50 protein-coding genes and 1 pseudogene (1 of these 51 only partly in view) are annotated in these 56,563 nt (G+C 62.9%); 28 read left to right on the forward strand and 23 right to left on the reverse strand.

Annotated features, from left to right (window positions below):
- Positions 1-45, forward strand: the 3' portion of a protein-coding gene (gene mnmA, locus ABGT83_RS13115) for a tRNA 2-thiouridine(34) synthase MnmA (protein ID WP_346687982.1). The gene continues 1,023 nt to the left of window position 1, outside the view; only the last 45 of its 1,068 coding nucleotides appear in the window; the start codon falls outside the window, past its left edge; its stop codon occupies positions 43-45.
- Entirely contained in the window at positions 42-641 is a 600-nt protein-coding gene (gene coaE / locus ABGT83_RS13120; protein WP_103263991.1) for a dephospho-CoA kinase, read from the forward strand. The genes mnmA and coaE overlap by 4 nt, the downstream gene beginning before the upstream one ends.
- 57 nt (positions 642-698) lie before the next feature.
- On the opposite strand, the gene ABGT83_RS13125 is transcribed toward coaE, so the two are convergent.
- Positions 699-1,772 (reverse strand): YeiH family protein, encoded by a 1,074-nt coding sequence (locus ABGT83_RS13125; protein WP_346687983.1) that lies wholly within the window; start codon positions 1,770-1,772, stop codon positions 699-701.
- 263 nt (positions 1,773-2,035) lie between these two features.
- Here ABGT83_RS13125 and uvrB point away from each other — a divergent pair, with 263 nt between their 5' ends.
- From uvrB to ABGT83_RS13135, 3 genes and pseudogenes are all read left to right on the forward strand, one after another.
- Positions 2,036-4,186 (forward strand): excinuclease ABC subunit UvrB, encoded by a 2,151-nt coding sequence (gene uvrB / locus ABGT83_RS13130; protein ID WP_346687984.1) that lies wholly within the window; start codon positions 2,036-2,038, stop codon positions 4,184-4,186.
- A 66-nt stretch (positions 4,187-4,252) separates the two neighbouring features.
- A pseudogene (locus ABGT83_RS13495) lies at positions 4,253-4,423 on the forward strand (LysR family transcriptional regulator); the annotation flags it as partial.
- Positions 4,424-4,668: 245 nt separating this feature from the next.
- Positions 4,669-5,001, forward strand: coding sequence for a hypothetical protein (locus tag ABGT83_RS13135; RefSeq protein WP_346687985.1), 333 nt, complete (start codon positions 4,669-4,671; stop codon positions 4,999-5,001).
- A gap of 95 nt (positions 5,002-5,096) precedes the next feature.
- Here ABGT83_RS13135 and ABGT83_RS13140 read toward each other — a convergent pair whose 3' ends face one another.
- On the reverse strand, positions 5,097-5,858 hold the full coding sequence (locus ABGT83_RS13140) for a class I SAM-dependent methyltransferase (RefSeq protein WP_346687986.1): 762 nt from the start codon (positions 5,856-5,858) through the stop codon (positions 5,097-5,099).
- Positions 5,859-5,889: 31 nt separating this feature from the next.
- Entirely contained in the window at positions 5,890-7,185 is a 1,296-nt protein-coding gene (locus ABGT83_RS13145; RefSeq protein ID WP_346687987.1) for an MFS transporter, read from the reverse strand.
- A 327-nt stretch (positions 7,186-7,512) separates the two neighbouring features.
- Here ABGT83_RS13145 and nrfD point away from each other — a divergent pair, with 327 nt between their 5' ends.
- From nrfD to ABGT83_RS13180, 7 genes are all read left to right on the forward strand, one after another.
- A complete protein-coding gene (gene nrfD, locus ABGT83_RS13150) occupies positions 7,513-8,385 on the forward strand; it encodes an NrfD/PsrC family molybdoenzyme membrane anchor subunit (RefSeq protein WP_157938914.1) in 873 nt (290 codons plus the stop codon).
- A 51-nt stretch (positions 8,386-8,436) separates the two neighbouring features.
- Complete coding sequence (locus tag ABGT83_RS13155) at positions 8,437-8,853, forward strand: GntR family transcriptional regulator (protein WP_103264002.1); 417 nt, start codon at positions 8,437-8,439, stop codon at positions 8,851-8,853.
- A 3-nt stretch (positions 8,854-8,856) separates the two neighbouring features.
- Entirely contained in the window at positions 8,857-9,804 is a 948-nt protein-coding gene (locus ABGT83_RS13160; protein ID WP_346687988.1) for a slipin family protein, read from the forward strand.
- Positions 9,805-10,084: 280 nt separating this feature from the next.
- Positions 10,085-12,544 carry a molybdopterin-dependent oxidoreductase gene (locus tag ABGT83_RS13165; RefSeq protein WP_346687989.1) on the forward strand — a complete coding sequence of 820 codons (2,460 nt, stop codon included), beginning with the start codon at positions 10,085-10,087 and terminating at the stop codon, positions 12,542-12,544.
- 2 nt (positions 12,545-12,546) lie between these two features.
- Positions 12,547-13,167, forward strand: coding sequence for a 4Fe-4S dicluster domain-containing protein (locus tag ABGT83_RS13170; protein WP_103264005.1), 621 nt, complete (start codon positions 12,547-12,549; stop codon positions 13,165-13,167).
- A 97-nt stretch (positions 13,168-13,264) separates the two neighbouring features.
- Positions 13,265-13,996, forward strand: coding sequence for a ferric reductase-like transmembrane domain-containing protein (locus tag ABGT83_RS13175; RefSeq protein WP_346687990.1), 732 nt, complete (start codon positions 13,265-13,267; stop codon positions 13,994-13,996).
- Complete coding sequence (locus tag ABGT83_RS13180) at positions 13,993-14,637, forward strand: TorD/DmsD family molecular chaperone (protein ID WP_103264007.1); 645 nt, start codon at positions 13,993-13,995, stop codon at positions 14,635-14,637. Before ABGT83_RS13175 ends, ABGT83_RS13180 begins: the two co-directional genes overlap by 4 nt.
- A 981-nt stretch (positions 14,638-15,618) precedes the next feature.
- On the opposite strand, the gene ABGT83_RS13185 is transcribed toward ABGT83_RS13180, so the two are convergent.
- The 11 genes from ABGT83_RS13185 to ABGT83_RS13235 all read right to left on the reverse strand — a co-directional run bounded on the left by ABGT83_RS13185 (position 15,619) and on the right by ABGT83_RS13235 (position 26,858).
- Positions 15,619-16,416 (reverse strand): GH25 family lysozyme, encoded by a 798-nt coding sequence (locus tag ABGT83_RS13185; RefSeq protein WP_346687991.1) that lies wholly within the window; start codon positions 16,414-16,416, stop codon positions 15,619-15,621.
- A gap of 206 nt (positions 16,417-16,622) precedes the next feature.
- The gene (locus ABGT83_RS13190) at positions 16,623-17,771 is read right to left on the reverse strand and encodes an ATP-grasp domain-containing protein (RefSeq protein WP_346687992.1); all 1,149 of its coding nucleotides are present in this window, start codon (positions 17,769-17,771) and stop codon (positions 16,623-16,625) included.
- Between the two features lie 11 nt (positions 17,772-17,782).
- The gene (locus ABGT83_RS13195) at positions 17,783-18,136 is read right to left on the reverse strand and encodes an EamA family transporter (RefSeq protein WP_103264010.1); all 354 of its coding nucleotides are present in this window, start codon (positions 18,134-18,136) and stop codon (positions 17,783-17,785) included.
- The gene (locus ABGT83_RS13200; RefSeq protein ID WP_187143222.1) at positions 18,133-18,591 is read right to left on the reverse strand and encodes a DMT family transporter; all 459 of its coding nucleotides are present in this window, start codon (positions 18,589-18,591) and stop codon (positions 18,133-18,135) included. Before ABGT83_RS13200 ends, ABGT83_RS13195 begins: the two co-directional genes overlap by 4 nt.
- Before the next feature lie 7 nt (positions 18,592-18,598).
- Positions 18,599-19,570: a glycosyltransferase family 2 protein gene (locus ABGT83_RS13205; protein ID WP_346687993.1), complete on the reverse strand. Its 972-nt coding sequence runs from the start codon at positions 19,568-19,570 to the stop codon at positions 18,599-18,601.
- A 4-nt stretch (positions 19,571-19,574) separates the two neighbouring features.
- Positions 19,575-20,720, reverse strand: coding sequence for a dTDP-4-amino-4,6-dideoxygalactose transaminase (rffA, locus tag ABGT83_RS13210; protein WP_346687994.1), 1,146 nt, complete (start codon positions 20,718-20,720; stop codon positions 19,575-19,577).
- Complete coding sequence (locus ABGT83_RS13215; protein WP_346687995.1) at positions 20,717-23,539, reverse strand: YfhO family protein; 2,823 nt, start codon at positions 23,537-23,539, stop codon at positions 20,717-20,719. The genes rffA and ABGT83_RS13215 overlap by 4 nt, the downstream gene beginning before the upstream one ends.
- A 231-nt stretch (positions 23,540-23,770) precedes the next feature.
- Positions 23,771-24,583 (reverse strand): transglycosylase domain-containing protein, encoded by an 813-nt coding sequence (locus tag ABGT83_RS13220; RefSeq protein WP_346687996.1) that lies wholly within the window; start codon positions 24,581-24,583, stop codon positions 23,771-23,773.
- Positions 24,584-24,835: 252 nt separating this feature from the next.
- Positions 24,836-25,537 (reverse strand): ABC-2 transporter permease, encoded by a 702-nt coding sequence (locus tag ABGT83_RS13225; protein WP_103264014.1) that lies wholly within the window; start codon positions 25,535-25,537, stop codon positions 24,836-24,838.
- On the reverse strand, positions 25,534-26,421 hold the full coding sequence (locus ABGT83_RS13230) for an ABC transporter ATP-binding protein (protein WP_346687997.1): 888 nt from the start codon (positions 26,419-26,421) through the stop codon (positions 25,534-25,536). Before ABGT83_RS13230 ends, ABGT83_RS13225 begins: the two co-directional genes overlap by 4 nt.
- 65 nt (positions 26,422-26,486) lie before the next feature.
- The gene (locus ABGT83_RS13235) at positions 26,487-26,858 is read right to left on the reverse strand and encodes a GntR family transcriptional regulator (protein WP_103264016.1); all 372 of its coding nucleotides are present in this window, start codon (positions 26,856-26,858) and stop codon (positions 26,487-26,489) included.
- Positions 26,859-27,246: 388 nt separating this feature from the next.
- On the opposite strand from ABGT83_RS13235, the gene ABGT83_RS13240 reads away from it, so the two are divergent.
- Entirely contained in the window at positions 27,247-27,609 is a 363-nt protein-coding gene (locus ABGT83_RS13240) for an arsenate reductase family protein (RefSeq protein WP_103264017.1), read from the forward strand.
- 18 nt (positions 27,610-27,627) lie between these two features.
- Here ABGT83_RS13240 and dtd read toward each other — a convergent pair whose 3' ends face one another.
- Entirely contained in the window at positions 27,628-28,074 is a 447-nt protein-coding gene (gene dtd / locus ABGT83_RS13245; RefSeq protein ID WP_346687998.1) for a D-aminoacyl-tRNA deacylase, read from the reverse strand.
- A 107-nt stretch (positions 28,075-28,181) separates the two neighbouring features.
- Here dtd and bilS point away from each other — a divergent pair, with 107 nt between their 5' ends.
- From bilS to ABGT83_RS13265, 4 genes are all read left to right on the forward strand, one after another.
- The gene (bilS, locus tag ABGT83_RS13250) at positions 28,182-28,697 is read left to right on the forward strand and encodes a flavodoxin family protein BilS (RefSeq protein WP_346687999.1); all 516 of its coding nucleotides are present in this window, start codon (positions 28,182-28,184) and stop codon (positions 28,695-28,697) included.
- A 10-nt stretch (positions 28,698-28,707) separates the two neighbouring features.
- Complete coding sequence (locus ABGT83_RS13255) at positions 28,708-28,968, forward strand: TfoX/Sxy family protein (protein ID WP_103264020.1); 261 nt, start codon at positions 28,708-28,710, stop codon at positions 28,966-28,968.
- A gap of 153 nt (positions 28,969-29,121) precedes the next feature.
- Positions 29,122-29,676, forward strand: a complete 555-nt coding sequence (locus ABGT83_RS13260) for a TetR/AcrR family transcriptional regulator (protein WP_346688000.1) — start codon at positions 29,122-29,124, stop codon at positions 29,674-29,676.
- A gap of 83 nt (positions 29,677-29,759) precedes the next feature.
- Positions 29,760-30,542: a 4Fe-4S binding protein gene (locus ABGT83_RS13265; protein ID WP_103264022.1), complete on the forward strand. Its 783-nt coding sequence runs from the start codon at positions 29,760-29,762 to the stop codon at positions 30,540-30,542.
- Positions 30,543-30,658: 116 nt separating this feature from the next.
- Here ABGT83_RS13265 and ABGT83_RS13270 read toward each other — a convergent pair whose 3' ends face one another.
- Positions 30,659-31,618, reverse strand: a complete 960-nt coding sequence (locus tag ABGT83_RS13270) for a hypothetical protein (protein ID WP_346688001.1) — start codon at positions 31,616-31,618, stop codon at positions 30,659-30,661.
- A 141-nt stretch (positions 31,619-31,759) separates the two neighbouring features.
- Here ABGT83_RS13270 and ABGT83_RS13275 point away from each other — a divergent pair, with 141 nt between their 5' ends.
- On the forward strand, positions 31,760-32,569 hold the full coding sequence (locus ABGT83_RS13275) for a MerR family transcriptional regulator (RefSeq protein ID WP_346688002.1): 810 nt from the start codon (positions 31,760-31,762) through the stop codon (positions 32,567-32,569).
- 48 nt (positions 32,570-32,617) lie between these two features.
- Here ABGT83_RS13275 and ABGT83_RS13280 read toward each other — a convergent pair whose 3' ends face one another.
- On the reverse strand, positions 32,618-34,129 hold the full coding sequence (locus ABGT83_RS13280; RefSeq protein ID WP_346688003.1) for an AAA family ATPase: 1,512 nt from the start codon (positions 34,127-34,129) through the stop codon (positions 32,618-32,620).
- A gap of 59 nt (positions 34,130-34,188) precedes the next feature.
- Positions 34,189-35,721 carry a vWA domain-containing protein gene (locus tag ABGT83_RS13285; protein ID WP_103264026.1) on the reverse strand — a complete coding sequence of 511 codons (1,533 nt, stop codon included), beginning with the start codon at positions 35,719-35,721 and terminating at the stop codon, positions 34,189-34,191.
- Between the two features lie 171 nt (positions 35,722-35,892).
- Between ABGT83_RS13285 and ABGT83_RS13290 the strand changes: the two genes are divergently transcribed.
- Entirely contained in the window at positions 35,893-37,815 is a 1,923-nt protein-coding gene (locus tag ABGT83_RS13290) for a leucine-rich repeat protein (RefSeq protein WP_346688004.1), read from the forward strand.
- 234 nt (positions 37,816-38,049) lie between these two features.
- The gene (recN, locus tag ABGT83_RS13295; RefSeq protein ID WP_346688005.1) at positions 38,050-39,735 is read left to right on the forward strand and encodes a DNA repair protein RecN; all 1,686 of its coding nucleotides are present in this window, start codon (positions 38,050-38,052) and stop codon (positions 39,733-39,735) included.
- A 22-nt stretch (positions 39,736-39,757) separates the two neighbouring features.
- Here the strand turns inward: recN and ABGT83_RS13300 are convergent, their stop codons facing one another.
- From ABGT83_RS13300 to ABGT83_RS13310, 3 genes are all read right to left on the reverse strand, one after another.
- Entirely contained in the window at positions 39,758-41,242 is a 1,485-nt protein-coding gene (locus tag ABGT83_RS13300; protein WP_346688006.1) for an MFS transporter, read from the reverse strand.
- Between the two features lie 397 nt (positions 41,243-41,639).
- Complete coding sequence (locus ABGT83_RS13305; protein WP_346688007.1) at positions 41,640-42,167, reverse strand: PadR family transcriptional regulator; 528 nt, start codon at positions 42,165-42,167, stop codon at positions 41,640-41,642.
- A gap of 84 nt (positions 42,168-42,251) precedes the next feature.
- A complete protein-coding gene (locus ABGT83_RS13310) occupies positions 42,252-43,268 on the reverse strand; it encodes an AraC family transcriptional regulator (protein WP_157938915.1) in 1,017 nt (338 codons plus the stop codon).
- Between the two features lie 50 nt (positions 43,269-43,318).
- Between ABGT83_RS13310 and ABGT83_RS13315 the strand changes: the two genes are divergently transcribed.
- The 6 genes from ABGT83_RS13315 to ABGT83_RS13340 all read left to right on the forward strand — a co-directional run bounded on the left by ABGT83_RS13315 (position 43,319) and on the right by ABGT83_RS13340 (position 50,549).
- Positions 43,319-44,209 (forward strand): energy-coupling factor transporter transmembrane component T family protein, encoded by an 891-nt coding sequence (locus tag ABGT83_RS13315; RefSeq protein ID WP_346688008.1) that lies wholly within the window; start codon positions 43,319-43,321, stop codon positions 44,207-44,209.
- A complete protein-coding gene (locus ABGT83_RS13320; RefSeq protein ID WP_346688009.1) occupies positions 44,206-45,771 on the forward strand; it encodes an ABC transporter ATP-binding protein in 1,566 nt (521 codons plus the stop codon). Before ABGT83_RS13315 ends, ABGT83_RS13320 begins: the two co-directional genes overlap by 4 nt.
- A gap of 46 nt (positions 45,772-45,817) precedes the next feature.
- Complete coding sequence (locus tag ABGT83_RS13325; protein WP_103264034.1) at positions 45,818-46,441, forward strand: MptD family putative ECF transporter S component; 624 nt, start codon at positions 45,818-45,820, stop codon at positions 46,439-46,441.
- Between the two features lie 191 nt (positions 46,442-46,632).
- Positions 46,633-48,453 carry an ABC transporter ATP-binding protein gene (locus tag ABGT83_RS13330; protein WP_346688041.1) on the forward strand — a complete coding sequence of 607 codons (1,821 nt, stop codon included), beginning with the start codon at positions 46,633-46,635 and terminating at the stop codon, positions 48,451-48,453.
- Positions 48,443-50,185: an ABC transporter ATP-binding protein gene (locus tag ABGT83_RS13335; protein WP_103264036.1), complete on the forward strand. Its 1,743-nt coding sequence runs from the start codon at positions 48,443-48,445 to the stop codon at positions 50,183-50,185. Before ABGT83_RS13330 ends, ABGT83_RS13335 begins: the two co-directional genes overlap by 11 nt.
- Positions 50,186-50,348: 163 nt before the next feature.
- Positions 50,349-50,549 (forward strand): hypothetical protein, encoded by a 201-nt coding sequence (locus ABGT83_RS13340; protein ID WP_346688010.1) that lies wholly within the window; start codon positions 50,349-50,351, stop codon positions 50,547-50,549.
- Here the strand turns inward: ABGT83_RS13340 and ABGT83_RS13345 are convergent.
- Positions 50,524-51,441, reverse strand: a complete 918-nt coding sequence (locus tag ABGT83_RS13345; RefSeq protein ID WP_346688011.1) for a hypothetical protein — start codon at positions 51,439-51,441, stop codon at positions 50,524-50,526. The two genes, ABGT83_RS13340 and ABGT83_RS13345, sit on opposite strands and share 26 nt — an antisense overlap.
- A gap of 270 nt (positions 51,442-51,711) precedes the next feature.
- The gene (locus ABGT83_RS13350; RefSeq protein WP_103264037.1) at positions 51,712-53,715 is read right to left on the reverse strand and encodes an MDR family MFS transporter; all 2,004 of its coding nucleotides are present in this window, start codon (positions 53,713-53,715) and stop codon (positions 51,712-51,714) included.
- A gap of 210 nt (positions 53,716-53,925) precedes the next feature.
- Between ABGT83_RS13350 and ABGT83_RS13355 the strand changes: the two genes are divergently transcribed.
- Positions 53,926-54,564 carry a TetR/AcrR family transcriptional regulator gene (locus ABGT83_RS13355; RefSeq protein ID WP_346688012.1) on the forward strand — a complete coding sequence of 213 codons (639 nt, stop codon included), beginning with the start codon at positions 53,926-53,928 and terminating at the stop codon, positions 54,562-54,564.
- A gap of 1,028 nt (positions 54,565-55,592) precedes the next feature.
- Positions 55,593-56,225 carry a tryptophan transporter gene (locus ABGT83_RS13360; RefSeq protein ID WP_346688013.1) on the forward strand — a complete coding sequence of 211 codons (633 nt, stop codon included), beginning with the start codon at positions 55,593-55,595 and terminating at the stop codon, positions 56,223-56,225.
- The last annotated feature ends 338 nt before the right edge of the window (positions 56,226-56,563 follow it).

Below are 56,563 nucleotides of genomic sequence, written 5' to 3' on the forward strand. Positions count from 1 at the left end.
ACGGTGCTCGGAGGCGGCATGATCGAGGAGGTAGAGCAAGCATGAGGAAGCTGTTCATCATCGGCGGTATGGGCGCGGGCAAGTCGACGGCGCGCAAGACGCTGGTAGACCAGGGCCTGCCGTTCATCGACCTCGACAAGGTCGGCCACGATATCCTTCTGTGGGATACGGTTAAAAGCGACTTGGTGGAAGCGTTCGGGGAGGATATCATCGGTTCCGACGGTGAGATCGATCGCGGCGCTCTTGCTCGCAAGGCCTTCGTCAGCCCGGCAGATACACGCAAGCTCAATCGCCTCACCATGCCCCGTATTGAGGAGTCGTTCACCGACCGTCTGAAGGATCTGGAGAACGAGGGCCACAAGGCCGTGGTTGTCGAATACTCCGTGTTCAAGAACCGCCAGACATCGATCGCCTACGATGCTGACGTGGTTATCGCGGTGCTTGCTCCGCTCGACATGCGCATTGAGCGCGCGGTCAAGAGCGGCTGGGACGAGGACGACGTGCGTCGCCGTATTGCCCGCCAGATCACCGATGCCGAGCGCATTGAGGCAGCCGACGTGGTATTCAACAACGACGGCACCCCCGAGGAGATGCGTAACAAGGTGCTAGCCTGGTGGAGCGAGTACTCGAAGGATCTGTAAAGCGAACGAAGCCCGGCAATCGGGCTTCGTTTTCTCGGGCGATATTCGATGTTCCGGCTACCACAGCCCGAGGACGTGCTGCATCCCCAGGCTGACGGCGGCTATGGCGATCCAGCAGCAAAGCCCCATAAAGATGGGCTTGCCGCCGGTTTTCACCAGATGCACAATATCGGTGTTCAGACCGATGGCCGCCATGGCCATGACTATGAAGAATTTCGACAGCGTCTTGAGCGGCTCGAACAGCATCATGTCGACGCCGGCAGCTGCAGCGAGCGTCGTGAAGACGGATGCGAGTAGGAACAGCACGATGAATGCTGGCAGCGCACGGCGCAAACTAAACCCGCCAAGTTTGCCCGAGGGCATGACCACATTGTGCTGCTGCGCCTCGAGTGCGGCTGGATCGCGACGCTCGCGTCGTGCCACCCAGATACCGAGTACGAGCGTGATGGGGATGATGGCGAGCGTGCGCGTGAGCTTCACAATGGTGGCCTGATCGAGCGCATTCGATCCCGGATGCATGCCGTCCCACGCGGCGGCAGCGGCTGTGACCGAAGAAGTGTCGTTTACCGCGGTGCCGGCGAACAGGCCGAAGCCTTCGTTCGACATACCGAGCGCACCTCCGAGTGAGGGGAAGATGAGCGCTGCCAGCACGTTGAACAGGAAGATGACAGAAATGGCCTGAGCGACGTCTTTGTCGTCGGCCTTGATGACCGGCGCGGTGGCCGCGATGGCTGAGCCTCCGCAGATGGACGATCCCACGCCGATGAGCGTCGACGTTTCCGACGGCATGTGCAGCACTGAATGGAGCGCGAACGCAACGATGAGCGCCGTGGCGACCGTGGCGCCGATGATGGGAAGCGACATCATGCCCACCTGGGCAATCTGAGCAAGGTTCAGACCGAAGCCTAGCAACACGACGGCGGCCTGCAGCACCTTCTTTCCGGTGAATGCGATGCCGTGCTGCACGGATCCGCGCGTAGGCTGCTTCCAGAACACGGCCAGAGCCATGCCGGCCACGATGGCGAACACGGGCCCGCCGATGAGGGGAAGCGCTTGCCCGGCGAACCAGCACGGCAGGGCTATGGCCAGGCATACGACCACGCCGGGGAGGTGCTTCTTGATTGTGCTCATGCCGGTTCCTTTTCGTCTGTCCGCCGCCGACGGCGATCGAGTATACCACGGCATGCCGGTACGCCTCGAACAGGGTGGAGAATCGATATCGATTTAAGATGGAGCGCACGTCGGGCGAGCGACAACTCACGTTGGATCAGCGATGGGACCGGTGCAGGCTTGTCGCGGAAGCTTCCCGCTCCTTACGGTTTTATCACGAACATATGTTCATGTCAGGTCGGCTGTGCTACACTGGTTCCCTTACCTATGCGGGAAGGAGCAGCATGGCGCATCTCTCTAACATCGATGGTCTTGAAATGGAGGGCAAGCTGCCGGAGGTGCGGCTGGCAACGACGCCTCTCAAGGTGGTGTCGCCCTTCGAGCCGTCGGGCGACCAGCCGCAGGCCATCGAGAAGCTGGCCCGCGGGGTCGAGGAGGGCCTGCGCTACCAGACGCTCCTGGGCGTGACCGGCTCGGGCAAGACGTTCACCATGGCCAAGACCATCGAGGCCGTGCAGAAGCCCACGCTGGTCATGGCGCCGAACAAGACGCTCGCGGCCCAGCTGGCCAGCGAGCTGAAGGAGTTCTTCCCGAACAACTCCGTGGTGTACTTCGTGTCGTACTACGACTACTACCAGCCCGAGGCCTACGTGCCCTCGTCCGACACGTTCATAGAGAAGGACGCCTCCATCAACGAGGAGGTGGAGAAGCTGCGCCATGCGGCCACGTCGGCTCTGCTCTCGCGGCGCGACTGCATCGTGGTGGCCTCGGTGTCATGCATCTACGGCATCGGAAGCCCCATGGACTACGCCGGCATGGCGGTGTTCGTGGACAAACAGAAGGAAATGGACCGCGACGACGTCATCCACGAGCTCATCGACATCCAGTACGACCGCAACGACTACGAGCTGAAGCGCGGCACGTTCCGCGTGCGCGGCGACAACCTGGACGTGTTCCCGCCCTATGCGGACAACCCGTTGCGCATCGAGTTCTGGGGCGACGAGATAGAGCGCATCGCGGAAGTGGACAACGTCACGGGCGAGGTGGTGAACGAGTTTGAGGCGCTGCCCATCTGGCCCGCGTCGCACTACGTGGCCACGCGCCCGAAGATGGACCGCGCGCTCGGCACCATCCGCGACGAGCTGCGCGAGCGCCTGCAGCAGTTCAAGGAGGAGGGCAAGCTGCTCGAAGCGCAGCGTTTGGAGATGCGCACGAACTACGATCTGGAGATGATGGAGACGATGGGCTTCTGCTCCGGCATCGAGAACTACTCGCGCCACATCGACGGGCGCTCGCCGGGTGAGCCGCCCTACACGCTGATCGACTACTTCCCGAAGGACTTCCTCTGCATCATCGACGAGAGCCATGTGACGGTGCCGCAGATTCGCGGCATGCACGAGGGCGACCGTTCGCGCAAGATCACGCTGGCCGAGCACGGGTTCCGCCTGCCCAGCTGCCTGGACAACCGCCCGCTGCGCTTCGACGAGTTCGAGGAGCGCATTCCGCAGTTCGTGTACGTGTCGGCCACGCCGGGCGACTACGAGCAGAAGGTGTCGCAGCAGCAGGTGGAGCAGATCATCCGCCCGACCGGCCTGCTGGACCCCGAGATCATCGTGCGCGGGAGCGCCTCCCAGATCGACGACATCATCGACGAGTCGAAGGACCGCGCCGCCCGCGACGAGCGCGTGCTCATTACGACGCTCACGAAGAAGATGGCGGAGGACCTGACCGACCACTTGCTGGACCAAGGCGTGAAGGCGCGTTACATGCACTCGGACATCGCCACGCTCGAACGTGTGGAGATCCTGCGCGAGCTACGCCAGGGCAAGTTCGACGTGCTCGTAGGCATCAACCTGCTGCGCGAGGGCCTGGACTTGCCCGAGGTCTCGCTCGTAGCCATCCTCGATGCCGACAAGGAGGGGTTCCTGCGCAACCACCGCTCGCTCATCCAGACCATCGGCCGCGCTGCCCGCAACGTGTCGGGCCAGGTCATCATGTATGCGGACAAGATCACCGACTCCATGGCCCTGGCCATCGACGAGACGAAGCGCCGTCGCTCCATACAGATGCAGTACAACGAGGACCACGGCATAGAGCCGCAGACCATCCGCAAGGCCATCAACGACATCATGGACTACGTGACCGACGAGGTGGGCAACACCACGGCCGAGCAGGTGAACGCCGAGCTGGCCGCGCTCTCGCGCGAGGAGGTGCTGCGCATCATAGCCTCCATGGAGGACGAGATGGCCTCGGCGTCCCAGAGCATGGACTACGAGGAGGCGGCCCGCCTGCGCGACCAAGTGGTGAAGCTGCGCGCGAGTGTGGAGGGTTCAAGCGAGGAGGACGTGCTGAAAGATCTGAAGAAGGGCGCCCGCAAGGGCAGCGCCTTCGGCAACCGCAAGAACGCTGCCTACGGGAGCAGCCGAAGGTCATAGGGGCTCAATCGGCCTCGCGTGGTAGAATCATCAAACTTGCACGATCGCAGGGGAGGCGATTCGAGTATGAGAATCGAGCAGCTGCGCTATTTCATCGATGTGGCCCAAACGCAATCACTTACGAGGTCAGCGAGCAATCTGTTCATTTCGCCGCAGGGACTGAGTCAGGCGATAACCGCTCTCGAGAAGGAATGCGGCATGACGTTCTTCGAGCGTTCGAAGAACGGGCTCGTGCTCAACGATAAGGGTTCGGCGCTGCGTGAGTTGGCGATCGATCTGTGCGCGCGGGTTGACACGTTCAACCTCAACGTTGCCCAACTGGCAGACGTTCGAACGGAGCTGGGGAAAGAGGCGTTCTCGCTCTACCTGCCCCCGCTGATCATCTTAGGCGATGCGCTTGCACCCTTAATGGATGAGCTCGAACACGCGTTTTCCTCCGTCGACTTATCCGCGCGGCCGGCGAGGGTTCCAGCTCGTCCCGTATGTTGGCGCTGCCGCTCGATGCAGGGGCTGATCCGAACGTTTCCAGCTTGCTCGATGCGGACGGCTCTACGGCGCTCCATTTGGTATGCGAGGGAAGCGACATACGATTTTGGGAACCCGATAGCGTGGAAGCGGCCTGCGCCGAGCAAGAGCAGGCGATATGTGTGTTGCTCGCGGCGGGGGCCGACCCTGCGGCGCTTGACCGCAGGGGCGAGACGCCGGGCGACTCGTATGGCGCGTTGATAGAGCGGCTTGTCGAGGAAGGGTCGCTGCCGCGCGAGCGTGCGGACCAGCTGCTCGCTGCGAACGCACCCGTGTTGAACGTGCCGTAGACTGATCATGTCCAGGGTGGTTGCGACCAGATGGTGGAGCTGCGCGTGTAGGCGGAAGGCGGCATCGAGCACTGCCGCCTTCCGCGAAGCCGTTGTCAGATCTTCCTGCCAATATAGAAGACGTACCCGTAGTGCCGCCGGTAGCGCGCGTACAGGTCCACCTCGCGCCGGTTTTCCGCGACGAAGGCCTCCACCGCCCCGTCGCCGGGATACTTCTTCAGCAGCCCCTCGAGGGCGGCCTCTCGCGGGGCGAAGTAGTTGTCTGTCCAGCAAGCCTCCGACAGCGCGAATGAGGCGACGAACGCGTAGCCGCATTGCTGCATGGCCTCGATGTTGCGCTCGACGGGGTCCAGCCTGCTGCCGGCGTCCAGCCAGAAGCACTCGATGACGGCGGGCCGCTCGTCCGTGAGCCACGAGGGGCAGGTGGCCGCAACGTAGCCGCCGCGCTTGAGGAAGCCGTGCCAATGCGCAAGCCCCCTCTTGAAGCCGATGCTGTCTATGGCGCCCTCCGACCAGATGAGGTCGAGCGACTCCCGGTCGAACGGCAGGTCGTCCATCAGGCCGACGACCCCTTTCACGTGGTCCGCGACGCCGCGCGCCCGGGCGCTCGCGGTCAGCACGTCGATGAACGCGGGGAACATATCCAGCCCGACGACGGTCGCGGCCAGCCGGCTCGCCAGGACCATCGTCTGGGGGCCGGTCCCGCATCCCAGGTCCGCAACCTTCGATATGCGCTCGATGCCGTCGATAAAGCCCAGCGCCTTGAGCGTCGTCTCGGTGCTGCCGGGCCCCTGCCGCTCCAACCCCGCATGGACCTCGACCAGCAGGTTCATGGCGGAGGGTCGTTCGTTGTCCACGATGCCTCCTTCCCTTCGCACGCGGTCGGCGTCAGCCCGCGGCGGTTTCGTCGGCGCCGTCGCGCACGGTGGCTGCCTTGTCGCAATCGAGCGCGCGCACGCTCTTCGGCAGGTATATCACCGCGCCCAGCACAATGCACACCAGGCCGTCCACCACGAAGAAGGGCGCGATGCCGATGGCCTCGGCCAGAACGCCGCCCAGCGCGACGCCCACCGGCGACGCCAAGCCGATGGCCGCCGTGGTGAAGCCCAGCGCGCGCCCCGTTTTCTCGGGCGGCACGTTCTTCTGCACCAGCGTGATGAGCGGGCCGTTGAACCAGGCACACGCCATGGCCATGACGGCGCACAGCACCGCGAACGCGGGAAACATCTGCGGCGTGAGCAGCCCGCAGACGGACGTGGTCGCGCCCACGATCAGCGCCGCCACGGCCATGAGTCCGGCCAGGCGCCTGCCGCCGCCCCAGGCCATGAGGATGACCGAGCCGATGATCATGCCGATGCCGAAGGTCGCCTCTACGAGCGACGCCATGTACCCGTCGCCGTTGAAATGGTCGTAGGTCATGAGCGGGAACACGGCGCTCAACGGCGCGAACGCCATGAGTCCGATGGTGATGCCCACGATGAGCACCACCAGGCCGCGGGTGGCGGCGAGCGCCCGCCAGCCGTCGCGCATGTTGGCGAGCACGTGCTGGTTGTCGGTGGCCGCGTCGTGCACGGTGGGGATCTTCGCCAGCGCAAGGCCCGCCACGGCCACCAGCGCGCCGAAGAAGTCCAGGAACATGACCGAATGGAATCCCAGGGTGGTGTACAGGAAGATGCCGAACGCCGGCGCGCCGATGCTTGCGATGGACATGAGCAGCTGGTCCATCGTGTTGATGCGCAGCAGGTGCTTCTCGGGCACGAGCAGGGGCATGGCGGCCATCATGGCCGGCCCGTGGAACGACTGCCCCACGCTGCGCACGATGACCATGATCAGGATGAGGCCGAAGGTCACGTGCCCCATGAGGATGACGATGCCCAGCGCAAGTGACACCAGGCCTATTCCCAGGTCGGCCGCGATCATGACGGTTTTGCGGTTGTACTTGTCGGCGATGACGCCGCCGAAGGGCGACAGCAGCCCCTGCGGCAGGTAGGCGCAGATGGTGGCGACGGCAAGCGCGAGCGCGCTGCCGGTGGACTCGGTGATGTACCACACCGCGGCGTATCCGGCGGCGTAGCTGGTCACCATGGAGACGGCTTGGCCGCCCCAGATGACGGCGATCACGGTCAGCCAGCGCTTCGGCAGCGGGCGCCCGGCGGCACTCATGAGCGTGGGAGATTCGGTCATGGAGAACTCCTAGTGTTTCGATGGGGAAGGCGGCCGCGTCGATCGGGCGCGGCATGCATTTCAGTGTGAGGTTGCGGCGGCTGCTCTGCCAGCCATTCTCGTTGGCAATTCGGGCGCAACGAGACGTTGCGCATGGGCAGGCATGCGCGCAGACGTCACCGGTTACAGAAATGCATGAAACATCGAGACAGAGCTCCTTGGAAGACGGCGAAACGGCGATCAGTGTACCATGCGTGCGAACGCTGTCAAGGGAGTGGGCCCATGCGCCCTGGTTTGCGCCGTCGCACGATAAGGGGTTACAATCTCACTTCGGACAAAGGAGGGGAAGTGTCGAGCTCGCTCATCATCGCGTACCTTTTCCTGGGCGGCGCCGGCGCGGGCATGCTCTTCGTCCTGTCGGCTGTAAGCTTCTTCTCGCCGTCGCGAGATCTCGATCTCGACGGGTCGGGCCGCCTGCAGCCGTGGGGATCGTATGCGCGTCTTTACGGCCTCGGGTACTGCGTCTCTTTGGCAATCTGCATAGTTGCGGCGCTGTGTCTCGTGTTCGATATGGCTCGTCCCGACGCGATTCTTGGCCTCATCTTCAATCCGAACGTATCGGTCGTTTCCATCGGCGCCTATGGGCTCGGCCTCTGCATCGCATTGAATGCCGCCCTCGCGATCATATGGCTTTCGCATTTCAGACCGAACATCATGCTCTGTCGCATCGTCTCGGCGCTTGCGATCGTTGCGGCTTGTGTGGTTATGTCGTACACCGGTCTTCTGCTCGGCATCATTCCACATGCGGTCTTCTGGCAGTCGCCGCTGATCGTCGTTCTGTTTGTTCTTTCGTCGCTTTCGTGCGGCATCGCTTTGGTTGTGCTGGCGATGATGGCGTTTCGGCTGCTCGCACCGTTTTGGAACGCTGCGCGTACCGTGCTGTTAGTTGACGGGGTGCTCATCGGGGTCGAATTGATCGTGCTCACCGTCTTCATCGCATCCTCCCAGCAGAGCGCTCCTGAAGCGGTTGAGACGTTGGTAACGGGGGACCTTGCGGCGCTTTTCTGGACGGGGCTCGTGGCGATGGGACTCGTGGTGCCGCTTGCGATGGAGCTTGCTTCGCGCTGGAAGGTGGGGCTGGATGTCCACCCGTGCATTCCCGCCGTGCTCGTTCTCATCGGGGGGCTGTGTTTGAGAATCTGCATCGTCTTCGCAGCTTGATTGTTCGAGCAAGGTTATACTGTGGCGAAACGGCAAGAAGCAAGGAGTGACATGTTCCCCTTCGAGATGGACAACGAAAGCGGTGTGCCGCTGTGGATACAGCTGCGCAACCGCCTCGTCCACCTCATCAACTCCGGTTACTACAAGCCGGGCGATCAGCTTCCCACGGTGCACGCCATGGCTTCCGAGCTGTCCATCAATTACAACACGGTGAACAAGGTGTACGTCAACCTTGCGAACGACGGGTACATCACCTCCATCCGCGGGCGCGGCGCTTTCGTCAACGACTTTGATTCCGATATGAGCCAGGAGCATGCGCAGGCGGTCGAACAAGTGCTCGACGAGTGCATAGCCGCGTGTATGGATCTGGGACTTTCCCTCCAGGATGTGGCGGCCGCCATGCGAAAGCAGATTCGCAAGACCGAGAAAAGCCAGGTGTCCGACAAGACGCCGCCGACAAGGAGCTGACCTATGGGATCGAGCAAGAAAGAGCGTCGCATCAGCAGTGCGGCATCGCATTTCGAGGCGTCTCCGAGCGGGCGACAGGACGTGGCGCTGCAACGCGCCTCGCGCAATGGCATCTACTTCTTCCAGATGGCGCTGTTCTTCATTGCGTTCGGACTCGTCTGCCTTGCCTTCTTCCTGCTTGCGGGCAGCGTTGGCTTCGTGGCTGTCGCCGTCGCTTCGGTTGTCGCGCTGCTGCTGGTTTCGTGCACGCATGTCGCCCAGCAGTGGGAGCGTGTCGTGGTCATGCGCCTCGGTCGGTTCAAGTGCGTCAAAGGCCCGGGCATCTTCTTTACGGTACCGCTGGTTGACTATTGCACTATGCGCGTTGACCAGCGCATTCGGTCAACTGCGTTCGGAGCCGAAGAAACGCTGACGGCCGATCTTGTCCCGCTTGACGTCGATGCCGTGCTGTTTTGGATGGTGCACGATACCGAGAAGGCCTGCACCGTGGTCGACGATTACGAGCTGTTGGTGCTTCAGTCGTCTCAGACCATCCTGCGCGATGCCATCGGCCGCGCGAACGTGGCCGAGGTCACGTCGCGTCGCGAGCAGCTTGACCGCGAGTTGAAGCGCTTGCTGGAAGACAAGGTCGCCCCGTGGGGCGTCACGGTGCTTTCCGTGGAGATCCGCGATATCCTTATGCCCAAGGAGCTGCAAGATGTCATGTCCATGGAGGCCCAGGCCGAGCAGAAGCGCAAGGCTCGCGTGGTGCTCATGGAGGCGGAGCAGGATATCTCCGAGATGATGGGCGGCATCGCCTCGGCGTACGATGAGGACGACAAGGCTATGCAGCTGCGGCAGATGCACCTGCTTTACGAGGGGGTCAAAGAGGGCAGGGGCGCGGTCGTCGTTCCCAGCTCGTGGGGCGATTCCTTCGGCGAGCAGGTGGGCAAGGGCATCGCGGGCGAATAGCCGACATGGTAATCGGCGTCGCTGAGGCCGGTGCGTCCATGCTGAGGGCGCGCGGGTGCTACGCGTTTCGGCGATCCGTCGTCGCGCGCATTTCTATCTCAAAATAGAATAATCGGACCCATCGGTGGAGCTTGACTTTTCATATGAAAACATGTTTTCATATGAAAAGCGGATTGGCCAATCCTTCAAGACGAGAACGGGGAAGGCTTCTGCCATCATGGGGGATATGCCTTCTTCTCAGGTGCGCATTGCGCACATGAAGAAAAAGGAGGGGGAAGCAATGTCTGCAGTCGCAGCATCGACCGCGAATCTGACGCGGCGCAATTTCCTCAAGGCGAGCATCGCCGTAGCGGGCGGGACATGGCTTGGAACCGCTATCGGCTGCTCTTCGGGCGATTCTCTTTCGGGAGAAGGCTCATCTTCGCAAGCGGAGGAACAGGTGTTCAACGGCGTGTGCAAGCCGAACTGTTTCCACGGGTGCCAGCTCAAGGTTCATGTTCGAGAAGGCAAAGTCGTAAAAACGTCGGCCGCGCCGTATCCGAACCCGGAACTCAACCGTATTTGCCTGCGCGGTCTTTCACATGTGACCAACATTTACGACCCCGATCGCGTGCAGTATCCGCTCAAACGCGTCGGGGAACGCGGTGCGAACGAATGGGAGCGCATCAGCTGGGAAGACGCGATAGCCGAGATTGCCGAGAAGTTCACGAGCTATCGCGAAGAGTTTGGCGACCAAGCCGTCATGAAATGCGCGGTGAGTGGGAATTATGGCTCGATTAACGGCGGTTTCACGAGCAAGTTCTTCAGCTCCATCAATGCTTCCACCATGGCGCCGAGCCTTGACTTGAGCAATGCCATCGGTTTGAACCGCGTCGTGGGATGGGCGGGAACGTGGATGGGCAACGATCCGCGCGACCTGAAGAACGCGAAAAACATCTTTATCTGGGGTAACAATATCACCGATGCGCAAATCCATGAATGGCATTTCGTGGCTGATGCTATCGAGGCGGGCTCGAACGTCATCGTCGTCGATCCGATCTTTACACATATGGCTGCGAAAGCGCAAAAGTTCGTTCCCATCAGGCCGGGGGCGGATGCGGCGCTCATCCTTTCGATGATGCAAGTGGTCATAGAGGAAGATCTCATAGATCGCGAGTTCATGCAGAAATACACCGTTGCCCCGTTCCTCGTCCGCGACGATACGGGCATGTTCTTGCGTATGAGCGATGTGGGCGTTCAACCTGCGGAGGGGCCCGTCAATCCACTCACCGGAGAGCCGACCAAGATCGATCCGGCCGTCGTATGGGATGGCGTGGCCGGTGCGTCCGCATCGTCCGCCGAATGCGCCGCCCCTGAGATAGAAGGCGAATTCACCGTCGAGGGCGTTGCGTGCCATACTGCGTACAGCCTGTTGAAGGCAGAAGCTTCTCAATATCCGCCAGACGTGGCAGAGGGCATCACCGAAGTTCCAGCTGCCACCATTGTCGAACTCGCGCACCTTGCAGCCGATGGACCGGTCACGCATCGCGTCGGTTGGGGACCGCAGGCATACGACAACGGCGTCCATCCTCATCATGCAGGGGCTGCCCTTGCGGCCATTACGGGACAGATGTGCGAGCCCGGCAAAATCTATGGATGCGCGGATATCAACGGCTTCACCGGGTTCGATGCAACGCTGAGCGCTCCGGCGACTCCGGTAACGTCGCCGACAATATCCAACCTGATCATGCCCGAGGTTATGGAGACGGGCACGTACATGGGCGAAGACATCGTCATCAAGGCGCTTTGGGTTTACCAGGGCAATCCGCTGTGCACGTTCGTCGACAGCAATGCGAAAAAGAAGATGTTTGACAAGTTCGAATTCATCGTTACCGTCGACTCCATGCTTACCGATACGGCTCGCTATTCGGATATGGTGCTGCCTTGCGCCCAGTTCTTCGAGTACGAGGATATCGTGGGCAGCGGCAACAACAACCACGTCGTCCATTGCGACAAGGCTATCGATCCTCCGTTCGAAGCAAAGCCGGATACGGAGATCATGCGCATGCTTGCAGAGAAGATGGGCATGGCCGACCTGTTCCCCGAGAGCGATTCCGAATGGCTGCAGAAATACGTGGACACGGAGGCTGCAGCGGCGTTGGGCATCAGCTACGACGCGTTGAAGGAGAAGAAGGCTATCCGGTGGGCGCCCGATCCGCTTGTGCGGTGGACGGACAAGAAGTTCCTGACGCCGTCCGGCCGAATGGAGTTCTACGTCGAAGCGCCGACTCCGATGGATTACTACGGCCAGCAGATCGACGTCAATCGCGAGCACCTGCCGCGGTTCTTCCCGCCGACCGAGGCATGGCCCGAGAATCCTCTCCACGAGAAGTATCCCTTCGTCCTGCTGTCCGAGCGCCCGCGATTCCGTGTGCACGGGCAGTGGTTCAACAACAGAATCCTTCGCGAACTCGACCCTGAGCCCACGGTGAAGATCAACCCCGCCGATGCCGCCGCCAAGGGCATCAAGACGGGCGACCATGTCGAATGCTACAACGATCGAGGCCACGCGGTGGCCATGGCGGTGCTCAATGAGGCCGTACGGCCCGGCACCCTCGTATATCCGAAGAGCTGGCAGGTCCATCAGCACCTTGCAGGCGGTTGGTCCGAGCTTTCGTCCTCGTCGCACGACCCGGTGGCGGTGAACCAAAGCTACATGGACGAGCTCTGCGACATTCGCGCATGGGAAGGAGCTGAATAACCATGACCCATTACGGAATGGCGATCGATAAGAAGCGTTGCATCGCCTGCAACACCTGCTGCGTCGGCTGCAAGGTTGAGAACAACCTTCCCGAGAACATGTGGTGGAACCGCGTGGTCAACGAAGGGGGAGAGAACCCGGATTCGCCGTCGGGTACCTATCCCGAACTCAAGATGAGCGCCTATACCCTGTCCTGCCAGCACTGCATCAATCCAGCCTGTGTGAGCGTGTGTCCTTCCGAGGCGACCTATCGGGATGCGGAAACCGGCATCGTCATGCAGGATTTGGATAAGTGCATCGGCTGCAACCTGTGCATTGAAGCCTGCCCCTACGGGGTGCGCACCTTGCAGGAAGACGAGCCGGTCTATTACACCGATTTCGCTCTCGGCGGAGAGGGCGCGCCTGGGCATATCGCCGGCACGGTGGAGAAGTGCACCTTCTGTCATCACCGCGTGGTGAACGGCGAGCAGCCCTTCTGCGTGGAGGTGTGCCCGGCCCGCGCACGCACGTTCGGCGATTTGGATGATCCGGACTCCGACCTTTCGAAGCTGATTGCCTCCCGCGAGTGCGAACAGCTTCAGCTGGACGCGGGCACCGGGCCGAGCGTGTACCTGCTCGTGTAACAGCGTGACCGCGCATGCATCTGCCATGCGTTTGTCCCCGGGCCGACCTGCGATACCCTCCCGTGCAGGTCGGCCCCCTGATAAGAGGTGATCCGCGATGAGCCAGATCGTTTCGGCGACCCTTGTTGTCGCCTTCGCCGTGGTGTTCAGGGGTGCGGTGAAACAGCGCCCCGTCCTGTTCTATGTCCTTGCGGCGCTCGTGGCCGCCGTCGGCATGTACTTTACGTTCAACCCCAGCCCGGGCGGCATGGTGCGTGCACTTGCCTATGCTATTCAGAAGGGGCATCCGGGGTTCTCGATGCTGGCTCTCGTCATGTTCGTCGGTGTCTTTGATCGCAAATCGGTTGTGCGCCGGGCGCTGGGACCCGTGAGGGGAGAGCTGTCCATTATCGGCGCCATCCTCATGCTGGCCCATGCCGTCCCCTATCTGGCGAATTACCTCGCCATGGCGGGCGCGGTATTTTCCCTCAAGCCGAGCGTGCAGATGTCGCTTGCTTTGGCTGTTGTGCTGCTCTTCCTACTTGGCGTGCTTGCCGTGACATCGATTAAGGCGCTGTCCGTTCGCATGGACGCCCGAACGTGGAAGCGCATCCAGCGGCTCGTTTACCCCTTCTTCCTGCTCGTTTTCGTACACCTGCTTGGGTATATGCTGGTTCCCCTGAGGGCGGGGGCCACCGATCTGCTTGTCGGATTCGGGTTTTACGTAGTGATCTTTGCAGCATATCTGGTACTGAGAACGAGACGCTTCATACTTGACCGACGGGTCGGACTGCCGGAGTACGGCGCGGCATCGGCCATGATCAGCACTTCCAAGGAGGCTACGCAATGATGCAAGAGCATTGGATTGATAAAGCGGAGCTGTTCGAGACGCTTTCGCTTGCTTATCTCTACTATCAGAGAGAAACGGTTGAAGTGCTTACAACCGGCGCGTATGCCGACGTGCTGTGCGAGGCGATGGCTGCGGTCGGACTTGACGAGGGCCTTGTGTCCGATGTGCGCGCGACGCTGGCTGCCTATCAAGGGGCCGATGTCGAAGAGCTGTTTCATGCGCTGCGCGTGGAATACACGCGGTTGTTCGTGGGCGCGCCGCATGCAATCGTGTCCCCCTATGCGGGCATATGGTATGCGGAAGAGGTGGGTGTCACGCCGGTGCTGTTCGTGAATAAGGAGTCCATGGCAGTCGAGCGCTTCATGAAGGCCTGCGGCGTGGACCGTCCTGAGCAGACGAACGAGCCGCTTGATCATATTGGATCAGAGCTCGAGTTTCTCGAATACCTGTGTCTGGACTGCGCAGGCGTTGTCAACAAGGATGCCGATATTGTGCCCGCCGGTTCGTATGAGACGTTCTACCAGGAACGGTTTATCGTGTTTGCCAAGCGTTTTGCGGCGGCGGTTGCGCAGAGCAGCAGCGAACCGCTGCTGCGTGCTGCGAGTTCGGTACTCCTTGCGCTTCCTGACGAAGCGCTGTAAAAAGTGCAGCTTCGGGATCAATAGCTCCCAACCTGCGAACTCCCCTGAGGCGGAAAGGCTCGGCGTGACCGTCGCTTTGCTCCCGGGATCGCGCCGGGCCTTTCCGCCTCAGGGGACTCGGGGTTGCGGAAGCCGTGCAGGGAGCCCTTGGGGCGTGCGGGGCTGGGGGACTCGCTTCGCTTGATCGGTTGTTGCATGTGCTGCCGCCGAAATTGGGCGAAGGTGGCAGAAAAGACGCAATCCTGTAACCTGTTTCACGTGCGATTTGGAGTGCTTCACGCGCGAACAGTTGTTTTTGCTTTGCAGGCGAAGAATATACCGGCAACACGCTTTACCATCGTCGTTTCGCATGTTTCGCATTACAGAATCGCGTTCTTCCTACCATTTCTGTCCATACGCCCGGCTGTCCCGCTGTCCATACGCCCGGCCCCCGTCTCTTCGCGCGCCGTCTGCTGCCGTGCAGAAAAAACGGCCAGAACCGGCGCCCGTCTATGCTCAGTCACCTTTGATATTCCGCAGGTCAGTTCGTGTTGTCTTCTTGGGCGAGCGAGGCGTGCTCATTGGATGCCATGCGGCGACAGCCGAAAGCATTTCTGGCTCACGCCGCACACGATGACGTCGTATTCGTCGTCCCAGCTGACGTTGGCAGCGGACGCTCCGCTGCGTCTCGCCGCCTGCTGCCTGCGGTGCGCATCCGGCCAACCCTCTGACTGCAAGCGCACCGAGACCGGCGGCCGCTGTTCCGAGGAAGTTCCTGCGCGACAGTCCCTGCGTCTTTGCGTTTTCCATGATTGCCCCTTTCCTCACGATTCGCAGCGCTTCTTTTGCTTGCGTTATCAGGGAGTATAGAAAGGCGCAGGGGCGGATACAACGGCGTGGAGCCACGATGCGGAACCGGTGTTCCACGATGCGGCACGCCGTGCGTTGCGATGCCTCGGTGCGAACGGGTGCTCGGGGCACGGGGCTGCTTGGAGGGCGAATTCAGCCAGCCAGGAACCGAATGTTGAGATCGACGGCTGTGGGAATACCCGCCACCGAGCCGCCGTTCGTGTATTGCCACAGGTCAAAGTCGAATTGTCCCGTGGGGACGGCGACGTCGTATTCGGCGAACCAGACCGGACGATTGCCGAACGCGTTGCTGCCGAAGCGCGCAATGTCCTGCTTGTTTCCGTAGATCATGGTTGCATAGCCCGCCTGCTCGATGCGCTCGCAGAATGCGCGAGCGCACGCTGTCAGCTCATCGCCCATTATGCGGTTTGCTCGTCCCGCTGCGTCCGGCACCGGCTCGTGATCGAAAACGACGGGCAGGCGGAGCGAGCGTCCGTCAAGCAGCGCAAGCGCAAACTCGGCTTCCTCGCGCGCTTCGTCTTCCGTTGTGGCCTGCGAAAAGAAGTATGCGCCCGTTTCGAGGCCGGCGGCTGCGGCACCGTCCAAATTGGCGGCGGCCTGTTCATCGGCGTACAGGGCGCCTTCGGTGTAGCCACGGTTGCCAAGACGGACGATGGCAAAATCGATGCCGTCGCGTGCGACGGCCTGCCAATCGATGTCACCCTGATGATCCGACACGTCCACGCCAAGATCGGAGCACAACGCACCCCCTTCGTAATAGGCAAGCCGGTCGCCGTTGGCTGTCAAGCCGTTCCAGTCGTAGGGACTTACATAGGGCCCGTCGTTCGGCTGGTCGGATGGGGTATGCATACAGGTGGACAGGAAAACGATAAGGGCGAGCAGCATGAGGCCCGCAAGGGCAAAGGGCGCAAAAGCCGGCAGGCGCCACACTCGTCGCGCAGCCTCGGTGTGATGTCGTGGGACGGGGGCGGGACGTCCCGAGGCTCTGCGCAACGGGCGGGTTGGGCAGCGGGTATTCGTGCGGTAACGGGACTTCATAAAACCCATGCTATCAAAAACGCAGCCTCGTGCTCGGACCGTGCCGCCCCTCCATCAAATACAAAGAGCCGCATGTCGCTCGATCGCGTTGAGCTTTACTACTGCACACCCAGTCGGAGGGCTTCCAGATCCTCGGTTCCATCCGTTCCCAACACCAGGCATCCGAATCGCGTGGAAGAGTCGGTGCACGCATGGTCAAAGGGGCCGATCTCGGTTGCAAGCGCTACCCATTCGGGATGCTCGCGCTGCACAGCGCGCACGATGTCGGCATCCTGCTCGTCGATGACGAACTTGATGATGGCATGCAGGTGCGGTTTCGTGACCGGCTTCAGGTTGGGTTCGATGCCGAGTGCGGCATCCACGACGGCGCCAACATAATCGATGCCGGTGGACAGCGGTACGGCATGGCTTCCCATATAATCACCGGCCATGCGTGTTCCCACTTCCACCATCTTCACGGTGCCATCAGGCATGACCATGACCTCGGGGCACGACGCCCCCTGCGTCATGCCCATGGCATCGAGCGCGGCCGAGCACACCCGCTTGATTTCGTCTAAGACCTCTGGGCTCACCCGTCCCGGTTGCAGGTGTCCGCTCTCGATAAAGCGAGGGTGCCCCGTCGTCCACTTCTCGGTCAGCGCCATGAAATGATGTTCGCCCCGCCAGCTGAAGTGCTCGACGCAGAACTCCCGGCCCTCCATGTACTCTTCGACAAGCGCCGTGCCGTTGAACCCTGCTTCAAACGCTTCGTCGAGCGCCCAATCCAGCTCGGCTATGCTATCGATACGGTTGATGCCGCGGCTGCCGCTGCGGTCGGTTGCCTTCACCATAAGGGGAAATTCCATCGCGGAGAGATCGGGCGTCTCACCGCGATGCACGACCACATGCCGAGGGCTCGGCACGCCGCACGCATCGAAGCGTTCGCGCATGAGGTATTTATTGGTGGAGACGCAGGTGCATTCCATCGAATTGCCGGGGAGGCCGAGCGCGCAGGCAACGTAGTTGACGGCGATGCTGCCTAAATCGGAGCCGATGGTGCAGATGCCGTCGACGCCGATGCTTCGGCATGCGTCCAGAATGGCCTCATGCTCCACGATGCTGATGGGGTGGAATACGTCGGCCGTGCGCTCGCCTACATCGCCTGCTTCCCAAGCGAATACATGAGTTTCCAATCCCTTCTCCTGGGCTTTTAAAATAAGCGGATTCTGGAAGTCCGAGGCGCCGATGATCGCAAGCTTGCCCGTCATTGTTTCGTCTCCTATCCGAAAAACGCATAAATGAAAATGCCGCCGAGGATAAGTGCGAGTGCAACCAGCTTACGGCGATCGAGCTTTTCTTTGAATATCCACACGCCGAAGGCGGTCACGTATACATAGCTGGTGGCCTCAAGCACCGGTCCCAACGAGAGCGGGATGCCCCGGTAGGCAATGACCGTGACAAGCGTGCAGCCGACGAAGAGGATGTAGGCTGCAATGACGAGCGGATTGAGATACTCTTGTATGCGGCTCTCCCGTGGGCGCTCGGCGGACTTCTTCAGCATCACCTGGCTGACCGATGCCACGAAGACGCTGACGAGCATGATGCCAGCATAGAAAAGCTCGGTCTGGCTCATGCGGCATCACCGGACTTCTCGCGTGATCCATCGCCCTCGCCATGCTCTTCAGCATGCGGGAGCGAAGGAGCATCGGTTATACCCGGCTGGTCGTTTTCGTCGTTGGATGCATCGGCACGCGCAAACAGTACGATGCCGACCATGATGACGGCGGCGCCGACAAGCTTGCCCGGCGTTACCGCTTCTCCGAACAACACCGCTCCCCAAAAAATGCCCCAGACGATGGTGATGGCGCGGTTGGCGAAGGCGCTGGAAAGGGACATGCGTTTGATGATCTGCTGCCATCCCAGCGCATAGATGCCCAGAAACATGAGCATCAGGCCGTAGAACAGAAAGAACGTAAAATCGGGGAATCCAGCGCCGGCTGCATACTTGCTGCACACATCGCTCAATGCGTAAATGCCGAGCAACACGTGGAGGCCCAGCAGCATCTTTATGCGTCCCGGTTGCGCCATCTCGCGACTATTCCTCGCCTTCGCGATGGGTTGCGGGGCGGCGATCGTGAACATCGCGCACCACATACTGCGGGATCTTGTTCAGGCTCAGGTAGATACGGCCGACGTACTCTCCGAGCACGCCCAACAGCAACATGATGAGGCCTCCTATGACCAAAAGTCCCGCCATGAGCGAGGTCCAGCCCTCGTTGGTGGAGGGATCGAGCAGTCTCTGTACGATCAGCACCACCGTCAGTACAAAGCCAACGACGGCGAACAGGAGGCCTGCGATGGTAGCGATGCGCAGAGGCACGACGGAGAACGCCGTGAATCCATTTGCCCACAGACTCACGAGTTTGTGCAGGCTGTATCCCGATGCTCCCACCTCGCGCGCACGGTGGACGACCGGGACGTTGCAGTATGACTGTACCGCCTGGAACAGCAGCCCCTCAATGTAGGGATACGGGTTCTCGTAGCGCAGCGCGCTATCCACGACGAAGCGCTTGCAGGCGAAATAGCTCGTCTGCTCCAGATCGCGCGGGATGCCCATGAGGACATGATTGCACCAGTAGTTGAATTTGCTGCCCATGTTGCGGAAGATGTTGTGCTGCTTGTGGCCGCTGTAGCTGGCGTACACGATGTCGTATCCCTCGGCCACCTTGTCCACAAGCTTGAACATCTCGTCAGCGGGCGTCTGGCCGTCATCGTCGAGGCATACCACGATGTCGCCATGCACCTGGGCGAATCCTGCCATGATGGCGGCGTGCTGGCCAAAGTTCCGCGCCAGATTGATGGCCACGATGCGCGCAGATTGCTCTGCCAGGGTAGCGATGGCGCGTGCTGTAGCGCCGTCATCGGGCGAGCCGTCGTTCACGAGTATGATTTCGAGATCATAGTCGGTGCGCAGCGCAGCCGCCCGCTCGATTTCTTCGATAACCGCACTGATGGTTGCCGAAGAGCAGTAACAGGGTATAACGCAGGAAACCAAGGAGTCAGCCATGGCGTCAGTCGCACCGTCCTCGGTCGGCGTAAAAGCTTCTGATGGCGGCGATCACACGCGCGCGATCTGCTTCTTCCAGACCGTAGTACAGCGGCAGGCGCACGAGCCGCTCGCTTTCGCGTGTGGTGAACCGATCGATGCCGGAGAAGCGGCCGAACTTCAAGCCGGCGGGCGCAGAATGCAAAGGGACGTAGTGAAACACCGCCTGCACGCCACATGCTCGCAGGTGCGCTATCAGCTCCGTTCGCTCGGCCAGGTTGGCGCACTTGAGAAAGAAGAGATGGGCGTTATGGACGCAGTCGTCTGGCACGACGGGCAGTTCAACCCGCCCTGCCTTGGCGAGCGGGGCAAACGCCTCCCAATAGGCGTTCCAGGTTGCGAGCCGGTTGTCGTTGATGGCATCGGCCTGCTCCAGTTGCGCCCACAGGTAGGCAGCGTTCAGGTCGGCCGGCAGATAGCTGCTTCCGTAATCGACCCACGTATACTTATCGATCTGCCCGCGAAAGAACTTCGAGCGATTCGTGCCCTTCTCGCGCAGAATCTCAGCGGCTTCGTTGAAGCGTTCGTCGCGGATGAGCAGCGCGCCGCCTTCGCCCATGGAATAGTTCTTGGTTTCATGGAAGGAGAAGCAGCCGAAGTGGCCGATGGTTCCCAACGCGCGCCCCTTATACGAGCTCATCACGCCCTGGGCGGCATCTTCGACCACGTAGAGATCGTGGCGAGTCGCGATGTCCATGATGACATCCATGTTGCAGGCGACCCCCGCGTAATGCACGACGAACAAGGCGCGCGTGGAGGGGGTGATGGCGGCTTCAATTTTCGTCTCGTCGATGTTCATTGTGTCGGGGCGGATATCGACAAACACCGGGGTCGCACCGGCCATGATGACGGCATCTGCCGTGGATGAGAACGTGAAGCTGGGCAGGATGACCTCATCGCCCTCGTGCAGGTTGCAGAGGCGTGCCGCCATCTCAAGAGCGGCGGTGCCGCTGGTGGTGAGCAGCACTTTCTGCGCGCCGAATCGATGCTCCATCCACGCGCTGCAGCAATGGGTGAAGGTGCCGTCACCGCATATCTTGTGCTCGTCGACGCATTGTCGCAGATAGTCGAATGCGGTGTCGATACAGGGGGGTATGTTGAAACTGATCATATGGATGCCTTCGCGTCGGGGTGCTGTCTTGTGCGACGGAGCACCTGATAGCCGATGACGACAGCTCCGAGCGCTATCACGCCTGCGCCCGTAGCCAAAGCTCCCGCTTCCAGGCCGGGCGTCATGAACGTCAGCTTCACCTCGTGCTGTCCCGGTTGAAGCTCAAGCGCCATGAACCCGGTGTTCGCTCGTTTGAGCTCGGCTGGCTGGCCGTCGACGGTTGCACTCCACCCCGAAGAAAAGGGGACGCTCAAAAACAGCACCTCTTCTTTGGCTGCATCCACCGAGCAGGTGATCTCGTTCGTGCCGAACCGCAGGTTCTCAACGGGGGTGGTCTCGAGCTCTGAAACGTGGTCGTCGAGCGATGCCATGGGCTGGCAGACGACGCCCAACGTGTCGAACCGGTAGATTCCCGCCTGGTTGAATGTCAGGGTGATGGAGCTTTGCGCTTCGTCTGAGTACCCCATATTCACAAGCCACTCATCTTTCCCGCCGTACATATGCCACGTTTCTACGGAGTTGATGATTTGGCGGGTTGCGGTTCCCTTGTCGGATGCGAGTTTGATGAAATAGTCGGTTGGCGCAGTCCACTCGAGGTTTTGCTTGTACAGCTTTGCTTTCTGGTGCCAGGTCATGGCCGCAAATGTTTCTGCGCTGACTGAATCCAAGGGCGAGACGGGTTCGTAGCTGAGGCCGTCGGCATACAGGTAGGTCTCGCTGTCGGCGAGTCCCTCGAACGTGAGCTGCAACGTTGCACCCGGTGATGTCACGCGAATGGCGCCATCCTCCACCGTGACGCCCGAGCCGGGCGTATAGGATGTTTCGAGTTCGCGCGATTCGAGATTGAGCTGTGCTTCGGGAAGCGTCGAGTCTTCGAGCACGACGCCTTGAAGCAGGCTTTCCTGACGCTGCGCGGGGGAGAGTCCGTCATAGACCGAGCGGGGCACCTGCGCGTCATAGACGAAGGCGAGCGGCAGGGCATGCTCCGCTTCGTACACCTCGTAGTTTTTGTCGACGATCTTGCCGGTTGCCACGGGCTCGTCGTTGCCGTAGCTATAAGGCGGCTGCACCCCTGCGGGAACGAGGAAGTATTTTACGCCCGCCAGCGTGTCCAAGATGGCCCGCGCTCCGGTGTCCCGGTAGGAGAAATTGATATTAGTTTCGGAAACTCCCAGTTCAGTATGGTATGCATCGATGTAGCTATTGTAGAAGCTGTTGTAGAAATCGATGCCGGACAAACCGAGAACCGCGCTGTCATTACGCAGCCGCGCCAGCGTCGAAGGATCTGCGTCGTAGCGCCACGTCCCCTGATCATCCAGGTTGGCCACCAGGATGTTGGGCGATTGCGAAGTCAATCTTTGGTACATAGTTCCCAAAGGCGTCGAGGACTTCCCGATGCCGCCCTCTTCGGGAGACACCAAGTAGAATGCGTTGCAGGCCAGGCCGGCTACGAGACACGCGACGATGCCCATCTGGCGCGTTTGCTCGGACAAGCCCTTTTGGATGACGACCATCAAGGTTGCCGTCAGTACGACGCACGCGGCAACGGTCTGCTCCGTCCGGGCTTGCGGCACGAGGATGGTGAATATGCCGAAGACAAGCGATGCAACCACGAGCGCTTTCGCCTCGCGAGAACCGACCGCAAGCAAGTTCGGAAGCATTTTGGCCACGATAAAACAGACGAGCAGCGCAAACGCCCAAACCCAGCGGTTTGTTGCGTAGTTGAAGCCATTGAGCACGCTTCCGCACACCGGCAGAAACAGTACGACAACCAGAGCTACGAAGCACCATTTCAGCAACCGGTGTTGTTTGCGCTGCGTGAACAACAGTACGCAGGCAAGGAACGCCAAACCGCCAAATCCAATGTAGCAGTCGCTTCCCACGCCCGTCGTGCTCATAAAACCCGCGATAGTCGAAAAGTAGAAATCCGGAGAATACAGTGCAGGCACCGTGACGCCGCCCTCGACAAAGCGCTCGTTACCGAAGAGGCCGACGAGCGCAGGTCCGAGTGATATTCCTGCAATGAGGATGCCGACGCATAAGAAAGCCATAAACCGAAGCGCCCACAGCGCAAAGCATCCGACGCCCATGCGCCCCTTCACGACGATCACGCGCGCCGCGCAGTAGGGGACAAGGAACAGGCAGGCCATATACGAAAAATAATACGAGATGATAAACAGCGCAGCCGCGCTGAGGATGAACACGAAGGGCCGCTCGCCTGCCAAGATCTTCTCAACGCCCAGCAACAGCAAGGGGAATAGCACCATCGGCCAAGCGCCCGCCGGCCAGAACGTCACGGCAAGTGCCGTACCGCAGAGCGCGTACAGTAGGGCCGCAAGGAGGGTGGGGAAGCGTCCGGTGCCGAACCTGAAAGCGAAGAGCGAAAACGCAGCTCCTGCGAGGTAAAGCCTGAACACCACGAGGAACTGGAAGAGGTACTCAGAGTATTGCTCGGGACAGAGCCCTGAAAGCAGGTTTAACGGGTCGAAGATGACATCGAGCGTTGCCAGGATGTCGCTTCCGTAGCCCAGCGTGTAGGACCAGAGCGGCACCTGCCAGCCCTGCCCGGAAAGCAGGTTCGAGAATATCTCTCGCAGCCATTGCCCTTCGTAGACGAAATACGGATAGTACTGCTCAAGTCCGTCGACGCTCCAGACGATGGATCGCCCGTTTGAGGGGTACACGAAAAGGACGATGAAGGCGACAACGATAAAGCTGAGCGTATAACACGCCCAGTATACGCGTCGCTTGCGAGCGGGGTCGTCCCCCCTCGTGCGTACCTTGTTGTATGCGTTCAGGAGCTTCTCTTGAAAGGCCATGCGTACAGAATAGTATCAGTCGACACCAAACGGGCGACAAAACGTAAAACTTTCGACATTTAGCAAGATCGAGTCCTCACAGGCTGTTTGCTTAACCCTCACAGGCTTTGTGATGAGCGGTATCGCCTGGGCCACATCACCATCGCGCCGCTTGAGACGGTGCAGATGTGTTCAAAGATACAGCTGGTGTTGCTTGCGAGATAGGGGCAGGCGTTCGAGCGGCTCCATCCCTCATACGCTGCACGTTCCGCCGATGCGACGAGCTTCGGCGACATCCAGATAATCGCAGGCCACGAGCCTGTCGAGAACCTGCTGCTGCCGTTCGCGAGCAAGGTCTGCTTCTGCCGTCGGCGCATAGGCCGACGGCGCGTTCGGGATGCCGGCGAGCATCGTGGACTCACAGGCGTCGAGTGCGGCCGCATCTTCTCCGAAGTATCCGACGCTCGCCGCACCCACGCCGTACAGGCCGTCGCCGAAGTAGATGGAGTTCACGTACAGCTCGAGGATTTCGCGCTTCGAGAAATGCTGCTCGATGCTCAACGCCATGAGCATTTCGGCGATCTTCCGATCGACGGTTTGTTCTTGGGTGAAGTACTGGTTTTTCGCAAGCTGCTGCGTGATGGTGCTGCCGCCTTCGACGATCGATCCGGCCTGGATATCGTGGACGAGCGCGCGGAGGCAGGCTATTGGGTCGATACCGGGATGCGCGTAGAAGCGATGATCTTCCACGGATACGACGGCTTGTACGTACAGATCGGGCAGTTCGCCGATCGGTGTGAACAGCTCGCTTCCCTCGATGGCGGCGGCCATGTCTTCGAGGCTCGTCTCGGCGAGTGCATCGTGGTACAAAAGGAAGCCGCGCGCTACGAACACGAGCAACACGAGGAGCAGACCGACGAGCGCGGATGCCAAGAGGCGTTTGAGCGCACGCGCCGGATCGAGGTGGCGCTGCCGGACGGGAGCCGCCCGCATGACGCGGGCGGGGCGCGAGCTTCCGATGAACCTTGCCGTGCCTCCTTGATGCGATGTCGTCGCGCGTGCCATAGCATTGCCTTTCTCGAAGCGTTTGCTCTGCTGTCCAGTATGGCAAACGTGTCTTAAGGCAACCTTACCTGCCGCTTGTCCGCAACTTACAATTCTGCAAGAAACACCCGCGCATATGTCCGGGCAGAAGCGAAGGAGAATCCGGTCGGAATTTCAGCAGGCTCGGCCGGAAAAGCGGGCGCGCTGGCGGAAGCACGGGCGGCACAGGGCAAAAGCTGGTGCGGAAAAGGAGCGCGGCGGGCAGACGCACCCTTAGAACTCCCGATGCTCGTAGAGCTTGAGCGAGATCGCGCCGGATACTGCGTAGATGGCACAGGTCGCCACAGCGACGAGCGCCGTCAGCTGGAGCGAGCCTTCAGGCGATTTCACCCAGTTCACGAAATCCAGTACGAATTGCTGCGATGCGAAGCCGGTGAGGTCGGCCACGTATCCCAGGGGTATGAACAGCAGGAAGAGCAGAGGAACGTAGCGCACGGCTTTCGTCATCCCGAAACGTGTTGTCATGGGCAGGATGATGGACAGCATGATCAGCATCATGCCGAGTCCGCCTACGGATACGAGTACGAGCGGCTGCCAGCCGAAGTCGCCCATCATATCCTCGAACGATACGACCTCGGGCAGCACGAGCGAGAGGGCGAACACGATGCCGACAGCCACAAACCCCAGCACCAGGCCGCAGATGGTGAACAGAAGCGCGCTGGCGTAGCGGCCGAGCACGATGTCGGTGCGGGACAAAGGCAGCGTGAGGCGCAGCGACTGCCAATTGTTGCGCTCGTCGAGACTGATGATCGTAAACACGAGCGTGAACGGTATCAGCACCGTGAGCAGCACGAGCGCAGTATACACGTTTCCCATGAAGGTGCCGATGAGTACGGCTACGATCATTCCGGTGACAAGCTGGGAAAGCAGGTATTTCTTGCCGGTGAGCAAGTCGAACATGAGCATGGTTTTCATCGGGTTTCTCCCTTCAGCATGAGCGACATGTAGGTGTCGATTTCGCTGCGCTCGATCGCCACCTGCGGGAAGCGTGCAGCGAACGCTTGACGATCGGGCACGAGCACGGCCGTGCCGTAGGCACTGCGTTCGAAATGCAGAGTGCCTCGTGTGAAAAAGCCGCTGTCGACGATGGCGTCGAACTCGGCCGCGCGGCACTGCGCCACTCCTGCTACGTCGGTGATAGCGTCCTTTTCCACCGAGAACACGATGTTGCCCTCGTCGATGCATACGATGTAGTCGGCGATCTTCTCCAGATCGCTTGTGATGTGGCTGGACATGAGAATGCCGCGCCCATCCTCGTTCATGAACATGCGCAGTGTATCCAGTGCTTCTTCGCGGGCCATGGGGTCGAGGCCGGCAGTGGCCTCGTCGAGGATGAGCAGGTCAGGATCGTGAGCCAGCGCGCACGCCAGCGAAAGCTTCATGCCCATGCCGCGGGATAGATCCTTCACCGCCTTGTCCTCGGGTAGTTGGAATGTTCTGGCGAACGAGCGAAACGAACCGGGATTCCAATTCTCATAGCACTGGGCCATGAGTTTGCCCACGGTCTTCACGGTAAGCTCTTCGGGAAACGAACACGTGTCGAATACCACGCCGATGCGTTGTTTCAGCTCTGCGAGGCGCTTCTGAGGGGCGCCGACGGTCTCCTCGCCGAATAGCGAGACGGTGCCGGCATCGGGCTCGATGAGGCCGAGGACGGCCTTGATAGTGGTGGTCTTGCCGGCGCCGTTGGAGCCGATGAAACCGACGACGCTGCCGGTTGGTACGCTCAGGTTCACGTCTTCGAGATCGAAGCCGTCGTAGTGCTTTTCCAAATTCTGTATGCGCAAAAGATCGCTCATCAGTCGTCACTTTCTTCCGTGGTCGAACGGTCTGGATATCCGGCCTGGCGGGTCGGAATGTCCGATCAGTCCTCCATGAGGAGGTCGAGCATGTCGTGAAGCTCGCTCGGCGCGACGCCCGCGCTGCGGGCCTCGTCCAGCGCGCGCGCCATCAGCTCCTCGATGTGCTTCAGACGCTCTTCGCGCAGAAGCTCCATGTTGCCGCCGGCGACGAAGCTCCCCTTGCCCTGCACCGTCTCGATGAACCCTTGGGCCTCGAGGTCGGCGTAAGCACGCTTCGTGGTGATGACGCTGATGCGCAGGTCGTTCGCCAGCGCGCGCATCGAGGGAAGCTGGGCGCCCTCCGCGAGCGTTCCGCTGAGGATGAGGTTCTTCATCTGGGCGGTTATCTGCTCGTAGATGGGCTTGTCGCTTGCGTTCGAGATGATGATGTCCAACGGTGCTCCTGTTCGGTCTACCCATCGCTGCTTGCTGGCGCCGCTCGCGTCGAACGTGCCCGCCGTGAGGTCCCTGCAGCGTTGGCGCGGTGTGCGAGCATCGCGGCGTCCCGCGGTGCTCGGGTGGTACGTCGCGGCGTCCCGCTTCGCACCGAGAGGGGCCGAGCACGTTCCTCATCCCCTCTGATTCGGGTGGCCACGCACTTTTACCGTGCATGGTGTATATACCCGATATGCACACTATAATCACGATAAGCATTGTGTCAAGGGAAATCCGGATGTTTTTTTGCGGCGATATCGGTGCTGCGGTTTTACAATTCGCGGCTCTACGAAAGAAACGACCGCTCTGGAGATTTGCTAGTATGAGTTCGTGGGAAAGGAGGCTGTCGTGAACGACGTGCTGTTCTTGGAGTATCCAAAGTGCTCCACGTGCAAGAAGGCGAATATGTGGCTCGATGCGCACGACGTGGCGTACGTGAGTCGCCATATCGTTGAGGACAACCCGACTGCCGAGGAGCTGATGGCGTGGCACCAAAAGAGCGGTCTTCCCGTGCGCCGTTTCTTCAATACGAGCGGCGTGCTCTACCGTGAACGCAACGTAAAGGCACTTCTCGATGCGGGGATGCGCGACGAAGAGGCCTGTGCGTTGCTCGCGGAGAACGGGATGTTGGTCAAGCGCCCGATTGTGGTGGGGGAGGACTTCGTGCTCGTGGGCTTCAAAGAGGTCGAGTGGGAGCGGATGCTTCTCTAGCGCTCGACACTGTCGAACCTACAGTTCGACGGTGTCGAGCCACAGTGTGAACGGGCCGTCGTTTACCAGGGACACATCCATATACGCGCCGAAGCGACCTGTTTCCACGTGGCGCGCATCGCGGCGTGCGCGCTCGACAAACCACTCGTAAAGGAGCTTGGCGTCGTCGGGTGAGCCCGCGTCGGTGAACGAAGGACGGTTTCCCCGCTTGCAGCTGGCAAATAGGGTGAACTGCGAGACGACGAGCACCTCGCCTCCCACGTCTGCAAGCGATAGGTTCGTCTTGCCGCTTTCATCTTCGAAGATGCGCAGTCTTCCGATTTTGCTCCAGAGGCGTTCGGCCTGATCTTCGGTATCCTCATGGCCGATGCCGAGGAGGATGACGATCCCCCGCCCGATGCTGCCGACGGTCTCTCCGTCGATGTCCACCTGCGCGCTCGTTACGCGCTGCACCACTGCCCGCATGGAAGACTCCCTTCTCCGTGTGATCGATCGTGCACCAGTATACCGGGGTTTACAGCGAGCGGGGCGGGGCGTATAACGAAGCAGAAGCAACCCGAGAGGAGCGATGTATGACCTACGCCATCGTATATGACAGCAGAACCGGCAATACCGAAGCGCTTGCGCGCGCCGTGGCCGCTGCGTTGCCCGATAAGGGGAGGCTTGCGTTCGGGCGCATCGGCGAAGCGGATGTCGAAGCGGTCGCTGCGGCCGAGCGTGTGTATGTCGGCTTCTGGACGAACCGCGGCGACTGCACCGACGACACGGCCGAACTGTTGTCCTCGTTGGACGGCAAGGAGGTTTTCTTGTTCGGCACGTGCGGCTTCGGTGCCGATGCGACGTACTTCGCAGCTGTGGTTGCCCGCGTGGCCGTGCACGTGCCCGAATCGGCGCGGATCATCGGTACGTTCATGTGCCAAGGCCGCATGCCGGCGAGCGTTCGCGAACGCTACAAGCAGCAGGCAGAGACCAACCCCGCGCAGGAACCGCGTATGCGCCAGCTCATCGAGAATTTCGATGCAGCGCTCGAACATCCCGACGACCACGATCTCGCCTGCTTGCGGGCCCGTGTCGAGGAGACGGCCTGAGGAGGCTTTCATGGCGAACTTGACCGATCTTCCTAACATCGGCCCTTACGCGGCCGAACAGCTTGTCCGGGTGGGAATCGAAACGTCCGAGGATCTGCTGGCGCTCGGTGCCGAACGGGCCTGGCTGAAGGTGCAGACCATCGATCCTGGCGCATGCCTGCATCTGCTGTATGGCCTCGAAGGAGCGGTGCAAGGTATTCCGAAGAAGGAGCTCGATTCCACCCGCAAGCGCGAACTCAAGGAGTTCATGGACGCGAACAAACTTACATAAGGCGCCGGTCGCGATGGCGCGTGCGCGTGCCTATCGCTTTCATAGAAGCAGGTTCGCTTCCGCCCATCGAAGGCTCTCCCTGCTTGTCTCGGCAATCTGCTCGTTGTATAGTGCGCTTGTAATATAACGAGTGTTATACAGGAGAGGACCGGTATGCGGGAGCAGCGGGTTGCCAAGGAGGCGGTGCTCGACGCGGCGCTCGGCATCGTACGCGAGCAGGGCGAAGCAGCTCTGAGCGCGCGGGCGGTGGCGCAGCGGGCGGGATGCTCGGTACAACCCATCTACAGCCTGTTCGGCAACATGGGCGAACTCATGTGCCGGCTTTACGAACACGCCCGCGCATGGGCACAGACGTTTCATCGCGAGCACGCGGGCGATGGGCGCAACCCTTTCGAGTCGCATGGACTTTCGCATCTGCGACTTGCGCGCGAGGAGCGGTTGCTGTTTCATTTCCTGTACCTGTCGCCGCATATGGGGGCGACAGGCTTCGAAGACGTATACGAAAGTGTGGCTGTCGACGGTGTGCAACGATGCGTCGAAAAGTTGGGCGGCCTTTCGCCCGAAGAGGCACGGAAATTGTACCTGCACATGATCGTGTATGTGCATGGCATGGCTGCCATGCTGGCCACAGGGGCCGAATTCGACGATGACGAGCTGTGCGAGCGCATGGACGAGGCGTTTCATGGCCTGCTTGCGTCGGTGAGGTGAGGACGATGGCCGAAGAACCAAGTGCCGGCTTCGAAAAAGAAGCCCAGGGCGAACCATCTGATGGTCCGGAACGGGTATTCCGCATGAGGCGCGAGGAAGCAACGACGCGGGAGACGGTGCGCGAGCGTCGCGAGAGGGGCAGAAAACGTCAGCGCGTGCGGCGCCTCGCGTTGCTCGTATCGTTTCTGCTGTTCCCGATAACCATTTTCTATTTCTCGCCGGTTCTCATCATCGAAGGGGCGCTCGAAGGCGTCGTGGTGGCGAGCGCACTCGTGTTCACGATCCAATTTCTGCTGGCTTTGGTCGTGCGCCGGGCATGGTGCGGCTGGGCGTGTGCGGCGGGCGCGCTGCAAGAATTTGAGGCCGATGCGGTGAGCAAGCGGGCGAACCTCGGGTGGCGTACGTGCATCAAGTATGTCATCTGGGTCCCATGGGTATGCTCTATCGTCGCGTGCGCCTGGATAGCGGGCGGGTTCACGATGGTCGACCCGTTGGCCGGCATACCGGGCGGCGTGTCGATGAACAGCCCGCTCGGTCTGCCTATCTATTTTGGCATCGTGACGCTCTTTTTCGTGCCCAATTTGTTTCTGGGACGACGAGCCATGTGTCATTGCATCTGCTGGATGGCGCCGTTCATGGTTTTGGGAGAGAAGCTGGGTGCAGCGCTGCATCTGCCTCAGCTGAGAATCGAGACCGAACCGGATCGTTGTGTCGGCTGCGGGAAGTGCGAACTTGCCTGTCCGATGAGCTTGCCGGTGGAGTGTCTGCTGCAAGCGGGGACGATCGGCGACGCCGAATGCATCCAGTGCGCCGCCTGCGCTGATGCATGTCCGAAAGATGCGCTCAAGCTGCGGATGGGGAGGTAGCGTCCGAAAAGACGCGCGCAGCGCCGCGGTTCGCTCGTTCTGCCGCTCCGCCGATTGGCGTCCGTTTTGTGAGAAAGGCGATGGCCGACGAGAGCCGGAGCGCCTTCTCCCTGCGGCTAGAGCAGGCGTTCGATCTGTGCAAGCTTGTAGGCGCGCATCGGCAGCGGGTGGCCGCTCTTCGGGAATGCATGCATGCCTCTGATCGGTTCGGGGCTGTCGTGGACGCTGATTCCCGACAAAGTCAGTCCAAGCGTTCTGGCGCGGGAGGCGATGGTTCCTCCGTATGCCGTTACGATTTCGCGTAGCTCTTTCGGATCGCTCGAATAGAGATGGCAGCGATAGCGGGCCGTCCCGCTGCGGGCGGTTTTGCTGAACGAGATCTCGTCGAGCGAGGCTCCTTCCACTCGTTCGAGTACGGCCCATGCCTGCTCGTAATCCTCGAACGCCTGGCAGAACGCGCGCTTGAGAATTTCCAACAGTCTGGACTCGTCTTTGATCTGGTAATCCGTGCCCTCTCGCCCGATCCAGCTGTTCGAAGGGTCGGGCTGCGACGACGGATCGCCCGAGGTCACCGTCATGGCGGTTTTGAATCGCTCGGAGATGCGAGGATCGTCGATCCTGTTGGCAAGCGCAGCGATGTCCTCGTCACTGGTCGCCTCACGCTGCGCAGGCATCTCCTTCCGGTTGCTTCGTGCATGCGAGTGCAGCTTTTCAACGAGTTCTGGAAAGAGATGGCGTTCTTTGGCATCCTTGGTTGCGAAGCGGATGACCAGACTTTGAAAATGGATGCCTTCCTGGGCGAGCATCAAAACCAGCAACTCCCGGCGCGCGTTCAACTCGGAATTTGCGAGTGAGTCATCGACGTACACGCACAGGTTGTATCGATCCTTGTCGCTGCCAGGGCCTTTTCGGGGTGCTTGGTCTTTTTCGAAGAACATGATGTTCGTATGGGCGAGCAGATATTCGGCCGCCTCGGGATTGTCCGCCCAGGCTTTGCGAACGGATTGGGCGTACTTTTCGTTATTCTGTGCAGTGCGAAGGACGGCCGCCAGCTCGGGGCCGAATTCGGCAAGCACGTTCGATGCGCCGGTACCTACGCTTTGCACTCCGCCCTCCTTCATTCAACGGTACGAGCATTGTAGCGAATTCCACCCGCACGCAAAAATCTTTTTCCGAGCGCTTGACCCTCACGTAACGGAAGGGTGTAAGGTGCGAATATGATCGCGATCGAAGGAAGGAGGCAGCTCATGGAACGCGAGCAGGCGGAACACGGCTACACGGTGCACGAACTGGCCGCGTTGTCGGGGTGCACGGTGCGCACGTTGCACCACTATGACGAGCTGGGGCTGGTGCGCGCGCAGCGCGCGGCGAACGGATACCGTCGCTACGGGCCCGCCGAGGTTGACCGGCTGCAGCAGGTGCTGCTGTATCGCGAATGCGATATGCCGCTGGCCGACATCGGGCGACTGCTGGACGACCCTGCGTTCGACGCGCGCGATGCGCTGGCCGGCCATCTGCGCGAGCTGCATGCGCGCAAGGAGCGCCTCGACGGATTGATTGCGAGCGTGGAGAAAACGCTCGCCTGTATGGAAGGTTCAACCAGTATGGAAGACCAGGAAAAATTCGAGGCTTTCAAGCAGGGCCTCGTCGACGAGAACGAGCGCCGGTACGGCGAAGAGGTGCGCGAGCGTTGGGGCGACGACGCCGCCGACGCGAGCAACGCGAAGCTCATGGGCATGAGCGTCGAGCAGTACCGTCGAACGCAGGAGCTGGAGCAGGGCGTCAAGGATGCGCTGCAGGCGGCGATAGAGGCGGGTGATCCGGCGGGCGAGGATGCGCTCCGTGCGGCCGACCTGCACCGCCAGTGGCTGTGCGCCTTCTGGAAAGACGGCACGTACTCCAAGGCCGCGCACCGGGGTATCGCTGAAATGTACGTGGCCGACGACCGCTTCAGGGCCTACTACGAAGTTGTCGCTCCCGGCGCCGCCGAATTCCTCCGCGACGCCATCCGAGCCTACTGCGCGTAAAAGGTCCGCGTCCCTCCGCCGTTCGCGGCGGCGGGGCGCGGACGCAGGCTACTCGTCTTCCGTCAAATCCAAACGGTTGATGCGGTCGATCAGGTCGGAGCCGCGCTCGTAGAACAGCAGGTCCTCGTTGTGGGCGAAGTAGCGCTCGCAGCCGTGGTCGTTGATGAAGGACATGCCGTAGCGGTTGACGGACAGGTCGGTGACGAGCAGCAGCATCTCCTGGCCGCCGCCGAACGCGTCCTCGACGAACCGGAAAGCGCTGTCGAGCGCGCTCGAAGTGTCTGCGATGCGCGCGTCGAGCGCGTCGACCTGCTCGGCGAACAGCTCCTTGACGCGCGAGAACGGCACGCCGCCGCCCGCCGCGTCGCAGCGCAGCGCGCGATCGACCAGCGCGAGCGTGCGCTCGTACGCCACGTACTTCTCGTCCGACAGCAGCCCCGCCTTGCGCTCGGTGGCCAGCCGCGCTTGCAGCGAGGCGGCTTCCTCGCGCAGCGGGGGCAGCGCGTTCGCGTCGTCGCTTTCGAGCGCATCGCGCAGCGCGGCAAGCCTGCCGTGCATGAACTCCACGGCGCGTTCCTCCAGCACGGCGTCGCGTAGGCGGCCGCCGAGGGCGTCGGTGATGAGGCCCATGAGTGAGACGCGCTCGTCGAAGGCAGCCTCGCGGGCGCGGTCGAGCACGCCCGGCTCGGCCTCGCCGGCCAGGATGCGGTCGATCTGGTAGTCGGCGCGGTACTTCGTGAACAGGTCGTAGTACACGCTGAAGCGCTTCGCGATTTCGGCGTTCTGCACGTATTGGCCGATCAACAACTCGTCAACGGGGATGCCCCGTTCCTCATACAGCTTCATCATGGCCGACAGGTCGTCCCAGCCGCGCGCGGTGACGAACGACTTGCCGTCCACGGTGGTCTCCACGCGGTAGAAGTGGTCGCGTTCGATGTCGAGGTAGGTGAGCACGGCGGGATGCACACCCGTCTCCACGGCGAAGTCGCGCCAGGCGGCGAAGTCGGGCTCCACGTCGATGCGCTTGAGGCGGTCCCATGTGGCGATGTCGAAATCGTGCGCCGTGCGGTTGTACTCGGGCGGGTTACCGGCCGTCACCACGATCCAGCCGTCCGGCACGCGATGGCGTCCGAAGATCTTGTACTGCAAGAACTGCAGCATCGCAGGCGTCAGCGTTTCCGACACGCAGTTGATCTCGTCGAGGAACAGGATGCCCTCGCGCTTGCCGGTGGCCTCCATGGAATCGTACACGGCGGCGATGATCTCGCTCATCGTGTACTCGGACACGTCGTACTCCACGCCGTCGTAGGTCTTCTTCGCGATGAAGGGCAGGCCGAGCGCGCTTTGGCGCGTGTGGTGCGTCATCGAGTACGACACGAACCCCACGTCGAGGTCCTGCGCGATCTGCTCCATGATGGCCGTCTTGCCGATGCCGGGCGCGCCCAGCAGGAACACGGGGCGCTGTCGCTCGGTGGGGAGGCGGTAGGTGCCGAACTCGTCCTTCGAGAAGTAGGCGACCATCGCGTTTTTGATCTGCTGCTTGGCTTGCTGGATGTCCATGCGGTGCTTCCTTTCCAAAATGTCCCAAATGGGGACAGTCCCCATTTGGGACATGTTCCTCAGTCGTTCAGGATGACGGTTTCGCCGAGCTCCACCTTCATGGCCCACGCGGGAACGTGCGGGCTGGCGGCGGCGGATGCGTCGTCGACGAAGACGAACGCGGTATCGTAGTCGGGCTTGCGGGTCGGGTAGGTGCCCTGGCCGTCGGTGAAGTAGATGAGGCCGCCCAGGTTCGTGAGGTCGCCGCGCTCCACGGCGTCGTCGACGTAGGCGAACACGGGGCGGAAGTCGGTGCCTCCCAGCCCCTTGATCTCGAGATCGTCCAGGTAGTCGTCCAGATCACGCAGGTTCGCGATGCGGGCGACGTCCGTGATGGCGGCGTCGCACTGCATGATGAGCACGTTCATGTCGGCGAAGAAGCTCGTTTCCTGCTCGAGGATGGCATACGTCTTCTCGATGAAGTGGCGCACGAGGCCGTCCTTCGTTGAGGCCGACGTGTCGATGGCGATGACGAAGTCGCGGATGCGCTTCTCCTCCACGTACTCGAGCGGCTCGATGAGCGGCAGGTTTCCGTAGCGCTCCAAGCCGTAACAGTAGTAGACGTAGTCGAACTCGTCGTCGTTCACGCGGATCTGCTCGCCCATGCGGGCGAACTTGCGCAGGAATTCGCGGTAGTCCTGCTTCTCGCGCGTGACGGCGCGCAGGTTCATGGCGAGGTTCGCGCCTTTGACGCCCCAGAGCTTGGCGTAGGCGTCCAGCTGCACGCCCATCTCGAGCGCGGCGTTCTTCCATTGTTCGCGCGAGCGGTCGAGGTTCACGGTGTCGGCGAACCGCTCGCCCACGGAGGGCTTGGCGTTCTCGGGCGCTTCCTTCTGCGTTATGTCGTCCGGGTCCATGCCGCGGTGCGAGGCGTGGCTGCGCTTGGCGCTGGCGGCGTCCGGCGGCAGCTCGGCATCGGTGCCGCTCTCGGCGGGCCCGGACGCGGGCGCCGTGGACGAGCCGTCCTCCTGCTCCTCGGCGCGCCGGCCCTCCTCGGAGACGTCGCCCTCGCCCTCGGCGGCCATCAGGCGGTACCAGGGATCGTGGTCGTCCACGTAGAAGGGAGCGCGCAGCTCGGCCAGCTCGGAGGCGTCCAGGCCCTCGTCCTGCAAATAGCGGTACACCGTCTCGGCGGTGGCCAACGGCAATGCCGCGTCGATGCGGGCGAGCGCGGCCTGCTGTCGCGTGGCGCGCGCGGTGCGGGTGGCGGGCAGGTCGAGCTCGGCGATGGTGCGCTCCGCGACGATGTCGCAGGCCGCGTCCCAGCGCGCCGCGTCGACATGCGGCCCGGGATAGAGGTGGAGGAACACGTTGTGCAGCACGATGTGAAGGTAGGCGCGGGTGAGCTCGGTCGGCTCGGCAGCGTAAAGGCGTGCGAGCGAGGCGGGATCGTAGCGGAGGTGCGCGCCGTCGGTGGCGAGCGTGGAGCCCGCGACGGGGAAGGGATGCAGGCGCGCGAACGCGGCGTTCATGAAGCGCAGGTTCACGAGCAGTGCGTTTTTCGCGAGGTCGAGGGCTTGGCGGGCAAGCGGACCTGCGGCATCGGACGCCATGGGGCCTCCTTCGACGGCGTTGCATGCTGCGGCGAGCGGCATGCTCGTTGCATGTGCGCGCGGCGCGCGTCGGCTTAACGCTTGCCATCGCTGCCACGCGCAGTGTAGCATGGGAAAAGCGGGCGGTAAACACGCAGCGTAGCGATAAGTTTTGGGAGGTAGCACGAAACTATGCCTACGGATGATCTGGTGTTCTACGATATAGAAACCCCTATCGACGAACTAATTGTGCAAGTGCACGAAAATGAGCTGGCGTTGGCGCCCTCCGAGGTCGACGTGGTGGACGCAGCGCGCGCGATCGATGGCGAGGTGTGGTCTCCGCAGCTGCCGCCGTACCGGGCGTGGGCGGCGCAGGGCGGTGAGAAGGGTGCTGACGGCGACCTGCTGGTGGTGGGATCGTTGGGCATGGGGCTTTCGGATGAGGAGCGCGAAGCGCTGCTCGCCCAGGCCACCGAGCGGGAGCGGCGAGGGGACGCGGCTCGTGCGCAGGACGCGCGGCTGGAGGCCGTCGACCTGCGCGGGGCGCTGCGCGTGCGTCGCGACGAGGACGGTTACGCCATCGTCGCGGTAGACCTGCGGCGTTTCGCGTCGGCCGTCGGGCGCAGCGAGTGCCTCGTGGTGAACCTTCCCGCGTACCTCGGCGGCGTGCCGGTGGTGCGCATCGCGGCCGAGGCGTTCGCTCGTCGTTTTGTGCAGGGTGTGGGGGTGCGTTTGCTCGCGATTCCCGATACGGTGGAGCGCATCGGCGCGAACGCGTTTCTGGCGCTGTCGGTGCAGCATATACACGTGGGCGCGGGCGTGCGCATTCTGGGCGAGCAGCCGTGCGACCTCGCTGGCGTGTCGCCGCGCCTCAAGCGGCGCGAGTATTCCGTCGACGTGCGCAACGAGCGGTTCAGCTCGCGCGACGGCAACCTGTTCGCCGATGGTGGGGCGACGCTCTTGTTCCTGGCCTCGCCGTACGACGAGCGCATTGAATTGCCGAAGGGCGTGGAGTGCATCGGCGCGGCGGCGTTCGCCGCCGGATGCGAGCCCCCTTCGGTAGTGTCGTGCCCGGCGACGCTCGCGCGCGTGGACGCGAAGGGCTGGGACGATGCCGTGTGGCTGTGCCCGCCCGAGGCGCCGGCGCACCGCCCGCTCGCGGCGCGCGGCGTGCGGCTGGCGGGTCTGCAGGCGGTGGAGCTCGACGGGTGCTGGTACGACTTCGACGGCGCGGGGGCGGTGCTGGTGGCCGGGCCGCCCGCGCCCACCTCGGTGTCGAAGCGGTTCGCAGCGGCGGCAGCCGTGCGCGCGGCGACCTTGCGCGGGCAGAGCGCGGTGGAGCAGGCGCCGTCGCCGGGGCAGGTGGCGCATTCGGCCGCGCATTCGGTCGCGCCGGAAGACGTGCTCGTGCTGCCGCGCGCGGTGGAGGGCCGGCCGCTCGTGCGCGTGGGCGTGCGCGCGCTGCCGTACGTTCCCGCATCGCTCGTGGTGGCCGACACCGTGCGCGTCGTCGAGCGCGACAACGCATGCCGCAACGCGAAGCGGCTCGCGCTTCCCGAGGGCCTCGAGGTCATCGGCGCGCACTGCTTCTGCTCGCGCATCCTCGAGGGGCCCGTGTCCGTTCCGACCAGCGTGCGCTCCATCGGCGAGGGCAGCTTCGAGTACGCGGTGTGCCGCCTCGAGCACACGGGGACGATCGTGCACGTATCGGCCGACCAGCTGCTCACGTGCTTTCTGACGGACGCGGCGGACGGCGTGCCGTTCGACTACGGCCGCTACGACGAGCAGTTGCGCTCGGGAAAGAACCTGCCGGACAAGCTGGGCGCGGTGCTGCATCGGCTGACCGTGCCGTACCGCTTGGAGGACGCGACGCGCACGGCGCTCGTGGCGTATCTGCGAGATCACGAGCGTGAGGCTCAGGAGCGCGTGGCGCAGGAGGGCGACCGGGCGATGGTGGAGGCGCTTGTGCGGGACGGTTTCGTCGACGAGCGCACGTTCGACCGGCAGATCGAGCTTTTGCGCGCCTGCAACCGCACCGACTGCGTGCTCTACCTCATGGAGCAGCACCGCGCCCAGACCAAGCCGGCGAGCGTGAAGGATCGCTTCGCCCTGTAGGGTGGCCGCTCTCCTTCGACAGCAGCGCGAGAACCGCTTGAGCACCGTGCGAGGGCGGCGCGTGAACCGCGTGAGATCAATGCGAGGGCTGTGTGTGGTCCACGCGAGAGCTGCATGGAAGCGGCGTGGGAACCGCGATGGGTTTGCGGACCGGGGGATTCTGCTTCAGAGCGGCTCTTCGGCGCTGGTATACTTGATGGTTCCAGAACGATCGAAGGTGTGAAGAGGTGCGCGATGATCGATGAGATCCAGGTTGAGAACCTCGCGTTGATCCGCGAGGCGACGCTCGTGCCGGCGCGCGGGCTGACCGTGCTCACGGGCGAGACGGGCGCGGGCAAGACGGCGCTGCTCTCGGCGTTGAAGCTGCTCATGGGCGCGCGCGCCGACAAGGACGCCGTCCGCGACGGCGAAGAGTCCCTCGCCGTGTCGGGGCGGTTCTACGGCATCGCCTCCGCCGACGGCACCGAAGCCGATGCTGCCCTGGCTGCGGGCGACTTCGATGACCTCCGCGAACTCGTGGCCACCCGCCGCGTGACGGCGGACGGCCGCTCGCGCGTATCCATCGACGGCCGCATGGCCAGCGTCGGCGAACTTGCCCGCGCCGTGGCTCCCACCATCGACCTGTGCGGCCAGCACGAGCATCAGCAGCTCATGAAGACCTCCCAGCATGTGCGCATGCTCGACGCTTGGGCGGGCGAAGCGGTGGCGCAGGCGCACGCTGCGTACGAGGAAGCGTTCGCGACGGCGAATGCGGCTGCGGCCGAGCTGGCGCGCGTGCGCGAGGCGGGCGAGGCCTCGTCGGCCAAGCTCGACGAGGCGCGCTTCGTGCTGCAGCGCATCGACGCGGTGGATCCGCGCGAAGGCGAATACGACGAGCTGCTCGAGGAGCTCGCGCACGTCGAGCACGCCGAGACGCTGGCCGTGTCCGCGAATACGGCGCACGAGGCGCTTGCGGGCGAGCAAGGGGCCATCGACGCGCTGGGCAGCGCCATCTCGGCGCTCGACGGTGCAGCTCGCTTCGATGCGAGGCTCGGCGAGTTCGCCGACGCGCTGCGTGAGGCGGGCTACGTTTTGGAGGACATGGCGCGCGAGACGCGCGACTACCGCGAGGGCGTGGAGTTCGATCCCGAGGTATTGGCTCAGCAGCAGGAGCGCATGGCCTCGCTGCAGGGGCTTTTGCGCATGTACGGCCCGCGCATGGAGGACGTGCTCGCGCGTCGCGCCGAGGCAGCCGACCTCGTGTCGCTCGTGGACGACGCCGCCGAGCGCGAACGCGCGGCGCAGCAGGGGCTCGATCGCGCCGAGGAGACGCTTGCGCAGGCGGCGGCAGCGCTGTCCGAGGCGCGCGCCGAGGCCGCGCCGCGGTTCGCCGAGGCCGTGTGCGCGCAGATGGGCCGCCTGGAAATGGGCGGCGCGCAGCTCGTGTGCGACCTCGCGCCGCTCGAGCGCGCTCAATGGACGAAGGTGGGGCCGCAAGCGGTGGAGTTCCTGTTCCGCCCGGGCGCCGGGATGCAGGCGCGCCCGCTCGCACGCATCGCGTCGGGAGGCGAGGTCAGCCGCGTCATGCTGGCGGTGAAGGTGGTGCTCGGCGAGGCGGACGAGGTGGATACGCTCGTGTTCGACGAGGTGGACGCAGGTGTGGGCGGCTCGACCGCCGTGGCTTTGGCCGACGTGCTCGCCGACCTTGCGCGCACGCACCAAGTGATCGTCGTCACGCACCTCGCGCAGGTGGCCGTCCGCGGCCAAGCTCACTACGTGGTGCAGAAAGCGGCGGGGGACGAGGGCGCCATGCCCGAGACCGATCTGCGCCAGCTGGACAGCGCCGAGCGACCCGCCGAGATCGCGCGCATGCTGTCGGGCGACGCCACGGAGACGTCGCTCGCCCATGCGCGCGAGCTGCTCGAGCGGGCCGCCGACTAACGCGTGCCCGTCGCCTCGCCCTCTACCTGCGACGCTCGATGAGCCGCGGAAGCGTGCCCGACAGCACGAGCCCGGCGATGCCCGCGCCGACGCAAAGCGCGAATACGGGCAGCGCCGCGCTCGGATACGATGCGCCGGCAACCGCGCCGCATGCCGCCGATCCCACGGTGCCGCCCAGCCCGCGGAAGAACAGCGCGAGGGAGGTGACCTTGCCCATGTCGCGCGGCTCCACGGCGGTTTGGGCGGCGATGTTGGACATGGGCATGTTCACGCCGATGCCGAATCCCAGCATCGCCGACGAGCACGCGAGCTGCACCATTCCGGTCTCGGAGTTCACCAGGCACAGCAGCAGCGCTCCGATGCCCAGCACGAGAAACCCGATACGGCTGATAGCGCGCATTCTCCCGTTCCTGCCGAACACCCGCCCCGCCAACGTGCTGCCCACCACGAGCGCCAGCGTCATGGGGATGGTGGCCAGCGCCGAGGCGGTCGACGAGAGCCCCAGCCCTTCCTGCACGAACCGCGGCACGAACATCACGCCGACCAGCAGGGCGAACTGCGAGCAGAACCCCATCGCCACCGCCCCGTTCACTTGCGTGCGGCGGAAGAGCCGAACCGGCACGATGGCGTGATCGCGGCGTCGTTCGACCAGCACGAGCACCGCGATCATGACGACGGCCGTCGCGAGAAGCCCGAAGAACGGTCCGGAGAACCAGGAGAAGGCGCTGCCGGTCAAGCTGAACGCAAGCGTGAGCGGCACGATGGCGGCGGCTGCGCACACGGCGCCGGGCAGGTCGAACGACCGCTCCGCATGGGCTTGCTTCCCGGGAAGGAACCGCACCACCAGCACGAGCGCCACGATGCTCAATGGCAGGTTGACGAGGAATATCCAGTGCCAGCCAACCGTGTCGGCGATCAGCCCGCCGGCCAGCGGCCCTGCGATGGAGGCCAGGCCGTACATGGACGAGAGGATGCCCATGTACTTCCCGCGCACGCGCGGCTCGAACAGCTCGGCCATGGCGATGAACACGCCGGCCTCCACGAGCCCGCCTCCCACGCCCTGCACGGCGCGCCATGCCGTGAGCACGTCGAGGCTGTTCGAAAGCGCGCAACCAGCCGATGCGACGGCGAACACGCTGATGCCGCAGGCGAACACCCGCTTGTGGCCGAAGCGCGTCGCGCATGCGCCGCACAAGAGCGTCGCCAGCGTGCAGGTGAGCAGGTACGAGGTGAACGGCCAAGTATAGTGGTCGAAGCTGCCCAGGCCGGCGGCGATCTTCGGCATGGCAGTGCTCACGATGGTGGCATCGAGCGCTGCCATGAACAGGCTCAGCGCCAGTCCTCCCAGCACGGCGGCGGTAGGGAAGGGCTTGCTCTCCGCCTGCGCCCGCCCGTTGCGTCGCGCTGCACCGGTCGCCGCGCCCTCGAGCGCCCTCTTGCGCGCGGTTGCGGCCGATGCGCGCGCTCCCGCGCCGAGCGTCTGTTCCCTCAGGTCTTGCACGTCCATGATTTCTCCTATCTACAATACTACTATCAATGATAGTTAGTGCTTAAAAAAGAAACCGGTCGACCCGGTTTTATGCTCATTGCAGATTCGGCGCCCTGCTTGCGCCGCGCATCATCGGCATTCTGCCTGCGTTCCGTTTGCCATCCCTTCCTCCTTCTCCCTGTCGCTCGATTTCCTCAACTGGGTTTTCCGATCCGACCTCTTCGGTTCGATCTCCTTTTTCGTCCGAATCTCGCTCGTCCCCCAGCTCTTCACAGGCCCTCCGTCCCTCTTGTTGCGCCTGCGAAAAAGACTGTTGGATCGATAAGGGATTCGCAGGCGCAACAAACGGTCAAATATGTCGCAGAAGAGTGTGCCGTATATGTTTCACGTGAAACATTCGTTCGCGTTTTGCATGTCAAGCCTCGCCGTACAGATCCTTCTCGAACTGCTCGAGGTGCTTCGCGACCAGGCGGTACGTGTCGGCGCACAGCTCCATCGTCGCTCGCGCCTCGAGGCGTTCGTATGCGGGTATGAGCGCGTCCACGCGCTCCGCCGTGCTTCGGTGCGTCTCGATGAGCTCGTCGATGAGGGCGCGGCCGGTCTTCTGGTCTACGAGGCTGATGTTCGCCAAGACGGGCAGGAAGCCGAAGTCCACGCGCGCGGGCAGCGCGGCGGCCTCGTCCATGAGCTTGGCGAAGCGCTCGCGCCCCTTGTCCGTGATGGTGTACACCGTCTTCTCGGGCATCTCGCCCTCCTTGACGACGGTGCCGTCGGCGTAGCCTTCGTCGCACAGGCGGATGACGTTGCGATACACCGACGGCGAGCTGATGCGTATCCAGCGGCGGACGTTGCGTTCTTCCAACGTCTTGTCCATCTCGTACGCGCTCATCGGCCGTTCGATGAGTGCGCCCAGGATCATGATCTCGATCGAGTGGCTGGCCATTTTTCTGGGTCCCTTCGGTTTTCGTAGGCAAGGGAAATACTATCACTGATAGTATAAAATGCAAGGAGAGAGCCTGCAGAAATCTCACCGACGGAGGGCTCGAGCGCTCGCACGCCACTCTCGTGGCGGGAGGCCACATCGGGCACGAAACGCTTCGGAGAAGCTGCTCTGACGGGAATAACCCACGCGAGCGGCGATTTCGGCCAGAGACAGGTCGGTGGTCTCGAGCAGCTCGCAGGCGTGATGTATGCGCACATCGCGCGCATACTCCTGCGGCGTCATGCCGCAGGATAACCTGAACAACTCGATGAGCTTGCTCGTTCCCACGCAAGTCGCGCGGCAGAGCTCCTCGGTGGTGACGGGGCGCGCGAGGTCTTGTTGGATGAGATGCTGGGCAACCGCCACTGCGGCGACATCGTCTGCCGAGAGCGCGATGGGCGCGCGGCCGCATGCAAGCCGCCAGTCCACGATGAGCGCGCACGCTTCCACTACTTTGCTCTCGTAAAACGCCTCCGCCACGACGGCGCTCGGTCGGGCTTGCCGCATGTCGTCGAGCAGGGAGGGCAACCTGGCGGGGCAGGACGTGCCGTCGAGTGCGGTGATAGCCGCGCTCAGCACCACGGGGTCGCAGTGCAGCCGCAGGCTGACGTCGCGCAGCGCCTCGGGCAAGAGCATGACGAACGTCTCTCCCAACCTCACACCACCCTGCACCCGTTGATGGTAGGGAGCATGCTTCCAGGCGTGCCCTACCACGGTGCGGTCGGGCAGCGTCGGCTCGATACCCAAGTAGGGGAGCATCCCCTGGTTGTAGGAGCCGAAGTAGAAGCAATCGGCCGCGTCGCAGAAGAATTCGCCCTCCTTGCGAAGCGTAAAGTCGAACGCGCCCACCGCTAGGCGGTTGCCGATGGGAAAGTACCAGAAGAAGCCCTTGCCGATCGCCGGATCAATCAGCCACAGGAGTCCTTGCCGCTCGTGTGCGGCCGCGTCGACCAGCACGCCGCCGAGTTGCCGTACCTGCGGCTCGAACAGCGTGTCGATGGCCCCGCCGGCCCCGCGGGCCGTTTCGGCGCGATTCTTGAAGTTTTCGGCGGGATTGCGCATAGGCGCCTTCCTCCTTCCCGCTTCCCCGATGGACGCTAGCATAGTTAACCATGGATAACAATAATACTACAAACAGGGCCTCGGGGGAACCGTCTGCCCATGGCGCGAACGCAGCACCGTCATTTGCCTGCGCCGCCACTTTGAAAGCTGCGGGCGCAACGAGGTCGTTGCATGCGGGTGGCGGGGATGCCTACGCCGCGAAAGCGCCGGAGCGGGCCTGCGGCAGGGCTGCGGCAGTACCGGCCGCGCACCGGATTGATCCCCGTGTCTCATTGGTTTGCATTCTGTTGATCGGCCTGTCCACGTTCGCTTCCGCATCGGTGGCGGTTGAGTTGGCAGCGATGGGCGGGTGTGTGCTCGCCGGAATCTGGAGCGGGCGGCCCTCCTCGGCCCTGCGCTGGACTGCGGCCTGGGCGGTGCTGTTCGCCCTCTGTTGGCTGTGCGCGCACTCGGGCGTGGTGCTCATGGCCGTGGGCGCCTCGTTGGCGATGCTGCGCCGCATGCTGTGCGCCTTCATGATGGCTGCGAACATGGTGGGCACCACGCGTACCGGGGAGCTCGCCTACAGCCTGCAGCGCCTCGGCCTGCCGAAGCGGGTGTCGGCGGCGCTGTGCGTGATGCTGCGTTTCGCTCCCACGCTCGGCCAGGAGTTTGGCGCGGTACTTGATGCCATGAAGGTGCGCGGTATCGCGCTCTCGCCGGCACGTGTTTTGCGGCATCCTGTGCAGGTGGTCGAGAACCTGCTGGTGCCAGTGGTGGGACGTGTGGGTATCGTGGCCGATGAGCTGGCGAATGCGGCGGCCGTGCGCGGCATCGACGCGCCGAATCGGCGCACGAGCTATTACGAGCTGCATATCGGTGTGGCCGATGCGCTGCTGCTTGCGTACTTCGTCGCGCTTGCGGGCGTGTCTGTGGCGCTGGGCGCGGGGGTGCTGACATGACGGCGTCGCAGAAGCTGCGCGATGGCGTGGCCGTGGAATTCCATGGAGTGGCGTTCTCCTATGCCGATGCGGAAGGAAACCTGTTCGAGCCGGTGTTGAAGGGTGTGAACCTGTCTGTTGCGCGAGGGCAGTGCGTGGCGGTGACGGGTTGTTCTGGCTGCGGAAAGACCACGCTCATGCGCCTGGTGAACGGGCTGGCGCCCCAAGCCTACGACGGGGAGCTTTCCGGTACGGTACGCGTGCTGGGGCAGGATGCGGCCGACTTGGGCATCGAGGGGCTCTCGCTGTGCGTGGGCTCCGTGTTCCAGAATCCGCGCAGCCAGTTCTTCAACCTGGACACCACCTCCGAGATCGCCTTCGGGTGCGAGAACGCGGGCCTGCCGCACGATGAGATTCACCTCCGCGTTCGTGGCGCCGCGGCCGACCTGGACATCTCCCATCTGCTCGACCGTGATATCCGGAAGCTTTCTGGAGGACAGCGCCAGATGGTGGCCCTTGCGTCGGTGCATGCGTTGGGTCCGGAGGTGTTCGCTCTTGACGAGCCCACGGCCGCACTTGATGTGGCGTCCATGCGCACCCTTGCGCATCTCGTTCGGCGTCTGAAAGAGCTGGGGCGTACGGTGATCGTTTCCGAGCACCGGCTGTGGTGGCTGCGGGGGATAGCCGATCGGGTGGTGCATATGGAGAACGGGCGCATCGCCCACGACTGGGTGGCTGCGGAATTCGAGCGCCTGTCCATGCGCGAGCTTCACCGGATGGGCCTGCGGGCCTGGTGCATCGAGGATGCCTGCGCCGAAGACGTGCCGACGGCCAAGCAGGATCCCTCCGCTCCTATGCCTGCTCCGGGCGCCGCCTCCGCTGCAGCGCTCTCGTTCAGCAACCTTCGTGCGGGCTATCGTCGCGGCGGCGATGTGCTGCGCGGGGCCGCCGGCGTGTTCGCGCCTCGGCGTATTGCGGCTTTGGTGGGAGGCAACGGCGCGGGGAAGTCGACGCTTGCGCGCTGCTTGGCCGGGTTGCATCGCGAGCGCGCGGGACAGGTGGCGTTCGGGGGTCGATCGGTGCCATATTGCAGACGGGCCGGCCGGGCGTTCCTGGTGATGCAAGAACCGGGCTACCAGCTGTTCGCCCATACGGCCGCATGCGAGCTGGAAGCGGCCGCGGCTCGCCGCCTCGGCCGCGGCAAGGCGGCACGAATGGCAGCCAGTGAGGCACTCGACCGTTTTGGCCTGGCGCATCTGGCCGAGCGGCATCCGCTGTCGCTCTCGGGCGGCGAGCGCCAGCGACTGGCCATTGCGGCTGGCGTGCTGCAGGGGGCCCGCGTTCTGGTGCTAGACGAACCCACGAGCGGGCTCGATTTCGCCAACATGCAGGCCGTCGCCAGAGAGCTTGCGCGCGTGCGCGACGGCGGAACGTGCGTGACGGTGATCACGCACGACTACGAGTTCATCGTCGCCGCATGTGACGAGGTGGCCGTGGTGGCGGATGGCCGTGTGAGCGTCCAGGAGCCGCTTGCGCGAGCGAACTTGCCCGCCGTGCGCCGCATGCTCGGCTTCGACGGGTGATGAACTCGCGTACTTCGGCAATACTTCCGATGAAAGGAGTTCTTGTATGGAATCGACAGCAACGAAAGGGCGCACGCTCGCCCGCGTCACCCGGCTTACCGGTCGCGACTACGTGGTGCTCGCCGTATTCGGCGTGCTTCTGTTCGCGGTGTTCATGGCCTTCTCGATAGTGTGTTCCCTCAGTGCCACCACGTCTTGGTTCACTCATGGGGTGGGCGCTGTTCCGGCCGGCATCGTGTGGACGTATGTGCTGGCCCGTGTTCCAAAACGCGGCGCGGTGGCGCTCATGTGTCTGCTGGTGGCGATTCTCGGCCTGGTTATGGGCATGTTCTGGACAGGCCCTCTGGGCATCGCCCTCGGCGGTGTGGTGGCCGAGCTCGTGTTGGGCGCGCCGGGCAAGCGCACTGCCTTTCGCCGTGTGGCGGCGTTCGTCGCCTTCGTTGTGTGCTTCTGGGCGGGGCATGTCTCGCTTATCTACCTCACGGGCCAGGCGTACGTGGACATGGTTGTGGCCTCGGGTATGACGGCCGAGTACGGCCAGCAGCTCGTCGACTTCATGTACGGCCCGCTCGCCCTGGTGGCGCTTGCAGCAGCCGTGGTGGGTCCTATCGTCGGCGGTCTTTTAGGAGAGCGCGTGTTCAAGAAGCATTTCGCGCGGATGGGTGCCTAGGCGCATCGAGGTGAGCCGACGCGGCCTCGGCAGGCTGCGTTCGAAGAGAGGAAGGAAGCATCATGACAGAAGCAGCAACGGCAGCTGGCGCGCTACATGGGACCGCCAGCTCCGGTGGGACGACTCCGCCGGCGGGAGCCCCCGCCGCGGCGGGGGCAGGGAGCGGACGCGCGCCGGCGACTGACGGGGCGATGCCCGTGGCGCCGCCTGACCCCAAAGAGGCCGTCGGACGACTGCTCGGGTTCGCGGGCTCGCGCAAGAAGCTCGCGGTCCTAGGGTGCGTGCTCGCGGGCGTAAACGGCGTCTTCGTGGTCATGCCCCTGGTGTGCGTGTGGTTCGTGCTGCGCGACCTCGTGGCCGTGGCTCCCAACTGGAGTGCTGCGGAGGGGCTCGCCTTTTGGGGCTGGCTTGCGTTCGCGTTCTCGGCAACGGGCCTGTTGGTGTACTTCGCGGCGCTCATGTGCACCCACCTGGCGGCGTTCCGCACGGCGGCGAACATGCGCAAGCAGGCGCTTGGCCACCTGGGACGCGTGCCGCTCGGCTACTTCGACTCCCACGCCTCGGGGCATCTGCGGCGCGTGGTGGACGGCTGCGCCGGCCAGACCGAGGACATGCTTGCGCACAAGCTGCCCGACTTCGTGGGATCGCTCGTCACCCCGGTGGCGTTCGTGGCGGTCATGTTCGCGTTCGACTGGATCATGGGACTTGTGTGCCTCGTTCCCATTGCCATCTCGGCGCTCATGATGTGGTGGATGATGGGGCGTCGGACGAAAAACGATGGCATGCCGTTCATGATGCTCTACCAAGATGCGCTCAACCGCATGAACAAGGCGGCCGTGGAATACGTGCGCGGTATCCCCGTGGTGAAGGTATTCCAGCAGACAGTACATTCGTTCCGCGCGTTCTCCGAAGCTATCATGAGCTACCGCGACATGGCCTACCAGTACTCGAAGTCGTGCCAGCGCCCTCAGGTCGTTCAGCTCGTTGCCATCAACGGCACGTTCGCCGTGCTCGTGCCTGCGGGCATCCTCCTGGCGCATGCCGCGGGCGATTTCGCAGCGTTTCTGACGGACTTCCTGTTCTATGCGGTGTTTTCGGCCATCACTACCACCATGATGACGAAGATGATGTATGCGAGCGAGGCCGTGATGATGGCGCAGGACTCCGTGCGCCGCATCGACGAGATACTCGCGACAAGGCCGCTGGCGGAGCCGTCGGCGGTGCAGGCCGGGCATCCGCGCGATGGCTCGATCTCCTTCGAGCATGTGGGCTTCGCGTACCCTGGCGCTTCGGGAGACGCGCTGGTGGACATGAGCTTGGAGGTGCCCGCCGGCTCCACGGTAGCGCTCGTGGGACCCTCGGGTGGAGGCAAGACGACGGCCGCCAGCCTCGTGCCCCGCTTCTGGGACGTGGATTCGGGCAGCGTGAGCGTAGGCGGGGTGGACGTGCGCGACATCCCCGCCTCCGAGCTCATGGCGCAGGTGGCCTTCGTGTTCCAAAACGACCGCCTGTTCAAGGCGTCGCTTTTGGAGAACATCCGCGCTGCGCGTCCGGGCGCCACGCGCGCACAGGTGGAGGCCGCAGCCCACGCCGCGCAGTGCGATGACATCATGGCGAAGTTCCCCGACGGTTTGGACACGCAGGTAGGCGCGAAGGGCGTGTACCTCTCGGGCGGCGAGTGCCAGCGTATCGCGCTCGCCCGCGCCATCCTGAAGGATGCCCCCATCGTTGTGCTCGACGAGGCCACGGCGTTCGCCGACCCGGAGAACGAGGCGCTCATCCAACGCGCCTTGGCGAGGCTCTGCGAGGGCAAGACGGTGCTCATGATCGCGCACCGGCTATCCACCGTCACGGGCGCAGACGTCATATGCGTGTTGGATGGGGGCCGGGTGGTCGAGCGCGGCCGGCACGACGAGCTGGTTGCGGCCGGCGGCCTGTATGCGAAGATGTGGAACGATTACCGCACGTCGGTAACGTGGAGGATTGAAAGGAGCGGCACCCATGCTGCGTGATAAGTTCGCACTGACCGAACAGGGCGCGCGCGATTTCAAGCGCGGCGTGGGGGCCTCGGCGTTGGCTAACGTCGTGCTCATGGCGCCCATCGGCGTGCTGTTCACGGTTACGGGCGCGTTCGTGTCCCACTTGACCGACCCGTCGCAACCGTTGCCGGAGCTCGGAGTGTACCTGCTGGCCATCGTTGCGGTGCTCGCCATCATGCTGCTCACGCAGAATCTCGAGTACGACAGCACCTACAACGTGGTGTACAACGAAAGCGCCCGCAAGCGCATCGGGCTGGCCGAGAAACTGCGGCAGCTGCCGCTGTCGTTCTTCGGGCAGCGCGATCTGTCCGATCTCACGAGCGCGGTCATGAAGGACTGTGCCGACCACGAGCGCATGTTCTCTCATGTCATGCCGCAGCTGTTCGGTGCGGCCATTTCGACGGCGGTAGTAGCCGTTTGCCTGCTCGCATTCGACTGGCGTCTGGCGCTGGCGGCGCTGTGGCCTATCCCGGTGGCAGTGGCGGTGCTGCTGTCCACCACGCGTCTTCAGCAAGCGGCGGGACGCGCCCGCAACGAGGCGAACCTCGAGCTTGCCGACGGCATCCAGGAGTACCTGGAATGCGCCCGCGAGATCCGCGCCACGAACCAGGTCCCGGCGTTTCTCGGGCGTGTGGGAGAGCGGGTAGACGCCTTCGAGCATGCGAAGATCAGGGCGGAGCTGACTGCCGGCGTGAGCGCGTCGTCGGCCCAGGCGCTTCTGCGGCTCGGTATCGGCACCACGGTGTTGGCGGGCGCGCTGCTCATTGCGGACGGGCAGGTGGACTTCATGGTGTTCTTCTGCTTCCTGCTGGCGGTCACGCGCGTGTACGATCCGGTGAACGTCATCCTGCAGACCATCATCGAGTTGCTGGACTTGCGCCTGAACATCGCTCGGCTGCAGGCTATCGAGGACGAGCCTGTGCAGGCAGGTGCGACCGAGTTCAAGCCGGCGGGTCACGACCTATCCTTCGAAGGCGTGTCGTTCTCCTACGGCGAGGGCGAGCGCGTGCTGAGCGACGTGACATTCACCGCCCGCGAAGGCGAAGTGACGGCATTGGTGGGACCCAGCGGCGGAGGTAAGTCCACCGTGGCCAAGCTGGCTGCTCGCTTCTGGGATGCCGATGCGGGACAGGTGCGCGTGGGAGGCGTGGATGTGGCTGGCGTGGAGCCGGAGGCGCTCTTGGCAGACTACGCCGAGGTGTTCCAGGACGTGGTGCTGTTCGACGATACGGTGATGGGCAACATCCGGCTCGGCCGGGCCGGCGCTTCCGACGAGGAGGTTCTCGCCGCTGCTCGCGCCGCGAACTGCGATGAGTTCGTGCTGCGCATGCCGCAGGGCTACGACACCCCCATCGGCGAGAACGGAAGCCGTCTTTCGGGCGGCGAGCGCCAGCGCATCTCCATCGCCCGCGCCATCTTGAAGGACGCGCCTATCGTGCTGTTGGATGAGGCCACGGCCTCGCTCGACGTTGAGAACGAGACGCAGGTGCAGACGGCGCTCTCGCGGCTTCTGGCGGGCAAGACCGTGCTCGTGATCGCGCACCGCATGCGCACCGTAGCGAACGCCGACAAGGTCGTGGTGCTGAAGGAGGGCCGTGTGGCGGAGGAAGGCTCGCCGGACGAGCTCATGGCACGCGAAGGCGGCTTGTACCGTCGCATGGTGGAGCTGCAAACCGAAACCGCCGGGTGGTCGCTGGCATCGTAAGCGGCGATATGCACCCTATCTGCGCATGGTACTCGAGCACTATCATGCAGAAGGATTCTGCGCGGCGGCCGAAGAGCTGCCGCGCAGCGCTCACCGTCGAGATGCGCGGCGCTTTCGACAGGCTATTGCGCTTGCTGCGAGTGTCCCGGCAGCCAAGAGCACGATGTCGGCGACGACGGTCGGCAGCACGCTGTCGCCTGTTGCAGCGAGAAGCGTGGCGCTTGACGAAGAAGGCCGGGAGTCGGGCGTCGGGGGCGTCGGTTCGGATGCAGGTGCGATTACGGGAACGCCGCTCGCAGCGAGGAATAGCGGACTGGCGGCTGCGCCCTTCTTGACGGCTACGACGCCGGTGGTCGCATTGTAGGTGTAGTCCCTCGGCCGTCTGCGCTTCCCAGGCGCACGCTCACCGAGCTGGGCAGCGTATAGCCGGTGTCGGCCGTGAGCGTGAGGCAGTTGCTCTCCTCGCCGTCCTTCTCGTACGTTGCGACCGGCTGCTCGGCACCGGTTCCCGCAAGGGAGAGCCCGGCCAGGCTCGCGTTCACCGGGAAGGTGCACGAGCTCACCGTCCCCCCTTCGCCGATGATGATGGGACGTGCGAAGAAGCCACCCTCGACGACGCCCCGATTGGTCACGTCGCCAAGGAACATGCCGCTCGAGACAGTGCCGCCTTCTTTGTTGCTCACGATGGAGGAGAACGCCCCGCCTCCGATGGTGTCGTAGTTCGTCACGGCGCCTGCGAATGTGCCGCCGGTGATGGCGGCCGCATTCCAGTCGGGATCGGGGTCGCCGTTGGTCACGGGGCCGGCGAACGTGAACTCGCCGCGTTGGATGCTGCCCTCGTTCTTCACCCGGTCGTTGAACGTGCCGTCTTCGATGGCGCCGGCGTTGGCGACGCTCGCGGTGAACGTGCCGCCTTGGATGACGCCGCTCGTTTCGTTGCGCACTGCGGAGCCGTATCCTTTGGATTCGTCGACGAAGGTGCCGTCTACGATGATGCCGCTGTTCCAGACGCGATCCTCGCCGGAAGCGTCGAATGTGCCTCCTGCGAACGTGAACGCGTATCCCGTCTCGAGCACGAGCACGTCGTTCTCGTACGTCCACCCGTCGCCCGATGTGCCCGCCGGCGCGCCGCCGGCGCCGATTTCGATCGTGACCGGGATGGTTGTTTCGTCTCCTTCGCCGGCGAGCGCGACGCTTGGAACGAGCGAGCAAGCAAGAACCAGTGCTGCAACCGATGAGAGCAGGCGCTTCCTCATAGGGGCTCCTTTCGGGAAATCAATCCCGAAATGCTAGCATGGGGGAGGGAGTCGCTTCCGCCGTCTACGAAATAGGACGAAGAGAATGCGAAAGCGGCAGTCATTCGGCTGCCGCTTTCGCAAAACGCCTCCGTCAGCCTTCTCAAATGAAGGCGGAATGGGCTTAAGCTGGGAAAGAACGTGAGAGGCTTGAGAGCGCGCAAAAACACCCGAGGGCAGGCGAGGCTGGAACCCCCTCGGAAGACTCCCAAAGGTACGGACCCTCGGGAGCTAGATCGAAGACGCCACGGCTTCGTCGTCGGGAAGATCCGCCGCATGCTCGGCCCGCTCGAGCTTCGAGGGTCCGTCGGGGCCCCCATCCTGCGCAAGCGCCTCCTCGCCGCGCTCGGCCAGGTACTGCTCCATGGAGTAGAGGGTGATGTCGGAGCGGTTGATCACGCCCACGATATGCCCTTCGTCCAGCACGGCGACTTTCTTCAGATGGTTGTCGCCCAGTACGCGACACACTTCGGGCAGATCGGCGTGCACATCCACGCCGATGACGCCTTTCGTGGCGATGGAACGAACGTCCATCTGCATGAGGTTGTCCAGCTTGCGGGCGAAGTCCTTGTTATCCGCATCGGCGTCCACCGTCTGCATGATCATGACCACGGGGTCCATGAGCATCTGCGAGCGCTTCGACAGGTAGCGCAAGATGTCGCCGTCGGAGACGAATCCCACGGCTTCTCCAGCTGCGTTCACCAGCGGAGCGGCGCTGATGTGCTTGTCCACCAGAAGTTTCATAGCCTCGGCCACGGTTGCGTGCGCCGGAAGGGTGTACACGTCGCGCTTCATGATGGATTCGAGCACCGTTCGACGCGAATTATCCTTGTCCTTGAGCGCGGACTCTCCGGGGCGATCCTTCACGAGCGCAATCACCATGATAAGGCCGATGAGGCAGAGCATGCCTGCGAGTCCGAACGCAACATCGATGCCGAATATGCTTGCCAGCGTGCCGTCCGTTCCCGCCGATGTGCTCATGTTCGTGGCGATGGTGGAGGCTGACACGAGGATAGCCGTGCCAAGCGAGCCCGCTACCTGGCGGAACGTGTTGTTCACCGACGTGCCGTGGTTCACCAGCTCGTTGTCGAGCGCGTTCATGCCCCAGGTGGTGATGGGCATGTTCACCAGCGAAAGCGAGAACAGGCGCACCGTATAGAGCAGCGTGATGGTGATGAGCCCGGTTTCAGGACCCAGAAACGCGAACGCGAACGTGGTGATGGTGAGCACGCTCATGCCGATGAGGCTGAGGGTACGGGGCCCGTGCCGGTCGAACAGACGGCCGGCAATGGGACCCATGACGCCCATGATGATGGCGCCGGGCAGTAGCACGAGACCCGATATGGTGGCTGTGTAACCCAACAGCGACTGCAGGTAAATGGGCACGAGGATACCGGCCGCCAGGAGCGCTCCCTGCACGAGCATGCCGATGATGGTGGAAACGAGGAATTTGCGGTTCGCAAGCACGCGCACCTCGAGCATGGGATGCTCCATCTTCAGCTGACGGCGGAAGAACAGCACGAGGGCAACCACGCCCACAACCGTGCCGACGGCCGCATCGATGCTCAGGCCGTACGAGCCGATGGTCGAAAGGCCATACAGTAGTCCGCCGAAGCCAAGGGTGGAGAGAATGACGGAGGGCACGTCGAGCGTGACGTCCTTGTTTGTCTCGCCGCCGCGCTTGAGCACGAAAACGGCCACGACTACAACGATGATCGAGAGCGCGGTGATGATGTAGAACATGTCGTGCCAGGTGGCGCGATCGATGATGATACCAGCCGCCGTGGGACCGATAGCGGGACCGAAAGCGATGACGATGCCGAACAGCCCCATGGCCGTTCCCCGCTTGTCCACCGGGAACGTCCACATGAGCACAGTCATGACGAGCGGCATGAGAATCCCCGCGCCCGCAGCCTGCACGAGGCGGCCTATCAGCAGCACGGCGAAATTGGGCCCCCAGCCTGCCAGCGCGCTGCCCACAGTGAACACGCCCATGGACACGAGGAACAGCCGTCGCGTGGTGAACCGGTCGGTGAGGAACGCCGTGATGGGGATCATGATGGCGTTCACCAGGGTGAAACCCGTGGTCAGCCATTGAGCCGTGGCGGCGTCGACGTTCATCTCGGCCATGACCGAAGGGATGACAGGAGCGACGACGGTCTGGTTCAAGACGGTAACGAACGTGCCGAACACGAGCACTGCCAACGTGACGATCTGCTTGCGCGATAAACCCATATGCAGGTTCCTTCCAAAAGTGCTGCGAACAAAAACGCCTTCGAAGGGAGCTTGACGCAAACCCGACTTCAAAGACGTCCGTTTTCGTGCGGATGAATCGATTTACACTCAGTATAAATATATATTCGGTAGATGAAAAGTCCTGCAGGAAAAAGCTGTGGTACCCTGCACGGAAACGGCACATCGGCAGCGATGGAAGGTGCGCGCAACGTGGAACAGGCACAGCCTTCGGCGGAAGGTCTTCGGTATCGCAAAAAGCTCAAGGCGCGGCTCGCAGTGGAGCGGGCTGCGCTGGAACTGGTCATCGAACGGGGCTTCGACGGCGTGACGGTGGAGGACATCTGCGCCCGCGCTGAGATTTCCAAGAAGACGTTCTTCAACTACTTCTCGTCAAAAGCGGCTGCCGTCATGGGCCGCATGGATTCGTTTCCTGACGACGGGCGCCTGGCCGAGATCCTCGAGGAGCACGACGAAGCGTGCTACCTCGACGTGCTCATAGGCGTGGTTGGCACGAGCTTCGCGTCGGGCGTGGACGAGAGCATCGTCAATCTACGCCGCGAGGCCCTTCGTTCTATGCCCCAGCTGTTCTTCCAAGGGCAGCGCGACCTGCTGGCTGTCCAGCACTCCATCGCCGCCGCGCTGCAAAGGTATCTCGTCGCGCATCCCGAGCGTCGCATGCTGGTCGGCCAGCCGGTCGAGGAGGAAGCGCTCGTGGCGTCATCCACGGCCATCGGTCTGGCGCGCACGCGCTCCATGCTGCACGTGTGCGGCGATGCAGAGCCCTCGGCGGCCGAAACTCGCAGTCTTATCGTCACGTACCTTTCTGCGGGGGATGCCGCTTCGGGCTAAGACGCCCTTCGCGCGGAAACTTCCTGCGTTTCGCCATGCTCGCTCGGCGTATCGAAACGACGGTTCCGGTTCGGATTCTCAGCCGGCAGGCGTCCCGCGACGCTAGCCGATTCCGGCGGCTCCTTGGGCATCGCGACTGCGCTCTCCTGGCAATGGCCGTGCTCGGCTTCGCCTGCGTTTTCGCTACTCATAACCGTAAGCGTGACTAACAAACGCGAAGAGCGGGCATCGCGTTGGCTGGCGCTCTGCGCTCCGCCTTGAGCGGCACGTTGCCTCCCGATACGCGATTTGGGCGTCGATTGTCACGAAAATCGCCGCTTTGAAGTGTTTTGAGTGCTTGAGGGAGCAATCGCGTACAAATATTCGAGCATGCGTCACGAGCGATCTGGGGTTTTACCTGCACCGAGCTACTGAATGCCGCCTTTCGAGTATGCGGATGCTTCACAGCGGCGATTTTTGTGACTTTGAAGCGGGCTTTCTTGTAACGAGCGCTGCGCCGAGCAAGAAGTCCCGGTGCGTCGTAGGAGGGCCAATGCAAAAAACTTCTTGACAGCTTCCCGCTCCGGTATGCTAAAGTATGCGCCACAACTTAATAGCTGAAACCGATGAGGCGAAAGTCAAGCCATCATGAGCACTCACAGAGAGCGGGCGCAGCTGGGATTCCCGCAGTAAGCTGGATGGTAAATGGTTCGCCGAGGGAAAGGGGAAAGGAAGGCATGGCGCGCACGGGGCCGAGCCGACCGAGTATCTGGACCGTGAGCCTGCGTTAAGGGCAGAACATGTGTTGGCATGTTCGTGAGAGGGTTCTGCATCGCAGAGCCAATAAAGGTGGCACCGCAGGTTTAACACCTGTCCTTTATCTCAAAGGACAGGTGTTTTTTATTGCGGCGCAAAACGGCGGCGAAAGCCGCGCATACCTTGAAGGCGAAGCGAGAAGGTTCCTCATCCGCGAAGTTCGTGCCGGCAAACCAGACGCCCCGGGAGGGGCAATGACCGGCGGGAACTCCGCCAAGAAAGGATTGAGGAACATGGAACAGCAGATCAAGCGCGAGGTTGCAACGCAAACGGCAGCGGCGACGGCGGGCGAGGCGGCCGCCCCGCGCAAACGCGACGTGGCAGCGGCGCCCAAGAAGGCGGGGCTTTCCACGCAGGATCTCATTCTCATCGCCGTGCTGCTTGCGGCCGGGGCGGTGCTCAAGCTGACGGTGGGCTCGCTGCTCTCGTCGATGGGCATGAAGCCGAACTTCATCATCGCCATGTACTGCCTGGCCATCATCCTGACGAAGCCGAAGTTGGGCCAAGCGCTGATCATCGGTCTGTTGGCGGGGCTTATCTGCCAGATTCCCCTGCTCAACGCCACACCGCTTTTGAACATTCCCTCCGAGGTTCTCGGTGCGCTCGCCTGCGGCCTGCTCATCAAGGTGCCGATGCGCATCGGCGGCAAGTTCGACCTCAACCCGCTCGTCAACACGTTCATCTCCACGGTGGTGTCGGGCGGAACCTTCGCGCTGCTGTCCGTCTACATCAACGTCGTGTCCACAGGCGGCGACGTCATGGTGGCATTGGCGACGTACGCGGCCATCGTCTTCGGCACGGCCACATTCAACTGCATCCTCGTGCAGGTTCTGGCCATGCCGCTGAAGAAGGTTCTCAAGCGCTAGCGCATCGTGCTCCGGCGGCGAGGAGGCCGCCGGAACCGCCTGACGCTGCGGGTGTGTGCAGGAATCGAGCATGCTTCCCTTCGTATTTGGCAGAGAATTGGAGGTATGTGAAATTCCGACGGCGGACGAAGGGCGCTCGTGGCATTTCAATTCCAGTGACCTGGGATTATGACAAGACGATTTCCGCAATGCGCTGGTTGACTCCCGCCCGAAGTCACATACCCCGCATTCTCTGCCAAAAGAGCCCTCTGCGCGAGCGGGGGCGGGAGCCGCGGGTCAACGGGGGCAGCGGGTCAACGGGAGCTGCGGTGACAATGGGAGCACGTGGGCGACGGGAA

It is taken from the genome of Enteroscipio rubneri (assembly GCF_963929405.1).
Lineage (GTDB): Bacteria > Actinomycetota > Coriobacteriia > Coriobacteriales > Eggerthellaceae > Enteroscipio > Enteroscipio rubneri.

Excerpts from the sequence above, each read along its gene's own strand:
- coaE (WP_103263991.1), top strand. The coding sequence starts at position 42 with ATGAGGAAGCTGTTCATCATCGGCGGTATGGGCGCGGGCAAGTCGACG.
- ABGT83_RS13180 (WP_103264007.1), top strand. The coding sequence starts at position 13,993 with ATGATGCAAGAGCATTGGATTGATAAAGCGGAGCTGTTCGAGACGCTT.
- ABGT83_RS13230 (WP_346687997.1), bottom strand. The coding sequence starts at position 26,421 with ATGAGCGATCTTTTGCGCATACAGAATTTGGAAAAGCACTACGACGGC.
- ABGT83_RS13220 (WP_346687996.1), bottom strand. The coding sequence starts at position 24,583 with ATGGCACGCGCGACGACATCGCATCAAGGAGGCACGGCAAGGTTCATC.
- ABGT83_RS13155 (WP_103264002.1), top strand. The coding sequence starts at position 8,437 with ATGTTCCCCTTCGAGATGGACAACGAAAGCGGTGTGCCGCTGTGGATA.
- dtd (WP_346687998.1), bottom strand. The coding sequence starts at position 28,074 with ATGCGGGCAGTGGTGCAGCGCGTAACGAGCGCGCAGGTGGACATCGAC.
- ABGT83_RS13255 (WP_103264020.1), top strand. The coding sequence starts at position 28,708 with ATGGCGAACTTGACCGATCTTCCTAACATCGGCCCTTACGCGGCCGAA.
- ABGT83_RS13325 (WP_103264034.1), top strand. The coding sequence starts at position 45,818 with ATGGAATCGACAGCAACGAAAGGGCGCACGCTCGCCCGCGTCACCCGG.
- ABGT83_RS13290 (WP_346688004.1), top strand. The coding sequence starts at position 35,893 with ATGCCTACGGATGATCTGGTGTTCTACGATATAGAAACCCCTATCGAC.
- ABGT83_RS13335 (WP_103264036.1), top strand. The coding sequence starts at position 48,443 with ATGCTGCGTGATAAGTTCGCACTGACCGAACAGGGCGCGCGCGATTTC.
- ABGT83_RS13195 (WP_103264010.1), bottom strand. The coding sequence starts at position 18,136 with ATGAGCCAGACCGAGCTTTTCTATGCTGGCATCATGCTCGTCAGCGTC.
- ABGT83_RS13190 (WP_346687992.1), bottom strand. The coding sequence starts at position 17,771 with ATGACGGGCAAGCTTGCGATCATCGGCGCCTCGGACTTCCAGAATCCG.
- uvrB (WP_346687984.1), top strand. The coding sequence starts at position 2,036 with ATGGCGCATCTCTCTAACATCGATGGTCTTGAAATGGAGGGCAAGCTG.
- ABGT83_RS13265 (WP_103264022.1), top strand. The coding sequence starts at position 29,760 with ATGAGGCGCGAGGAAGCAACGACGCGGGAGACGGTGCGCGAGCGTCGC.
- ABGT83_RS13260 (WP_346688000.1), top strand. The coding sequence starts at position 29,122 with ATGCGGGAGCAGCGGGTTGCCAAGGAGGCGGTGCTCGACGCGGCGCTC.
- ABGT83_RS13170 (WP_103264005.1), top strand. The coding sequence starts at position 12,547 with ATGACCCATTACGGAATGGCGATCGATAAGAAGCGTTGCATCGCCTGC.
- ABGT83_RS13310 (WP_157938915.1), bottom strand. The coding sequence starts at position 43,268 with ATGCGCAATCCCGCCGAAAACTTCAAGAATCGCGCCGAAACGGCCCGC.
- ABGT83_RS13345 (WP_346688011.1), bottom strand. The coding sequence starts at position 51,441 with ATGAGGAAGCGCCTGCTCTCATCGGTTGCAGCACTGGTTCTTGCTTGC.
- ABGT83_RS13340 (WP_346688010.1), top strand. The coding sequence starts at position 50,349 with ATGTCGGCGACGACGGTCGGCAGCACGCTGTCGCCTGTTGCAGCGAGA.
- ABGT83_RS13225 (WP_103264014.1), bottom strand. The coding sequence starts at position 25,537 with ATGAAAACCATGCTCATGTTCGACTTGCTCACCGGCAAGAAATACCTG.
- ABGT83_RS13125 (WP_346687983.1), bottom strand. The coding sequence starts at position 1,772 with ATGAGCACAATCAAGAAGCACCTCCCCGGCGTGGTCGTATGCCTGGCC.
- ABGT83_RS13160 (WP_346687988.1), top strand. The coding sequence starts at position 8,857 with ATGGGATCGAGCAAGAAAGAGCGTCGCATCAGCAGTGCGGCATCGCAT.
- ABGT83_RS13135 (WP_346687985.1), top strand. The coding sequence starts at position 4,669 with ATGTTGGCGCTGCCGCTCGATGCAGGGGCTGATCCGAACGTTTCCAGC.
- ABGT83_RS13215 (WP_346687995.1), bottom strand. The coding sequence starts at position 23,539 with ATGGCCTTTCAAGAGAAGCTCCTGAACGCATACAACAAGGTACGCACG.
- ABGT83_RS13285 (WP_103264026.1), bottom strand. The coding sequence starts at position 35,721 with ATGGCGTCCGATGCCGCAGGTCCGCTTGCCCGCCAAGCCCTCGACCTC.
- ABGT83_RS13350 (WP_103264037.1), bottom strand. The coding sequence starts at position 53,715 with ATGGGTTTATCGCGCAAGCAGATCGTCACGTTGGCAGTGCTCGTGTTC.
- ABGT83_RS13280 (WP_346688003.1), bottom strand. The coding sequence starts at position 34,129 with ATGGACATCCAGCAAGCCAAGCAGCAGATCAAAAACGCGATGGTCGCC.
- ABGT83_RS13300 (WP_346688006.1), bottom strand. The coding sequence starts at position 41,242 with ATGGACGTGCAAGACCTGAGGGAACAGACGCTCGGCGCGGGAGCGCGC.
- ABGT83_RS13275 (WP_346688002.1), top strand. The coding sequence starts at position 31,760 with ATGATCGCGATCGAAGGAAGGAGGCAGCTCATGGAACGCGAGCAGGCG.
- ABGT83_RS13165 (WP_346687989.1), top strand. The coding sequence starts at position 10,085 with ATGTCTGCAGTCGCAGCATCGACCGCGAATCTGACGCGGCGCAATTTC.
- ABGT83_RS13360 (WP_346688013.1), top strand. The coding sequence starts at position 55,593 with ATGGAACAGCAGATCAAGCGCGAGGTTGCAACGCAAACGGCAGCGGCG.
- rffA (WP_346687994.1), bottom strand. The coding sequence starts at position 20,720 with ATGATCAGTTTCAACATACCCCCCTGTATCGACACCGCATTCGACTAT.
- ABGT83_RS13175 (WP_346687990.1), top strand. The coding sequence starts at position 13,265 with ATGAGCCAGATCGTTTCGGCGACCCTTGTTGTCGCCTTCGCCGTGGTG.
- ABGT83_RS13145 (WP_346687987.1), bottom strand. The coding sequence starts at position 7,185 with ATGACCGAATCTCCCACGCTCATGAGTGCCGCCGGGCGCCCGCTGCCG.
- recN (WP_346688005.1), top strand. The coding sequence starts at position 38,050 with ATGATCGATGAGATCCAGGTTGAGAACCTCGCGTTGATCCGCGAGGCG.
- ABGT83_RS13305 (WP_346688007.1), bottom strand. The coding sequence starts at position 42,167 with ATGGCCAGCCACTCGATCGAGATCATGATCCTGGGCGCACTCATCGAA.
- bilS (WP_346687999.1), top strand. The coding sequence starts at position 28,182 with ATGACCTACGCCATCGTATATGACAGCAGAACCGGCAATACCGAAGCG.
- ABGT83_RS13320 (WP_346688009.1), top strand. The coding sequence starts at position 44,206 with ATGACGGCGTCGCAGAAGCTGCGCGATGGCGTGGCCGTGGAATTCCAT.
- ABGT83_RS13330 (WP_346688041.1), top strand. The coding sequence starts at position 46,633 with ATGCCCGTGGCGCCGCCTGACCCCAAAGAGGCCGTCGGACGACTGCTC.
- ABGT83_RS13200 (WP_187143222.1), bottom strand. The coding sequence starts at position 18,591 with ATGGCGCAACCGGGACGCATAAAGATGCTGCTGGGCCTCCACGTGTTG.
- ABGT83_RS13205 (WP_346687993.1), bottom strand. The coding sequence starts at position 19,570 with ATGGCTGACTCCTTGGTTTCCTGCGTTATACCCTGTTACTGCTCTTCG.
- ABGT83_RS13315 (WP_346688008.1), top strand. The coding sequence starts at position 43,319 with ATGGATAACAATAATACTACAAACAGGGCCTCGGGGGAACCGTCTGCC.